This is a genomic window from Mucilaginibacter sp. P5_A4 (genome assembly GCF_056400605.1).
The window spans coordinates 1-50667 of sequence record NZ_JBFUKX010000047.1 but is presented as its reverse complement, the minus strand read 5'-3'; the positions used below and the strand labels follow the sequence as shown (position 1 = coordinate 50667).

At 41.9% G+C, this 50667-nt stretch carries 38 protein-coding genes; 23 read left to right on the top strand and 15 right to left on the bottom strand.

Annotation, left to right across the window (positions count from 1 at the left end):
• A partial coding sequence (locus AC1DQW_RS22435; RefSeq protein WP_477456106.1) for a phytoene desaturase family protein occupies positions 1–349 on the top strand: 349 nt, incomplete at its 5' end.
• 122 nt (positions 350–471) lie between these two features.
• Here the strand turns inward: AC1DQW_RS22435 and AC1DQW_RS22430 are convergent.
• The 4 genes from AC1DQW_RS22430 to AC1DQW_RS22415 all read right to left on the bottom strand — a co-directional run bounded on the left by AC1DQW_RS22430 (position 472) and on the right by AC1DQW_RS22415 (position 5299).
• On the bottom strand, positions 472–1008 hold the full coding sequence (locus tag AC1DQW_RS22430) for an RNA polymerase sigma factor (protein WP_477401628.1): 537 nt from the start codon (positions 1006–1008) through the stop codon (positions 472–474).
• Positions 1009–1274: 266 nt separating this feature from the next.
• Positions 1275–2309: a UDP-N-acetylmuramate dehydrogenase gene (gene murB, locus AC1DQW_RS22425; RefSeq protein WP_477456107.1), complete on the bottom strand. Its 1035-nt coding sequence runs from the start codon at positions 2307–2309 to the stop codon at positions 1275–1277.
• 42 nt (positions 2310–2351) lie between these two features.
• A complete protein-coding gene (locus AC1DQW_RS22420; protein WP_477456105.1) occupies positions 2352–4025 on the bottom strand; it encodes an ArnT family glycosyltransferase in 1674 nt (557 codons plus the stop codon).
• 287 nt (positions 4026–4312) lie between these two features.
• Positions 4313–5299, bottom strand: a complete 987-nt coding sequence (locus AC1DQW_RS22415; RefSeq protein ID WP_477456104.1) for a glycosyltransferase — start codon at positions 5297–5299, stop codon at positions 4313–4315.
• A gap of 295 nt (positions 5300–5594) precedes the next feature.
• On the opposite strand from AC1DQW_RS22415, the gene AC1DQW_RS22410 reads away from it, so the two are divergent.
• The 3 genes from AC1DQW_RS22410 to AC1DQW_RS22400 all read left to right on the top strand — a co-directional run bounded on the left by AC1DQW_RS22410 (position 5595) and on the right by AC1DQW_RS22400 (position 7586).
• The gene (locus tag AC1DQW_RS22410) at positions 5595–6887 is read left to right on the top strand and encodes a sugar MFS transporter (protein WP_477456103.1); all 1293 of its coding nucleotides are present in this window, start codon (positions 5595–5597) and stop codon (positions 6885–6887) included.
• Between the two features lie 77 nt (positions 6888–6964).
• On the top strand, positions 6965–7177 hold the full coding sequence (locus AC1DQW_RS22405; RefSeq protein WP_477415630.1) for a hypothetical protein: 213 nt from the start codon (positions 6965–6967) through the stop codon (positions 7175–7177).
• The gene (locus tag AC1DQW_RS22400; RefSeq protein ID WP_477456102.1) at positions 7167–7586 is read left to right on the top strand and encodes a putative toxin-antitoxin system toxin component, PIN family; all 420 of its coding nucleotides are present in this window, start codon (positions 7167–7169) and stop codon (positions 7584–7586) included. The genes AC1DQW_RS22405 and AC1DQW_RS22400 overlap by 11 nt, the downstream gene beginning before the upstream one ends.
• Here the strand turns inward: AC1DQW_RS22400 and AC1DQW_RS22395 are convergent.
• The 3 genes from AC1DQW_RS22395 to AC1DQW_RS22385 all read right to left on the bottom strand — a co-directional run bounded on the left by AC1DQW_RS22395 (position 7576) and on the right by AC1DQW_RS22385 (position 10605).
• Complete coding sequence (locus AC1DQW_RS22395) at positions 7576–8016, bottom strand: sterol desaturase family protein (protein WP_477456101.1); 441 nt, start codon at positions 8014–8016, stop codon at positions 7576–7578. The genes AC1DQW_RS22400 and AC1DQW_RS22395 overlap by 11 nt on opposite strands.
• A gap of 111 nt (positions 8017–8127) precedes the next feature.
• On the bottom strand, positions 8128–9531 hold the full coding sequence (gene lpdA / locus AC1DQW_RS22390; RefSeq protein ID WP_477456100.1) for a dihydrolipoyl dehydrogenase: 1404 nt from the start codon (positions 9529–9531) through the stop codon (positions 8128–8130).
• 63 nt (positions 9532–9594) lie between these two features.
• Positions 9595–10605 carry a phosphotransferase enzyme family protein gene (locus AC1DQW_RS22385; RefSeq protein WP_477456099.1) on the bottom strand — a complete coding sequence of 337 codons (1011 nt, stop codon included), beginning with the start codon at positions 10603–10605 and terminating at the stop codon, positions 9595–9597.
• Between the two features lie 208 nt (positions 10606–10813).
• Here AC1DQW_RS22385 and AC1DQW_RS22380 point away from each other — a divergent pair, with 208 nt between their 5' ends.
• The 3 genes from AC1DQW_RS22380 (at position 10814) to AC1DQW_RS22370 (ending at position 15093) form a co-directional block, all read left to right on the top strand.
• Positions 10814–12475, top strand: a complete 1662-nt coding sequence (locus tag AC1DQW_RS22380; RefSeq protein ID WP_477456098.1) for a M1 family metallopeptidase — start codon at positions 10814–10816, stop codon at positions 12473–12475.
• Between the two features lie 67 nt (positions 12476–12542).
• Positions 12543–14219 carry a M1 family metallopeptidase gene (locus tag AC1DQW_RS22375; RefSeq protein ID WP_477456097.1) on the top strand — a complete coding sequence of 559 codons (1677 nt, stop codon included), beginning with the start codon at positions 12543–12545 and terminating at the stop codon, positions 14217–14219.
• A gap of 136 nt (positions 14220–14355) precedes the next feature.
• Entirely contained in the window at positions 14356–15093 is a 738-nt protein-coding gene (locus AC1DQW_RS22370) for a head GIN domain-containing protein (protein ID WP_477456096.1), read from the top strand.
• A 150-nt stretch (positions 15094–15243) separates the two neighbouring features.
• Here AC1DQW_RS22370 and AC1DQW_RS22365 read toward each other — a convergent pair whose 3' ends face one another.
• Genes AC1DQW_RS22365 through AC1DQW_RS22355 form a run of 3 tightly spaced genes read right to left on the bottom strand, consistent with a single transcriptional unit; the run spans position 15244 to position 18794 of the window.
• Positions 15244–15975: a DUF2490 domain-containing protein gene (locus tag AC1DQW_RS22365; RefSeq protein ID WP_477456095.1), complete on the bottom strand. Its 732-nt coding sequence runs from the start codon at positions 15973–15975 to the stop codon at positions 15244–15246.
• A 54-nt stretch (positions 15976–16029) separates the two neighbouring features.
• Complete coding sequence (locus AC1DQW_RS22360; RefSeq protein WP_477456094.1) at positions 16030–17058, bottom strand: hypothetical protein; 1029 nt, start codon at positions 17056–17058, stop codon at positions 16030–16032.
• Positions 17059–17069: 11 nt separating this feature from the next.
• Positions 17070–18794: an ArnT family glycosyltransferase gene (locus AC1DQW_RS22355; protein WP_477456093.1), complete on the bottom strand. Its 1725-nt coding sequence runs from the start codon at positions 18792–18794 to the stop codon at positions 17070–17072.
• Positions 18795–18944: 150 nt separating this feature from the next.
• Between AC1DQW_RS22355 and AC1DQW_RS22350 the strand changes: the two genes are divergently transcribed.
• The 10 genes from AC1DQW_RS22350 (at position 18945) to AC1DQW_RS22305 (ending at position 39255) form a co-directional block, all read left to right on the top strand.
• Positions 18945–19406 (top strand): DinB family protein, encoded by a 462-nt coding sequence (locus AC1DQW_RS22350; protein ID WP_477456092.1) that lies wholly within the window; start codon positions 18945–18947, stop codon positions 19404–19406.
• Positions 19407–19923: 517 nt separating this feature from the next.
• Positions 19924–22686: an ABC transporter permease gene (locus tag AC1DQW_RS22345; protein ID WP_477456091.1), complete on the top strand. Its 2763-nt coding sequence runs from the start codon at positions 19924–19926 to the stop codon at positions 22684–22686.
• 112 nt (positions 22687–22798) lie between these two features.
• Positions 22799–25228, top strand: a complete 2430-nt coding sequence (locus AC1DQW_RS22340; RefSeq protein WP_477456090.1) for an ABC transporter permease — start codon at positions 22799–22801, stop codon at positions 25226–25228.
• A gap of 147 nt (positions 25229–25375) precedes the next feature.
• Positions 25376–27748 (top strand): ABC transporter permease, encoded by a 2373-nt coding sequence (locus AC1DQW_RS22335; RefSeq protein ID WP_477456089.1) that lies wholly within the window; start codon positions 25376–25378, stop codon positions 27746–27748.
• Between the two features lie 142 nt (positions 27749–27890).
• The gene (locus tag AC1DQW_RS22330; protein WP_477456088.1) at positions 27891–28760 is read left to right on the top strand and encodes an ABC transporter permease; all 870 of its coding nucleotides are present in this window, start codon (positions 27891–27893) and stop codon (positions 28758–28760) included.
• A 38-nt stretch (positions 28761–28798) separates the two neighbouring features.
• The gene (locus tag AC1DQW_RS22325) at positions 28799–30268 is read left to right on the top strand and encodes an ABC transporter permease (protein WP_477456087.1); all 1470 of its coding nucleotides are present in this window, start codon (positions 28799–28801) and stop codon (positions 30266–30268) included.
• A gap of 96 nt (positions 30269–30364) precedes the next feature.
• On the top strand, positions 30365–32725 hold the full coding sequence (locus AC1DQW_RS22320) for an ABC transporter permease (protein WP_477456086.1): 2361 nt from the start codon (positions 30365–30367) through the stop codon (positions 32723–32725).
• A gap of 113 nt (positions 32726–32838) precedes the next feature.
• Positions 32839–35226 carry an ABC transporter permease gene (locus AC1DQW_RS22315; protein WP_477456085.1) on the top strand — a complete coding sequence of 796 codons (2388 nt, stop codon included), beginning with the start codon at positions 32839–32841 and terminating at the stop codon, positions 35224–35226.
• Between the two features lie 97 nt (positions 35227–35323).
• Complete coding sequence (locus AC1DQW_RS22310; RefSeq protein WP_477456084.1) at positions 35324–37708, top strand: ABC transporter permease; 2385 nt, start codon at positions 35324–35326, stop codon at positions 37706–37708.
• A gap of 17 nt (positions 37709–37725) precedes the next feature.
• Positions 37726–39255 (top strand): alpha/beta hydrolase-fold protein, encoded by a 1530-nt coding sequence (locus tag AC1DQW_RS22305; RefSeq protein WP_477456083.1) that lies wholly within the window; start codon positions 37726–37728, stop codon positions 39253–39255.
• A gap of 94 nt (positions 39256–39349) precedes the next feature.
• Here AC1DQW_RS22305 and AC1DQW_RS22300 read toward each other — a convergent pair whose 3' ends face one another.
• Positions 39350–39760 carry a BrxA/BrxB family bacilliredoxin gene (locus AC1DQW_RS22300; RefSeq protein ID WP_477415593.1) on the bottom strand — a complete coding sequence of 137 codons (411 nt, stop codon included), beginning with the start codon at positions 39758–39760 and terminating at the stop codon, positions 39350–39352.
• A 199-nt stretch (positions 39761–39959) separates the two neighbouring features.
• Between AC1DQW_RS22300 and AC1DQW_RS22295 the strand changes: the two genes are divergently transcribed.
• Together AC1DQW_RS22295 and AC1DQW_RS22290 are read left to right on the top strand one after the other, a co-directional pair.
• Positions 39960–40832 carry a peptidoglycan DD-metalloendopeptidase family protein gene (locus tag AC1DQW_RS22295; RefSeq protein ID WP_477456082.1) on the top strand — a complete coding sequence of 291 codons (873 nt, stop codon included), beginning with the start codon at positions 39960–39962 and terminating at the stop codon, positions 40830–40832.
• Between the two features lie 124 nt (positions 40833–40956).
• The gene (locus tag AC1DQW_RS22290; protein WP_477456081.1) at positions 40957–41322 is read left to right on the top strand and encodes a bactofilin family protein; all 366 of its coding nucleotides are present in this window, start codon (positions 40957–40959) and stop codon (positions 41320–41322) included.
• A gap of 5 nt (positions 41323–41327) precedes the next feature.
• Here the strand turns inward: AC1DQW_RS22290 and AC1DQW_RS22285 are convergent, their stop codons facing one another.
• Both AC1DQW_RS22285 and AC1DQW_RS22280 read right to left on the bottom strand, forming a co-directional pair.
• Positions 41328–41651, bottom strand: coding sequence for a PIN domain-containing protein (locus AC1DQW_RS22285; protein WP_477456080.1), 324 nt, complete (start codon positions 41649–41651; stop codon positions 41328–41330).
• A 40-nt stretch (positions 41652–41691) separates the two neighbouring features.
• Complete coding sequence (locus AC1DQW_RS22280) at positions 41692–41928, bottom strand: hypothetical protein (protein WP_477456079.1); 237 nt, start codon at positions 41926–41928, stop codon at positions 41692–41694.
• Between the two features lie 220 nt (positions 41929–42148).
• Between AC1DQW_RS22280 and ahcY the strand changes: the two genes are divergently transcribed.
• The 4 genes from ahcY (at position 42149) to AC1DQW_RS22260 (ending at position 48071) form a co-directional block, all read left to right on the top strand.
• Positions 42149–43465 (top strand): adenosylhomocysteinase, encoded by a 1317-nt coding sequence (ahcY, locus tag AC1DQW_RS22275; protein ID WP_477456078.1) that lies wholly within the window; start codon positions 42149–42151, stop codon positions 43463–43465.
• A 290-nt stretch (positions 43466–43755) separates the two neighbouring features.
• Complete coding sequence (locus AC1DQW_RS22270; protein ID WP_477456077.1) at positions 43756–45648, top strand: T9SS type B sorting domain-containing protein; 1893 nt, start codon at positions 43756–43758, stop codon at positions 45646–45648.
• Between the two features lie 380 nt (positions 45649–46028).
• Positions 46029–47621: an ABC-F family ATP-binding cassette domain-containing protein gene (locus AC1DQW_RS22265; RefSeq protein WP_477456076.1), complete on the top strand. Its 1593-nt coding sequence runs from the start codon at positions 46029–46031 to the stop codon at positions 47619–47621.
• Between the two features lie 81 nt (positions 47622–47702).
• On the top strand, positions 47703–48071 hold the full coding sequence (locus AC1DQW_RS22260; protein WP_477456075.1) for a DUF1304 domain-containing protein: 369 nt from the start codon (positions 47703–47705) through the stop codon (positions 48069–48071).
• 88 nt (positions 48072–48159) lie between these two features.
• Here the strand turns inward: AC1DQW_RS22260 and AC1DQW_RS22255 are convergent, their stop codons facing one another.
• Positions 48160–49599: a hypothetical protein gene (locus AC1DQW_RS22255; protein ID WP_477401076.1), complete on the bottom strand. Its 1440-nt coding sequence runs from the start codon at positions 49597–49599 to the stop codon at positions 48160–48162.
• Positions 49600–49696: 97 nt separating this feature from the next.
• Positions 49697–50667, bottom strand: a 971-nt coding sequence (locus tag AC1DQW_RS22250) for a TonB-dependent receptor domain-containing protein (RefSeq protein ID WP_477456074.1), incomplete at its 5' end; no start/stop codon positions are given.

Below are 50667 nucleotides of genomic sequence, written 5' to 3'. Positions count from 1 at the left end.
GCCTATAGCACCGGGGTTGCATGATGATGAAAGCATCCGCGAAAAATATTTCGATCTGATGCTTGATCGCTTTAAAAAGCTCACCGGGCAGGATATCCGCGACGCGATAGTTGTTAAACGCAGCTATGCGCTCAATGATTTTAAAGCCGACTACCACTCCTTTAAGGGCAATGCCTATGGCCTGGCCAATATTTTGGCACAAACAGCTTTTTTTAAGCCGGCCATGCGGGCAAAGCATATTAAAAATATGTTATACACTGGCCAGTTAACTGTACCTGGCCCGGGTGTTCCCCCGGCAATTATTTCGGGGCAGATAGCGGCCAGGGAAGCAATGAAGGAGCTTGGTTAGCATTATAATATCAATTATAGGAGTTGGTCTTATCGCTTATCGATAACACAACTTTAAACAGAAAAACCCGCTTAATTAGCGGGTTTTTCTGTTTAAAGAATTATGATATTGAGTTTATGATATCAGTTCTCTGCGTATACAGGTTTTGTAATGCCGTTATCATAAGCTTTTAAGTTTTTCTTTAGCAGCTTACGGGCTACGTGGATGCGGGTTTTTACTGTACCTATAGGGATCTCTAAATGATCGGCTATCTCATGGTATTTATGGCCTTCAAAATACATGGTAAATGGTATATAGTAATCTCCGGGCAGCCTGTCCAAAGCTCTTTTAATATCATCCATCACAAATTTGGCTTCGCCCTGGTTTTTTGTTGAACTGAATACCAGGTTTGGAGATGAGATCTCGTCACTCTTGGTAACAAATGTGCTCATTTTAACAAAACGGCGATAGTTGTTGATAAAGGTATTTTTCATGATGGTGTATAACCATCCTTTTAAATTTGTGCCTTCTTTAAACTTATTGTAATAAGTTATGGCCTTCAACATTGTGTCCTGAACAAGGTCGTTAGCATCGTCTGCGTCGTGGGTAAAGTGTAAGGCATAAGACCTTAGTGACGTTGCCTGGCGCAATACAAGGGTGTTAAACTCAATCTTTGTCATTTTGTTAAAGTTTTGTGTTAATAGTTAGGCAAGCATGATGCCACTTAGCGCTATGTTAACTACAAAACTCACTCATTAACCAAAAATCTGCTAACAAAACCTTATGTGTATATATTACACTACTATTGTAATTAAACAACTAACAAACAGTACGTTAAATGCAATAAGTGGTAAATAAAAAACAATGACGAAAACGATAATTGTAACACGAATGCTGTTTGTAAATAATGAAAACAAAATGAAATATTTAGTTAAAATTTAAATTTTTAACTAATAATATTCACCTCGCGTTGTAGCATAACGCCAAATTTAGTGTACACACTGTCTATGATTTGCGACGAAAAGCTGTATATCTCCTCGCCCGTGGCACCCCCATGATTCACTAATACCAGGGCCTGGTTCTTCCAGGTTCCTGTGTGACCAACAGTTTTTCCCTTCCATCCGCATTGCTCAATAAGCCATCCGGCAGCTAATTTTATCTGCCCGTCGGCGGCCGGATAATTTACTACATCAGGGTACTTAGTGTGTACAGCTTCAAATTCCGGCTTACTTATCACCGGGTTTTTAAAGAAACTACCGGCATTGCCTATGGTTGAAGGATCTGGCAGTTTAGATACCCTGATATGTGATACTACTTTTGAAACGTCTTTTATTGTAGGCGATGCAATACCCCGCACTGCCAGCTCTTGCCCTATGGCGCCATACTGGGTATTGATATTGGGGATAAGTGATAAATGAAACTTTACTGATACAATAATGTATTGCCCTTTCAGCTCATTTTTAAAAACGCTTTCGCGGTAGCCAAATTTACAATCGGCTTTGCTAAAGGTTTTAAAAGTACTTGTAGCTATTTCAAAAGCCCTGCAGCTTACAAAAGTATCCTTAAGCTCAACCCCATACGCGCCAATGTTTTGAATAGGAGATGCACCCACAGAACCTGGGATGAGGCTTAGGTTTTCGATACCGGCATATTCCCGGGCTACACAAAAGTTTACCAGGTCGTTCCATACCTCGCCGCCGCCGGCCTCAACAAATACATCGTTATGGCTTATGCGGTGTTCGATGCCCCGGATATTCATCCGGATAACCAAACCATCAAAATCAGTAACCAATAATAAATTACTGCCACCGCCTATTACCAACCTTTCGGTTTGCAGCCATAGCGGATCGGCAAACAATTCAACCAGGTTATCCTCGTGGGCTATCTCCACAAAATACCTGGCACAGGCACCAATACCAAAAGTGTTAAAGTTTTTAAGAGATACGTTTTCCTGTATTTGCAGCATAATTTGATGTCGGATGTAGGACGTTCGATTTCGGAATTATGGCGAATTTCGGAATTTTTATTTTGCGATACCGTTTATCTTCACCAAAAAGAAATGATTTAGCGTTGTCATTCTTTTAGATTCGATAAGAAATGGCAAGGTAATATTCTCATTAGGATAATTGTCAAACTCTTTCAGCAGCTGAAATGGTGTATCGTTTTTTTGCAATTCGGCTTTTTGATCTTCATTAATTAACAGGAGCGCGTTGCCATGTTTACTGGCTTGGGTAATATCCATAAACGAAACAGGCTGTTGCGTGTAGAATTCAAAGGCATTTTGAGCGTTAAATGCTGATATCACCTGGTTTTTTGGATAATATTGGTTAATATATTCTGCCGCATGCACATCTCCCTTAAAATAGTCCAATGTTGGATAGACTACCATTATTAAATAAGCATTAAGCCATACAGCAACGCAACAGGTAAATAAAAACAAAGCCCGGATTTTTGTTCCGCTATTTTTATAGATATACCAGGTAACCGCCAGCAATATAAGCGCCAGCAACAAAAATACAGGCCAGTTACCGGGTGCGAAAGCAAAATTCAGCACAATAATGAGTACTATCAACAGTCCGGTTGTTATATATTGAGTGATGCTAAAAAAAAGGTTTTTATTACTACCGATGATCTCACGTATAAAAACAGCAGTGATGATAGCAAAAAAAGGGAAAAGAATATTGGTATAAAAGGGCAGCTGGAATTTAGAGACAGAAAATATAAGCAGCATAATAATAGCGCCGCTGATGGTAACATATTCGGGTAAAACCGTTCCCTTAATAACATTCCGGATAAACCTGAAAAATACGTAATATAATAAAAATGCCCAGGGAGCAAATGCCCAAAGCAATGTATGCAGGAAAAAGAAAGGATCGCCGTGGCTGTTCCTTATAAAACCATTATTGTTAAAGCGCCCAAACTGGCTGTCCCATAAAAACCAATGGATGCCCGAAATACCTGTGCGGCCAAAAACCACTTTTTCGGGATGCAGGTCAAACTGTATATATAAGGTATAAATTTCGGGTAGTGTAAAAATAACCACCATGATAATGGCCAATAGCCATTTCCAGTTAAACAAGCCTTTAAAATCTTTCTTAAATATATAATCGCCAATGATAGCGCTCCCAATAGGGATGAGTAAATAAATCCCCTTAGTCATTACGGCGCAGGCTGTAAATAAGGATGCCAATAATATATCAATAAAGCTAAACCGATCTCTTACCTTATAAAAATGGTAAACCGCACCCATCAGTAAACCCATAATATAGGGTTCGGCACGCACATCAGTATTTGACATTATTGCATGTTGAGCCGTAAGCAATATGAGTATGGCTATTAAGGCAGTTTCTGAACCGTAGATTTTTTTTGCCAGCTTATAAGTGTACACAACCGAAATGAAAAAAAACAACAGCGCGGGTAACTTATATGCTATGGTATTAATGCCAAAAAATTTAAAACTAAGTGCAGCCATCCAAAAAGGAAAGTGCGGCTTATCCAGCCAATCCCTGCCATGATAAATCAAATCGGAAAAGTTGTTGCTTTGAGCCATATTACGGGCCAATATGCTGTACAAACCCGGATCGTCTGTAAAGTATTTTACGCCTATACCAGCCACATTTACCAATATGGCCAATAGCAGTACCAGTAAGTATGCTTTTTTTTGTGCCGATGATATAGGATTTGTAAAGCTATTCACAAGGGTATTAACTATTATGCGGCATATAACATTTATGCGTTAAGATTTTTTTATAACAACCCGCGCGATCTGTAAAATAGTATAATTATTGCAATATTGGCTCCCAGGCATCCTGCAAAAATAAAACTTAGATGTTTCCTTAACTTAACGGTATTAACATATAATGGTAAATTATACGCTTAGTGTTAAATTAAAAGTAGTTAGTCGTAAGTGAAATGCGCCCTTTTCCGAGTCAGAACTTAAGACTTTTAACTAAGTGTAATACATTATTAATTAAACGCCTGGCATTAGTAACTATTCCAGGGTAAATATTTTACTGTATTAGCTGCCTGCAAAGTTGGCGTTCCGGCATTTAGTATCTCGCCATTCATAACCTGCTCATAAAGCCGGAGATATTTTTTCGCCATTTTTTGAACCGTAAAATTCTCCATCGCATAATCATGGCATAACTGGTTGCTAAACCCATCTACTGACCTAAGTCCTTCTGTAAGAATCTGCTTACTATTACTTAGCAAACCAACCTCTGCGGGTACCAATTCGGGCAATGCCCCATAGGGTGTACCCAGCACCGGGCAGCCAAAGTATAAACTTTCAATAATGGCTAAACCAAAAGGCTCGTGCCAAAGTACCGGGAATAACAAAGCCTTTGAACTATTGAGCACCACAGCTTTTTCGTCATTATCAACCATTCCTTTAAACCTCACATTCAGGTTTGGCGTAAACCTGATGCCCATTTTTAAATTTAATCGGGTACCACCTAAAACAATCAGTTTATTACCGCTTTCAGTTGCTACATCAATAGCTCCTTTAACATTTTTAACCTTCCATGCGGCTTTTGCTAAAAAATGAGCGTGTACCCGTTTTTTTGACAGGTCGGGCTTGTGATAATCGTCCGGATCCAGACCGTGATGCACAAAAGCGGTACCACCATGGCGGTGGGCCTGGTTGGTAGAAACAAATACCGAATTCTGATCAAGCAACTGCCCGTAGGCTGGGTTATTATGAACATTAATAAGGTAAGGCTTCTTTGTAAACCCACTCACCTGGAAATGAAAATGCACCACATCAATATCATCGGGCACCTGCTGGTTCAAATCAACAGCTGGATCATAAAACAACACCCTGGCAAACGGGCACGAGGAACCGGCGGCTACAAGGTAAGTTATTTGATGACCAAGGCGTGTAAGCTCCTTGCCCAGCCACCAGATCACCCTTTCGGTACCACCATATTTTGCGGCGGGGATCTGGGTATTGTTTACTATTAATATCTTCATTGAAAAATGTAAGCGTCCGAATTTCGGAAATTAAATCGGATTACCCCAGGTATGCATCCAGGTTGTTATTGCGTAGCAGATATCCTTTTTAGATGCCGCAGGTGTCGCCTGTTTCAATTTCAAAGCCAGGCAATAGTATCGGCTCAAGTTGTTTGCTCAGATCCCCAGGTTGCCTCCCGTACAGATATCGTTTAAATTTACTTATTTTAAAATTTTCATATCAAGAACATAATTTATCAACTTTTTTAATTATTTTAGGAACTTGATTAACTTATTAACGATTTAAATAAAAGAAATGACAACCATTACCAAATCCGAAATATCGGCACAAAAGAAAACAATTGTAAGCCCGGTAATTATCATAGGCGTTTTGTTTTTTATTTTCGGTTTTGTAACCTGGTTAAATTCGGTATTGATACCTTATTTAAAAATAGCTTGCCAGCTAAATAATCGCGAATCGTATTTGGTGGCCAGCGCCTTTTACATAGCTTACCTGTTAATGGCCAAGCCATCAGCCTGGCTGCTTAAAATATTTGGTTTTAAAAACGGAATGGCAGTAGGCCTTGTCATCATAGCCATTGGCGCCCTTATTTTTATACCTGCCGCTTTAACCCGTACGTACGCTATCTTTTTAATAGGCTTATTTGTTCAGGGCAGCGGGCTTGCGGTTTTACAATCGGCATCAAACCCATACATCACTATAGTTGGCCCGCCAGAGAGTGCTGCAAAACGGATCAGTGTGATGGGGATATTTAACAAATTTGCCGGTGTATTGGCGCCAATAGCGCTTGGGGCGGTGGTTTTAAATAACATTGATGCGTTTAATGCCAACCTTTCAAAATTGGATGTTGCCCAAAAAACTGCCGAGCTGAATGAATTAGCCTCCAGGGTGATATTACCCTATGTATTAATGGTTATTGTGTTGGCCATATTGGCTGTGCTCATCTATTTTTCGGGCCTGCCAGAAATTGATACCGACCATGAAGACGAAACTGTAGCCGCTGCCAACTCAGGCAAAACCAGTATAATGCAATTTCCGCATTTGATATTGGGCGTGTTAGCGCTGTTTTTTTATGTTGGTGCCGAAGTTATTGCAGGCGATTCAATAATAGGTTATGGCATCGCACATGATATCCCGCTTTCTACGGCCAAGTATTTTGCATCCGGAACATTAATATGCATGGTGATTGGCTATATTGCCGGTATCGTGTTTATTCCAAGGTACATTTCACAGCAAAAAGCGTTGGTTTGTTCGGCGGTATTTGGTGTTATATTAACGGCATGTGCTCTTTTCACTCCTAAATATGCATCTATAAGCTGCATAGCGCTTTTAGGTTTGGCCAACTCATTAATGTGGCCAGCTATTTGGCCACTGGCACTTTCAGGGTTAGGCAGGTTTACAAAAATAGGCTCGTCGTTACTGGTAATGGGTATTGCAGGAGCTGCCGTTTTTCCGCCTATTTATGGTTTACTGGTCGATAAAATATCGGCCCAAACCGCTTATGTAATTTTAATACCTATTTATTTATTCATCCTTTATTTTGCAACTATTGGTTATAAAAAGGGGAAACATGTGGTAGCGGTGTAAAACATCTAAGGTCAGCGATATTTTCAATTCCTAAAAGGCGCAATTTCAATTGTGCCTTTTTCTGTTTATATTTGTTTATGGATACGCTAAAAATCAATATTTTAAATCCCAAAGCGTTAAATCTTTTGAAAGATTTAGCTGATATGGATTTGATCTCTATCCAGAATAACTCTAAAAATGCATTTGAGGATTTATTAGAACGCCTGCGTTCTCAAAGTGATTCGGCACCCTCGCTCGAAGAAATAACAAAAGAGGTAGAGGCTGAACGAACTAAGCGTTATGCCAAATAGCCCTATTCGGTTAATAATAGATACTAACCTTTGGATAAGTTTTCTTATTACTAAAGACTATTCTAAACTCACTTCTCTTCTTCTTTCAGAACGAATAATTTTAATTTTCAGTTCCGAGCTATTAGAAGAGTTTGTAAATGTATCTCAACGACCGAAGCTGCAAAAGTACTTTTCGCAATCTGACATTCAGCTTTTGACTGAACTAATTGACAGCTACGCTGAGTTCGTAAGTGTTAAGACTAATGTTGCAATTTGCAGAGACGAGAAGGATAACTTTCTGCTATCATTGGCCGTAGATAGTAACGCCTCTTATTTATTAACCGGTGATAAAGATCTTTTAGAATTAAAATCTATTGAAGAAACGTCGATTTTAACTATTACTGATTTTTTTAATCAGGTTACCTCCTAAACCACTTCCTACCCACCACCAACAATCCAAACTCTTCCGCGTCACCTTTCTCCATTGATTTATGATGAATTTTATGCGCCCTGCGGATAGCCATCAAATAGCGATTATTGCTTTTAAATGCCTTGAAGCGGTTATGAATAAACCAATCATGAAAAATAAAATAGATGATGCCGTAAATGCTGATACCCGTGCCTATCCAAAAGTGATAATCTAAAGTAATATGTCCTATCCACATCAACCACAAAGCCAGCGAAGCGAAGGCGATACTAAAGATGTCGTTCAGTTCTAAAAAACTATGTTTTTCCTGGTGATGTGTCTTATGGATGAACCAAAGCGGACCATGGAACAAATATTTATGCATTGCCCAGGAGATGAGTTCCATGAGTGCGATTGTAGCCAATAAGGTGCCGATGCCAATAAATGTTTGCACTTGATCACTTTCTATAAATCAAAAAGGCAGAAACCCCTAAATTGTTTCTGCCCTGGTATTCTTTACTTCGAAATTTAAAAATCCGAAATCAAAATTCTCAATTCCGAAATCCTAAATGTGTATCGCTCTGTTCTCGGTAGCAGCCAAACACGCTTCACGCATGGCTTCGGTATAGGTTGGATGTGCATGGCTGATACGGGCAATATCTTCTGCTGATGCACGGAACTCCATGGCAACAACAGCCTCGGCTATCATATCCGCAGCACGGGGACCTATCATGTGTACGCCTAAAATCTCGTCGGTAGCGGCATCGGCCAAAACTTTCACAAAACCATCCAGGTCGCCGCTGGCACGGGCGCGGCCGCTGGCTTTGAACGGGAACGAACCTGTTTTATATTTTACTCCGGCGGCTTTCAATTGCTCTTCTGTTTGCCCAACAGCGGCAACTTCGGGCCAGGTATATACTACGCCCGGGATCAGGTTATAATCAATATGTGGTTTCTGGCCAGCAATTATTTCGGCAACCAAAGTACCTTCATCTTCGGCTTTGTGGGCAAGCATAGCGCCTTTTATCACATCGCCAATAGCATAAACGCCTTTAACACTGGTTTCCAGGTGATCGTTAACGGTAATTTTACGGCCACGTTCTTCAACGGTGATGCCTATTTTATCCAAGCCTAAATTATCGGTATAAGCTACCCTGCCAACAGCTACCAGGCAGTAATCGCCTTTCAGCTCTTTCTTTTCGCCTTTAGGGGTATCAACAGTTACGGTCACTTCTTTGCCTTTTACGGTAGCGCCGGTAACCTTATGGCCCAGGTAAAACTCCATACCCAGTTTGGTCAGTACTTTTTGTAATTCGCGGCCCAAAGCTTTATCCATAGTTGGAATAATGCCATCCATAAACTCAATTACAGATACCTTGGCGCCTAAACGCGCATAAACAGAACCCAGCTCCAAACCAATAACACCGCCACCTATCAATACCAGGTGCTTAGGTACTTCGGTAAGCGATAAAGCTTCGGTTGAGGTGATGATGCGTTTTTTATCGATCTTTAAAAATGGCAAAGCTGATGGTTTTGAACCGGTAGCAATGATCACATTTTTACCGGTGATCTCGGTTTCGGTGCCATCTGCTTTTTTAACGGTGATGGTGTTTTTATCTTTAAAAGATCCGGTACCAAAATGGGTATCTATCTTGTTTTTCTTCATCAGGTAACTAATGCCGCTGGTATTGGCATCCACTACTTCCTGCTTGCGCTTTACCATCTGGCCAAAATCAATACCTAAATTATCAAGCTTGATACCGTGTGTAGTAAAAGTATGGGCGGCGTTATGGTAATGTTCGGATGAATCTAACAGCGCCTTTGAAGGGATACAGCCTACATTAAGGCAGGTACCGCCAAGGGTGTTATACTTTTCGACGATAGCGGTTTTTAAACCCAGCTGGGCACAACGTATAGCGGCCACATAGCCACCTGGGCCCGAACCGATAACGATAACATCATATTGCATAGTAGTGTTTTTTTGTGGATGGCAAAGTTAATGGTAATTAGCTTATTATTTATATCGACCAGGTCAAAATGTTGCGTGAAACCCGCAATACTTATCTGCCCATGCCCTGACGAGTGTTACCCTGTCCTTAACAAACCTTGGTCCAAAAAACAGGTTCGACCAGTCATCGAAGTGCTCATACTGAAACCCTAAATAAAAGATCCAGAACCCAATACCCAGGTAAGGGATTGCTTTTAGCTCTTCTTCGCTAACCTCCCTTATTTCACGGTAGGCCGATAAAAAAACCGCAAACATCCGTTCGGCTTCTTCATCCTTAAGCTTGCCGGTATAAACATGCATAAAAAAATGCACGAAGAACGACATCAGGTCGTTAGCCAGGAAACCCTTACCGGCAAAGTCGAAATCGAAGAAGATTAAAGTTCCGGCTTCATTAAAGTGGAAGTTCTTGGGCAGAAAATCGTACTGGCAATAGCCGTAACTAAATCCGGTAGTATCTAAGGAGGCAAGCTTTTGTGCTGCTTTACCGGCTATATCCCGTAAATAAGCATATTCATCCGGCAGATCTTTAAACGCCGGCTCAAAACTTTTTAAGGGTGCACTAAGCGTAGTTTCAATAGTATATTCCCTGCGGGGATGCTTTAGCTGGATAGCTGATGTTATATTATGAACAATTGCCATTTGTTTACCTATAGTTCTCAACTGCTCATCCGTAAAGTCAAAAACAGGGGCGCCTTCGGCATAAGAAAACAAAATACCATAGCGGATACCTTCTGCAGCTTCAAACTTCTGCAGTTGATAGCCGTTGACATCTTTAATAGGAAAAGAAACACTTGCGCCTTTTTCTTTTAACAGGTTCAGCAGTTCTATTTCCCCTTTTATTTCATCTACAGACCGATGCTGTTCGCGGTAGATCTTTAGCGCATATTTGGTATTGGCGGCCTCTATGATATAAGTATCACTTACGCCACGTAATAAATATTTGCAGCTTATAAGCTGCAACCCATAAGCATGCTCAATATAAGCTTTTAAAGCGATGGCCGATAAGGTAGAATATTGCGCGGGGAAATGAGCCATAGTTTTAAAATTTGAAAAGGGGCAGCAATGATACGAAAATGAATAAACTTAACGCTGCGCGTAGCTTTATTTTAGCTAACATTAGCCACTTATTAGCCCTTTAGTGTAACAGTGTTGTATTAAATTATTTGTTAGCAATTATGTTGCTAAATTAGTCACTATAATTGACAGACTTTATTATTCACTTCATTTCCGCGCATCTTTAGATATGAACTTTAAGCCTTTATACTCGCTCCTGATCCTTGTTGGATTAATTCCATTTGTGTCCCGCGCCCAACTCCTGCAAGAGAAAGAAGCCTTCACCCATGCCGATAGTCTGCGCGGTAATTTAACGCCTTTGCGTACCTGTTACGATATTAACTACTACCACCTGGATGTGAAGTTCGATATCGCTCAAAAATCTATCAGTGGCAGCAACCTCTTTAAGTTTACCGCCACGCAGGATTTTACCCAACTACAGTTTGACCTGTTTGCAAACCTATCGGTAGATAAGGTAGTTTATAAAGGCAAAACGCTGCCATTTAAACGCGATGCCAACGCTGTGTTTATTACTTTCCCCAAAGCCATTGTAAAAGGCAGCAAGGATCAGTTTACCGTTTACTATTCGGGCAAGCCAACCATTGCGGTAAATGCGCCATGGGATGGGGGATTGGTATTTAAAAAAGATTCGCTTAAAAAGCCCTGGGTTGCTACAGCATGCGAAGGTGTGGGCGCCAGCATCTGGTGGCCCAATAAAGATCATTTGAGCGATGAGGTTGATAGCATGCTCATCAGCATCAGTGTACCTAAAGGACTGAAAGATGTATCCAACGGTCGCCTGCGTAAGGTAACGCCTTTGAACAATGGTTACACTCGGTTTGATTGGTTTGTGGCCAACCCCATCAACAACTATGATGTTGTTGCAAACATTGGCGATTATACCCATTTCAGCGACAGTTATATAGGCGAAAAAGGCAAGCTCACGATGGATTACTGGGTGCTGCCTGCCAGTCTTGAAAAAGCAAAAGAACATTTCGGCGCCAATGCAAAACCCATGCTTAAAGCTTTTGAACACTGGTTTGGCCCATACCCTTTTTATGAGGATGGCTATAAGCTGGTTGAAACTCCGCATTTGGGCATGGAGCATCAAAGCGCTACGGCTTATGGTAATCATTTCTTAAATGGCTACCTGGGTTATGACATGTCGGGAACAGGCTGGGGAAGCAGGTGGGATTACATTATTGTGCACGAAAGCGGCCACGAGTGGTTTGGTAATAACATCACCGGGAAAGATATGGGCGATATGTGGATCCACGAAAGCTTTACCTGCTATTCCGAATCGTTGTTTATAGAAGATAACTGGGGCAAAAAAGCCGGCCAGGAATATAATTTTGGTTTGAGGGCTGGTATTAATAATGATGGCCCCGTTGTTGGTCCGTATGATGTGAACAAAGAAGGTTCCGACGATATGTACCCTAAAGGTGCGGTGGTGCTTAACATGGTACGCACCATTATTAATGATGACGAAAAATGGCGCGATATCCTTCGCGGCCTTAACAAAACATTCTATCATCAAACGGTAACTTATAACCAGGTTGTTAACTATATTACCGGGCAGTCGGGCAAAAAACTACTACCCATATTTGACCAGTACCTGCATTACAAAAACCTGCCAACACTGGAGTTTGCCACAAAAGGAGGTAAATTTTGCAGCAGGTGGATAGCCAATGTAAAAGATTTTAGCATGCCTGTATTGGTAAGGGTAAAAGGCGGTGAGTATAAATTTATCACCCCAACAACTCATTTTACACCGGTTGATATAGAAGGTGCAGGCAAGGATAACATTGAGGCTGATACGTTTAATTATTATATAGGGGTGCTGGTGGATTAGTGAGCGGTTGATTAGGTGAGTAGTTGATTAGGTTGAAAAATTGTAAGTTAAAGTTGACTAAATAAATATGCAAAATAAGAACATACTAAAATACACGCTGGGCCTTTTGATGGCTGCAGCAAGCTTTTTGCCGGCAAGGGCTCAATTGGGTACCGCAAAAGAAACGTTTACAAAGGCTGATACGTTACGCGGTTCGTTAACCACGCCCCTGCGTACCTGTTACGATATCAACTATTATCACCTGGATGTGAAGTTTGATATCGATAAAAAATTCATCAGCGGTAATGTACTGTTTAAGTTTACCGCGGTTAATGATTTTAGCACGCTGCAGTTTGATTTGTGGAATAACCTCCAGATAGCAAAGGTTGTTTACAAAGGGCAGGAATTGAAATACACCCGTGAGTTTAACGCTGTGTTTTTAACTTTCCCCCAAAACATCCCTAAAGGCAGTAAGGATGAATTTACCGTTTACTACTCCGGTAACCCAACCATAGCTAAACGCGCACCCTGGGACGGAGGTGTTGAGTACAATACAGATTCATTGGGCCATGCATGGGTATCAACAGCCTGCCAGGGTATGGGTGCCAGCGTATGGTGGCCTACTAAAGACCAACAGGCCGACGAAGTGGATAGTGCGCTTATCAGCATTAGCGTACCAAAAGGCTTAAAAGATGTTTCGAATGGCCGTTTACGCAAAGTCACCAATCTGAAAGACGGGTATACACGGTTTGATTGGTTTGTAGCTAACCCTATCAATAACTATGATATTGAAGCCAACATTGGCGACTATACCCACTACGAAGGTGTATACGAAGGTGAAAAAGGCAAACTTACTATGGATTTTTGGCCCTTAAGCTATAATCTTAAGAAAGCAAAAAAGCAGTGGGGACTTGATGCCCCGCGTATGCTTAAAGCTTTTGAACACTGGTTTGGTCCTTATCCTTTTTATGAGGACGGTTACAAACTGGTAGAAAGTCATCACCTGGGTATGGAACACCAGAGTGGTATTGCTTATGGAAATCATTACCAAAATGGCTACCTCGGTCGCGACCTTTCGGGCACAGGCTGGGGACTTAAGTGGGATTTCATTGTTGTGCACGAAAGCGGGCACGAATGGTTCGGTAATAACATTACCTCGAAAGACCTGGGCGATATGTGGATCCATGAAAGTTTTACCAATTATTCAGAATCATTGTTTATCGAAACATATTATGGCAAGCAGGCGGGGCAGGAATATGTGCACGGCACACGTGCTAATATTGCAAACGACAGCCCCATAGTAGGCCCTTACAACGTGAACAAAGAAGGCTCGGGCGATATGTATTACAAGGGCGGTAATATGCTCAACATGATCCGCACCATTATTAATGATGACGAAAAATGGCGCAATATCCTGCGCGGGCTTAACAAAACGTTCTATCATCAAACGGTAACTTACAACGATGTAGTTGAGTATATCAACAAGGAGGCAGGTATCGACCTGTCGCCGGTTTTTGACCAATACCTGCATTATAAAACTTTGCCTATATTGGAACTGATGGTAAGGAAAGGCAAAACATACTGCCGCTGGACCAGCGCCGAGGCCAAAGGTTTCAATATGCCCGTTAAAATACGGATTAAGGGGGGCGACTATAAATTCATCACACCAACAACCCGTTTTAAACCGATAGAATTAGCCGGTGTAACCAGGGATAATATTGAGGTTGATACTTTTAATTATTATATTGGGGTATTGGTTAAGTGATAATCTTTCATGTCAGTGCGTGTGAATACCAGGGCTAACCTGGAAAAAATAGTAATGACATATTAAACTATTTCTTCCAAACCGTGCAACCTGTATAAATATCTTGCGTCATATATAAACAAAACATATAAGCAACATGAAATTACTACGCAAAATATTACTGGTTGCCGCTTTGGTAACCTGTGCTGCAGACTATACCATTGCGAAAGCAAATACCCCAACCGACGAGGTAGCCCAAAATACAGAAGACCGCCACTTATCCGGTTTTACCTCGGTAAGCGTTGCCGGTTCGTTTGATGTGGTTATCACCCAGGGATCTACAGAATCTGTTAAGGTGCAGGCGCCATCTGATATTATTAACCGGATCATTACCGAAGTTGAAGGCGGCACGCTTAAAATTTACACCAAAAACGATAACGACTGGCATTGGTCTGATGGCGGCCACAAAAAGATCATGATTTACGTTTCTATTAAAGAAGTAAATGGTGTGTCACTTTCAGGTTCGGGCGATGTATCATTCAGGGAAGGTTTGCGTGGCAATTCTTTTAAACTGAAACTAACAGGTTCCGGCGATGTAAGCGGTAAACTTTTGGTAAAAAATTTAGACGTAACCCTTGCCGGCTCGGGCGATATCAAGATAAGTGGCAGTGCCGATAATTCAAATATAAGCGTAGCGGGATCTGGTGATTATACAGCAAGAGATTTAACAACCAATACAGTTTCGGTACGTATAGCAGGTTCTGGCGATGCCAGGGTTAATGTAAGCCAGAAACTGGATGCATCGATAGTAGGATCAGGTGATGTTTACTACACCGGCAGTGTTAAAAGCGTAAGCAGCTCCAAGATTGGTAGCGGCGATGTGAGCAGGATGTAGGCCTCACCCCGGCTCTCACCAAAGATAGCCTCACCTAAATCCTCTCCAATGGAGAGGACTTTAAGATAAAATATAAAAAGCGATGAGTTTTCCCATCGCTTTTTATATTTTAAACACCTCTAACTCCCTTTGGAGAGGGTCGGGGTGAGGCTAAAACCTCGTATAAAAAGCCAATTGAGCTACATGATTTAGTGTATAGGTATCGGCTTGTTTAATGTATTGGTTAAGGTAGCCGGTTTCAACATCAATCATTTTGTTAATACGGTAACCAACGGCTACATAGGCACGGTTTTGATCAAAAAAGTGCTTATTCCCTTTGTTTTTATTCTGGATGTTCACAAACACTTCGTTTTGTAAGGCAACAAAAGGTCCCTGGTTAAATGCCGCCGAATCTTTTTTCAAAGGCACAACCGCCCTGGCAAAATATCTTAACCGTTGCGCAAAATAATGATCGTTCTTGTTGGCAGCAGTATTGCCCAAAAAGCGTTGCTCCAAACGGAAACGGTGAGCCAGGTTGATATTTTTACTTAGTTTGTGAGTGTAAGTATATTGCTGCCAAATGCGGCTTTCCGGGCGAAAGGTTTGATCACCTGCCGTTGTGCGGCCATAAGAGGCTATATAAGCATAACCCAATGCTCCTACTTTGTTTTTAGCGAAGTAATAGTTGGCTGATGGACGCAACAAAATATGCTTTAGATAACTGAGCTCGTCATGTGAACGGATCTGCCCATCAAACGAATAACCCCAATGTTCGGATAATTTTTGGCTGTGGAACCAGGCCGCCCAACCCGAAAACTGGTTGTCCTGCGCAAATACCTTTGCAGGTATTACAAATAATATAACTACAATAAATAATGCTACTAATTTTTGCTTCAACCTCATAGATGTATATATAAATTAAAAAAATCCAACCTAATCAATCCAATAAACCAATCGCTAATCTTTCAACCTTAGCAAGGTTCGCCTGCCCAGGTCAACCGTAACTCTGAAAGCTTCCTGGTTGCTGGTTTTAAAACCAGGTGTTTGATGAAAGCTTAAAATAAACTGCCCTTTTATGCGCTTATACAGAAAAGGCGTCCAGATAATATCCATACGGTTATATGTTTTCTTTTCATAAAACGCATCACCGTACATTATATGATGGCCCTGGCCTTTATAAAATTCATCAAACAAAGCAAAACGGTGGTAGCTTAAATAAGCACTGGCTACAAAGCCCGCAGGTTTCTGAAAGCCATCAACCCCGCGGGTGCGCTCAAATGACATCATACCGCCTGCTTCTACTGATAAGGAATCAAGAAAGGTTTTATGGCTAAAATCAAGCCCCAGCCTTACCTGGCCTGCGCCGTTATCCTGTATATTATCATTAGGCACGGCAATAATTGCACCGGCATCATGCTCCAGCATAAAATAATGCGATATGTAAAACATACCGGTAACTGATGGTTTGTACCTGCCCGAAAATCCAAATAAAAACTGCTCCCTATCGGTATTGGTTTGGCGGCTTACCCAATCAATCCAACCTGTTTCTACAAAATGATCATTGTGCACGCGGGCTAAAAGTCCCTCCACATTGGGGCGATAATAGCGTAAGGTATCATTAAGTAAGGCTCTTGGATAATCATCCAGTAAACCCTCTCGCGGGAAAGCCCCGGCATTAAAAAGCCAGCTTTTACCTGTAAAGCTATAGTAAGCAACCGGGTTTACATGTAAAAAATATGGCTTGGCACCAAACTCGTGAATAGCGTTGGCACCCACAATAAAGTGATTTAAGCTATCAAGGTTCCAGCCTACATCAAGCGCGGTACGCACACCATTGTAGGTACGTGATCGGATCAGGGAAGGCTTATACTCGCGGTTATCCATAAAACCCATTGCTTTAAAATGAATATCAATGGTTTCCTGGGCCAATACGGCTGTACCGGTAATCAGTGTAAAAATTGCAAGTAAGTATATTTTTTTAAACATAGGTGTAATTATTATTTAACTGTAAAACTGATAACATCGCTGTTCCTGCTTCCCTGGAAAGGTTCTGTACGCCAGGAAAAAAACAGCTGGTAAACTGCCTTTTTATCGGGGGCAGTTAGGGTAAATGCGTATTTGGTTTGTTCGCCCGGTTTTAAGGAGATCCGGTGAAAATCATCTCCAGATACCTGTATGTTAGCCAGATTACCTCCAATAAACATACAGGCCTCCAAAGTAAGCGCATGCGTTGGGCCCTGGTTGCTAAAATCAATGGTGTATGGGTATGGATTGGTGATGCTCATATTTATAACGCGCTTTTGTCCGGGTGCCAAAGCAAAACTGCCGGATAAAATTTTACACACCACCTTTTGGTAAGTACGTGTATCGTTAACCCATGAGCCGTACCATTTACCCCGGATAGTCATACTATCCGTAGTAACGTTGGGGATCTTATCGTGGGTAAGGTAATAAACCCTTTTATGCTGAAACTGCTCTTCAAATGGCCACATATCAAATTGCGTGGTACGATAGTACCTGGAATCATAAGCAAAGCCTTTTAACGAGTTGGTATAATAACTATATCTTGATGGGTCCTGGTACTCGTTTTTCATGATCAAATAACTGTCGCCTATCCTGTTGTGAATAGCATCCGCCCATTCACGGTGACCAAAATATGCTTCCAACTGCTCGTTGCCTTTTAAAAAGCTAAAACCGGCAACCACACATAGCCTGAACGCTACAAACAGAACAATATTGGCAATACCCAAACGATAAAGCCAGGCCGGGTTAATCCCCTTTTGTTTAAGGCAAATCAGCGCAAGCATCACAAGGGGTACAAAGCCAATAAGTGCGTAGTGTAACTGCACTGTAGCCTTAAAAGCACTTATTAAAAAAAAGGTAAACGTGCATGCCATATTAACCAGGAGACCGCGCATAAAGGCATCCTTAATTTTGGCAGTAAAAGCAGCATAAAACAAAAACCACGAAGTAAGCGCCCCACCCAAAAGCAGTTGCCCAAACAAAAAATCGGACCCGGCATTGAAATGCAATCCGTCATCATCACGCTTAAATAGGCCAAGGTTTACAGCCGGGAAGTTATGGTGATACTGCCACATAATATGAGGCACATACAAACCCAAAGCTAACAGCACAATAAAATAAAATGACGGGCGCCTTAGCAGTTTCAGGTTTGATAGCAGGGTGAAGCTCACCAGCAATATACCGTGGTACTTGCTGTACATAAGGCAGGCCACCACTATACCCAACACCAGGGCAAGTTTCCAGCTATTGTTATTGATGTATTGCTGGTAGAAATAGTAGAACACTACCGTGAAGAAAAGCAGCGGCGCATCAGGGGTGGCAGTAAAACCGTAGATCTGGAAAACCCACACGCCCGACATCAGCACAATGAACCATTTGGTGCTTACCTCATACCTTTTTAGCATGAGCCAGATGATGTAGATGCTGAGGGTGCTTGATAGTACAGTTACCAGCCTTGTGCCCAAACCGTTATGCATCAGTGTGTCGCCAATGCGGATAAATACGGCCACCATGGGCGGGTGATAATAAAATCCCCAGTCAAGCATGCGCGCGAAGATCCAGTAGTAGGCCTCATCGGCATGCATCTCCAATGTGGAGGCCTGCAGGATGTTTAGCGTCGTCCATAGCAATAAAAAATAAATAATAGGCTTGTTGTATTTTGTTTGGGCCGGCGTATTACTTATAGCGGTATCCTGCATTAATGAACTGTTGAAATTGAGTTTGCAAAGGTATAATAAAACACCAAACACATAAAGCAATCCCTATCATGATTAAGTAATATGATAAAATAATACATTAAATCTTCCTACTTTAGCCGCGTTATATCAGCAACTAAACATTTATCTCCAATGCTTAAATCGATAGAAATTATAAGGAAACCCAGGGAAATGGTGCTCAACCTGGTTAAGGATCTTACGCCTCAGCAGCTTAACCACGTACCCGAAGGTTTTAACAATAATATCATCTGGAATGTAGCGCACATGATCTCGGGCCAGCAAGGTATTTTTTACACACGGGCGGGCTTACCGGTATTTGTGGCCGATAAATACTATACCCCTTACCGCCCGGATACCAAACCTGCCGCTTTTGTGGAGGCCGAAGATGTAGCCACCATCAAAGAACTATTTCTTTCAACTATCGATCAGCTGGAAACAGATGTCAATAACAACCTGTTTGTAAATTACCCCACCTGGAAAACCCGCTATGGCGTCGAGATCGATTCTGTTGAAACCGCGCTTGCATTTTTGCCTTTTCATGAAGGTTTGCATGCCGGGTATATTATGGCGTTGAAAAGGGTGGTGGCAAGGTAATACCTTTGCAGGTGTTCCGTTGGAACGGTGGAACGCCCCGGAACACATTGCTGTTGATTATCAATACTTTATATTTTGTCAAAACAGGGTATGGAACACCAATTATGCTGATTGTCAAGCATTTAAGTTTTTGATACATTGACACTTTTTACTCAAATCTGGTCCCTGCAGTATCAAAATGTGCCCTGCATAACATACATTTCCATTGTCCGAAAGTCTTTTATCCTTTGTCCGAATATCCTTTGTCCGAAAGTCATCTTAGGACTAACAGAATTCATTGTATAGTAATTACATGATTTACTCACAGACCTGTATAGCTATTTCCGGACGAGTCCGTAATTATCCCCCCCCCCAATTTTTTTAGACGCTTAAAAGCGAACACCAGCTGTTCGTATTCGTACAGTAGGTATTATTAAAATCATTTAATGTATTGATATTGAGCTATTTAAATAAATGGCACATATTTTATTCTATGTGTTTGGTAGTATATACTCATTTACCTTAAAGCAAGTTAAGTATGAACATAGAGGATCATGTTTGGGAACTGGCAACAAAAAAACTGGCTAACGAGGCTTCGGAAGAAGAGCTGCATGAATTAGATATACTGCTGCTGGAACATCCGCACCTGAAAACCTCATTAATGCTCCTTTTTGATTGGTGGAAAGATGAGACTTATGATATAAAAATTAATAATAATTTACTTTTTGAGCGGGTATTGAAAAGTATAAAACCGATATATAAGGATACAGGACAAAACAAAATTAAAGTTCAGCCTCCGCAACCTGATTATAAGGATATAAAGAAAACCATAAATAAAAATCGTTTTTTAATTAAAACCGGTATGATTAAAAATTATTTAAAAGTTGCTTTAAGGCAATTGCAAAAGCAAAAAATGTATGCGGCTATAAAAATTGGTGGCTTTGCATTTAGTATAGCTGCATGTTTGTTAATAGCATTATACATTCGCGACGAAGTTAGTTTTGACAAAAACTATCCCGATGCCGATAGGATCTACCGGATAGTAGGTGCCTATAATATAGATGCCATACACGAAAAAGGTACCTCCTGGCCGGCGGTGATGGCCAAAACGGTTAAAAATGATTACCCGGAGGTTGAAAAATCGGGCCGGGTAATGAACAACTCCCTGTTTTGGGGTGCGGGCAGTAACGAGCTGAAACGTGCAGACGGCGTACAAAACACCCACGAGGATGGTTTTGCTTATGCAGATCAGTCGCTATTGGAGATTCTAAAAGTCCCCATGGTATATGGCGACCTGGCGCACGCGCTTACCGAGCCGCAAACCATGGTGATATCAAAAAGCAAAGCCGATAAATATTTCCCTGGTCAAAACCCGGTTGGCAAGGTGATGTACCTTAACAACAATAAAAGCCGCCCTTATAAAATTGGGGCCGTGATGCAGGATTTTCCAACTACCTCACATTTGCATTACAGCTTTTTGCTTACCCTAACCGGTGTTAAGTTTTGGGATGGTGAGCAGGAAACCTGGGGAGCCAGTAACTATGATATTTACGTGTTACTTAAACCAGGTGCCGATGTTAAAAGCCTGAATAAAAAGATAACCGATGGCATAATAAAAGGCTATTACATACCCGATATGAGAAGGGGTGGCGATAAAAACGCGGATAGGATTGCCGCCGCTTTAACCATGTTTTTGCAAAATATTAAAGATATTAACCTGTACTCGTATGATATCCGCGATGGCTTGTCGCATGGGGATATTCGGTTTATGTGGTTGTTTGGCGCAGTGGCGGGTTTTATATTGGTGATTGCCTGTATCAATTTTATTAACCTGGCAACGGCAAAATCTGCCAACAGGGCAAAGGAGGTGGGCTTGCGCAAAGTAGTAGGTTCACAGCGCAGTGGTCTGATCGGCCAGTTTTTGGCCGAATCATTGATTTACAGCTTTATCTCCTTTATTATAGCCATCATTTTGGCGGCATTATTAATGCCTTATTTTAATACGCTGGCATCAAAAACACTAACCATACCATGGCTGCAATGGTGGTTTATGCCCACTATAATAGTTGCCGCGGTAGTAGTTGGCATACTGGCCGGCGTTTACCCTGCATTCTACCTTTCCAGCTTTAAACCGGTAGACGTTCTGAAGGGCAAGCTGGCTACGGGTAGCAAGAGCTCCTTTTTACGCAACGGACTGGTTGTTTTCCAGTTCACTACTTCCATTATATTAATTATAAGCACCGTGGTTATTTATAACCAGATGCATTACATCCTGAATAAAAAGGTAGGTTTTGAAAAAGATCAGGTGCTGATGATACAGGGTACGCATACGCTTGAAGGCGAGGTGCAAAACTTTAAAAACGAACTGCTGAAGTTATCATCGGTAAAAAGCGCTACGGTAAGTGATTTTTTACCCGTAGCTGGCACCAAGCGGAACGGCAATGAATTCCATAACGAGGGTAAACAGAAATTAGAAGCCGGCACCGGCGGTCAGTTTTGGGATGTTGATGCCGACTACATTAAAACCCTGGGCATGACTATAGTGGCCGGTCGGGATTTTAACCCTAAACTAAAAACCGATTCGCAGGCCGTGATCATTAACCAAACCATGGCACAAAAATTAGGACTTAAAAACCCGGTAGGTAAACGGATAAGTAATTACGGCGCTCCTGTGCCCATAATTGGTGTGGTAAAGGATTTTAATTTTGAATCGCTAAAGGGTGGCCTCGAACCATTGGTAATGCACTTGGGTAACAGTCCTACAATTGTATCGGTAAAAATAAAACCCACTGATGTTAAAAATACGCTCGCGCAGATAACCGAGGTATGGAAAAACTTTTCGCCAAACCAGCCCATCAGGTATACGTTTATGGACGAGCAATTTGCCAATATGTATGCCGACGTACAACGGATGGGACGCATATTTACCAGCTTTGCCGTATTGGCCATCATTATAGCTTGCCTTGGTTTGTTTGCCTTAGCCGCTTTTATGGCCGAGCAGCGCAGCAAAGAGATAGGCATCCGCAAAGTACTTGGCGCAAGTATAGCCAGCATCACGCGCCTGCTCTCGGTCGATTTTGTTAAGCTCGTGTTCATCGCCATTCTAATTGCATCGCCAATAGCGTGGTGGGCCATGAACAAATGGTTGCAGGACTTTAACCCAAGCAACCGCATCAGTATCAGTTGGTGGATGTTTGCCCTGGCTGGGATAGTGGCCATACTGATAGCCGTGTTTACGGTAAGTTACCAAAGCATAAAAGCCGCGCTGATGAACCCGGTAAATAGTTTGAAGGCGGAGTAAAAGCCGAAAGCCGAAGGCATAAAGCTGAAAGCAAAAAAAATTGAACAGTTAAATTAATGATAAAAAAGCTTTAGGCTTTATGCCTTTAGCTTTAAGCTAAAACTACATAACAATGATCCGGAGTTATTTAAAAACAGCATGGCGGTTTTTGTTAAAAAACAAAACGTTTAGTTTCATCAACATTATTGGCCTGGCTACAGGTACATTGTGTTGCCTGTATATTTTATTGTATGTGCAGGATCAGTACAGTTATGATAAGCAGCATAAAGATGTACAACATATTTACCGAATTACCACCGATTTAGAACTCACCGGCGATAAACACCACGGAGCGGCAAGCTCACCGCCTATTACCCCCGCCATGAAAAATGATTTTGGCGAAGTGGTACAATTTACCCGCCTGGTTACTACCGAAGGTTTTGGCGCCAAACAACACCTGCTGCGTTATAAAGAAAAATCATTTTATCAAAAGGATGCCGCTTATGTCGACTCTACCTTTTTTGATATGTTCAGCTATCACTTTGTTGGCGGCAATGCATCAAAAGTATTAGCCGAGCCCTACTCCATTGTATTGCTTAAGCCTGTTGCCGATAAGCTTTTTGGCAGCGAAGACCCGGTAGGCAAAATGATATCTATTGATAATTCGTTTGGAAAACATGATTTTAAGGTAACCGGAGTGGTTGACGAAAGCGCCGGCAAAACGCACATTCACGCCAATATGTTTATGGCCATGAACAGTGGGGGCCTGGGTCAATATGTGCGCCAAAACAATACCTGGGGTGGCAATAACTTTCTTTTTGCCTACGTAAAACTGAGGCCCGATGCCAATGCTGCAGCATTTGAAAAAAAACTGCCCGGATTTTTAAACAGATATGGTGCTGCCCAAATGAAGGAAATAGGCATGAAAAAATCACTGCACCTGCAGCCGGTTGCATCCATCCACACCACCCCGGGTTTTGAACATGAATTAACCAAAACGCTCGCCCCTTCTTTCTTGTATATACTAATACTGATAGCCGTAATGATCCAGGTGATAGCCTGTATCAACTTCATGAACCTGTCTACCGCGCGCGCATCCAAACGCGCCAAAGAAGTAGGCGTACGTAAAGTGATAGGTGCAGGCCAGGGCGATTTGATAAAACAGTTTTTGGGCGAGTCGTTTTTATTAGCGTTGATAGGTGTGGCTATAGCGCTGCCGCTATTAATGATACTGCTTCCTTACCTAAACCAGGTAACCAAAACAGACATCCACTTGTCTTTTTTTACAAATTACAAGCTTTGGGTAATGTTAATAAGCCTGGTGCTTGTTACAGGGCTGGTTGCGGGCAGCTATCCGGCGTTTTACTTATCGGCGTTTAAAGCTATCAAAGTAATAAAAGGCAATTTTACCAGCCACATTTCAGCAGCCGGCATTCGCAAATCGTTAGTAGTTTTCCAGTTTGTATTATCAATTGTGCTGGTTACAGGCATCATTGTGATATACAGCCAGCTCAACTATATAAAGAATAAAGATATTGGGTTTGATGCCAGGCAGAAGCTCATCTTCAACTTTTATACAGTGGGCACACAAAGCAAAATGCAGAATTTTGCAAACGACCTGAGGCAATTGGCCGAGGTTAAAGTAGTAAGTCGCGCCGACAATTATTTAAGCCAGTTTGTACCGCATGATCATGGTGTTTACCCGGCAGGTGGTAACATGACCACTGCTATCGACGCGCAAAATATAAACACCGATGAATTTTTTGCGAAAGCCAATGGTATAAAGATCATTAGCGGTCGGGATTTCCGCCTGCACGATTCAACCCGGGTATTAATCAACGAAACCCTGGCAAAGCGTTTAGGATTAAACCCTCAAACTGCGCCGGGTACAAGGTTATACACCAAGTATGAACCCAACCCCGAAACCTTTGTAGAAGTGGCCGGCGTTATGAAAGATTTTAATTACAACTCACTCCACAGTGAAGTAAAGCCATTTATGCTGGTTTATGATAAAGATGCCGGAGATTTTAAAAACCTTGTGGTTGCTACCGATAGCAAAAACTATAAATCACTGCTGGCAAAAATAGAGGTATTATGGCGCAAAGATATTGCCGACGCCCCTTTTGAATATTCGTTTTTAGATACCGAGGTTCAAAAGCAATATGATGATGAGATTAAATTATCCCGTATCATCAACACATTTACTGTGGCTGCCATCGCGATATCGTGCCTTGGACTGTTTGGGCTGGCAGCCTTTAGTGCCGAGCAGCGAAGTAAAGAAATAGGCATTCGTAAAGTATTAGGCGCAAGTGTATCGGGCATTGTACAGTTACTATCCACAGACTTTTTAAAGCTGGTTATCATTGCCTTCATCATTGCAACCCCTATAGCCTGGTGGGGCATGAATAAATGGCTGCAGGCCTTTGAATACCGCATACCTATCAGCTGGTGGATGTTTGCCCTGGCCGGCATCCTGGCCGCGTTTGTAGCCCTGTTTACAGTAAGTTTCCAGGCTATAAAGGCAGCTCTAATGAACCCGGTGAAGAGTTTGAAAACGGAGTGAGGAAGCTAAAGGCGCAAAGCTTAAAGCCGAAAGCAAAAATAAGAGGGAAAGGCTTTCTGCCTTACGCCTTCAGCTTTAAGCTAACGTTATAAATAAGATGAACAAAAGCTTTAGGCTTTGTGCCTTTGGCTTTAAGCTTAACAAAAGATGATAAAAAGCTACTTAAAAATCGCGTGGCGAAATATTATTAAAAACAAGGCGCACTCGTTTATAAACATTACCGGCCTCTCGGTTGGCCTGGCTTGCAGCCTGCTTATTTTGTTGTGGGTGCAAAATGAGTTGAGTATTGATGCCTATCATCAAAATGGCGACCGGCTATATAAAGTTTATGAACGTGAGTATTACGATCATAAAATAGATGGTAATTATGATACTCCGGGCATGATGGGCGCCGAATTAAAAAAGGTACTGCCCGAAGTGGAATATGCCATTAATATGGAGGATGAAAATGATAATCACACTTTTAGGGTAGGTAATAGAATATTGAAGGTGAACGGCACTTTTGCCGGAGCCGATATTTTTAATATGTTCAGCTACCCGCTTGTAAAGGGTGAAGCAGGTACAGCATTAAATTCGCCTTTAAGCATGGCCATATCGCAAAAAATGGCAGCTCTGTTTTTTGATAAACCCGATGCGGCCATTGGTAAAACCATCCGGTTTGAAAACAAAAAGGATTTTACAGTTACGGCGGTATTTAAAGATCTGCCAGAAAATACTTCGCGGAAATTTGAATACATAATTAACTGGGATGCCTATTTAGCCGAATATCCCGGTTCAAGAAGTTGGAATAACAGCGGGCCTTTAACTTTTGTAATGCTACGCAAGGATGCAAACCCCTTGTTGGTAGATAAAAAAATAACACACTATTTTGATACTTACCGAACCTTTGAAAAAAGTTACCGTGTTGAAAATGGCCTGCAACGTTTTAACCAGGTTTACCTGCACTCCAATTTTGAAGATGGTAAAATAGCCGGCGGCCGCATCGAATACGTAAGGCTGTTTAGTATTATAGCCTTATTTGTATTGCTTATAGCCTGCATTAATTTCATGAACCTTACAACAGCACAATCTGTTAAAAGGGCGCGGGAGATTGGGGTACGCAAGGTAATGGGCGCTGTTAGAGGTGTATTAATCAGGCAGTTTATTGGCGAATCGTTATTGCTTACCATGCTGGCTGTTGTGGTGGCATTGGTTTTAACTGCTGTGTTTTTGCCGGTATTTAACCAGGTTACCCAAAAACAAATAGTTATGCCTTTTGCCGAGGCCTCATTTTGGCTAAAACTAATTGTAATTACGTTAATTACCGGCTTAATTTCGGGTAGTTACCCCGCCCTTTTCCTATCATCATTTAACCCGGTTAAAGTATTGAAAGGAACATTAAAGCTTGATGCCGGTGCGGTATGGTTTCGCAAGGGGCTGGTTGTAATGCAGTTTATACTTTCATCTGTATTAATCATTGCTACCATAGTTGTATCAAAACAGATAAACTTTATCCAAACCAGGAACCTGGGTTATGATCGTGGAAACCTGGTGTATATCCCTATCGAGGGCGATTTGGGTGCCAAATACGATATTTTTAAAAACGAAGCTATGGGTATGGCCGGTATTAAATCGGTTACCCAAATGTCAAGTAACCCTACATTTATTGATAATAGTACCATTGGTGTTACCTGGGATGGGAAGGACCCTAACAACACGGTGGCTTTTTCGAATATTGCAGTTGGGTATAATTTTGTGCATACCATGAAGCTGAAAATGTTATCGGGGCGCGATTTCTCTGACGATTACCCTACAGATTCCAATAATTATATCATTAACCAGGTAACTCAGCAAAAATTAGGTTTTGCAGATCCCCTAGGAAAATCGATAACGATGTGGGGAAGGAAAGGGAAAATTATCGGGCTGGTAAAAGATTTTCATTTTCAATCGCTGCATAAACAAATCCTCCCGTTAATCATTCGCCCGGTTCGGGGAAAACTGAACGGGGGCAATATCCTGGTACGCACGCAGCCCGGCAAAATTAAAGAGGCAATAGCGGCCCTCTCAAAACTTTGTAAGGAGATAAATCCAAATTTCCCTTTCAATTATAATTTTTCTGACGGTCAGTATCAAAAGCTATACAAAAGCGAACAGATAGTTGGTCGACTGTCAAACATATTTGCATTCCTGGCCATATTTATATCGTGCCTGGGGCTGTTAGGTTTAGCCATGTTTACGGCCGAACAGCGGATTAAAGAGATAGGCGTACGTAAAGTACTCGGAGCGGGTATAGCATCCATATTCGGGTTACTGTCATCAGAGTTTTTGGCGTTGGTAATAATCGCGATGCTCATCGCATCGCCCATTGCATGGTACGCCATGAATAGCTGGCTACAAGGTTTTGCTTACCGCACCACCATACAATGGTGGATGTTTGCCCTATCGGGAGGGCTTATAGTAATAATAGCTTTGGCAACAGTAAGTGTACAGACCATAAAGGCTGCGTTGGTTAACCCGATAAAAAGTTTGAGAAGCGAGTAAGAAGCTAAAAGCCGAAGGCTTAAAGCGAAAAGCGATAAACAAGATTAGAAAAGCTTTAGGCCTTACGCCTTCAGCTAACATTATAAATAAGATAAAAAACAAGCTTTAGACTTTATGCCTTTGGCTTTAAGCTTAACAAAAGATGATAAAAAATTATTTAAAAATCGCCTGGCGTAACCTTACCAAAAATAAGGCTCATACAGTCATCAATATGGCAGGACTTTCCGTTGGTTTGGCCTGTAGCCTGCTTATTATGCTATGGGTGCAAAATGAGTTAAGTGTTGATGCTTTTCATAAAAATAAATCCCGTTTGTATAATGTATATGAGCGGCGGTATTTTGATCATAAAATTTCGGGCCAATATAGCACACCGGGAGTACTGGCCGCAGAGATGAAAAAGGTGTTTCCCGAGATAGTGTATGCTGTAAACGCGGTATACAAAGAAGAGAATACTTTTAGGGCTCGGGATAAGGTATTAAAATGTGGTGGAGCCGCAGCAGGTGCAGATTTTTTTAAGATGTTCAGCTACCGGCTTGTGCAAGGCAATGTACAAACTGCATTAAATTCACCACTAAGCTTAGCTGTTTCGCGCAAAATGGCCGAGAATTTTTATGGTAGTTCGCAGGCAGCCATGGGTAAAACCATCCGTTTTGAAAACAAAAAGGATTTTACAATAAGTGCCGTATTTGAAAACCTGCCGGCCAACACTTCAGAAAAATTTGAGTATGTTATTAACTGGGATGCTTTTTTGATAGAAAATCCGTCGGCAAAAGAATGGGGTGTTAACTGGCCGCGTACTACGGTAATGTTACAGGCAAAGGCGAACCCGGTATTGTTTGAAAAAAAGATAACTCACTTTTTGGATAATTATAATAGAATAGCAATCRAAAAAAAGGGGTTTTTACTACACAGCTTGATATACAGCCATTTGATGAAAAGTATCTGCATGGTAATTTTGCAGGCACTAAATTTGACGCGGGCCGGATTGAATATGTGCACCTGTTTAGCATAGTAGCTGTTTTTATTTTACTGATAGCCTGTATAAATTTCATGAACCTCACCACCGCACGCTCTGTTAAGCGGGCACGGGAAATTGGTGTACGAAAAGTTGTTGGGGCGGTACGTTCGGTTTTAATCAAACAGTTTATCGGCGAAGCATTACTAATAACTTCATTAGCTGTCATTGTTTCATTGGTATTGTTGGTATTGCTGTTGCCTTTGTTTAACCAGATCACCCAAAAACAGATTGAGTTACCGTTTGATCAGGTTGATTTTTGGGCGAAACTGGGATGTATTACGTTGGTAACCGGTTTGGTATCGGGCAGCTATCCGGCCCTGTTCCTTTCATCATTTAATCCCGTTAAAGTTTTAAAAGGTACACTTAAATTAGATTCGGGCACTACATTATTTCGTAAGGGGCTGGTGGTATTTCAGTTCGTGCTGTCGGTGATCATGATTATCGGAACCATCATTGTTGCCAGGCAAATGAATTTTATGCAATCCAGAAACCTGGGCTACGACCGCGAAAACCTGATCTATATACCGGTGGAAGGGCAGCTTACATCACAGTATGAGGTTTTTAAAACCGAAGCCTTAAAAAAGCCGGGAATACAATCAATAACAGTTTCAAATTCAAGCCCTACTATAATTGACAATGGTACCGTAGGTGTGGAATGGACGGGGAAAGATCCCAACGTCAGGATCAGGTTTATACAAACTGGGGTTGGCTATGATTTTATAAACACCCTGAAACTAAACCTGCTTGCCGGGCGCGATTTTTCCAAAGATTTCCCTACAGATACGGCCGGTTATATCATTAATGAAACAGCCGCAAAAAGAATGGGTTACACAAACCCCATTGGGCAGCCTTTATCGCTTTGGGACCAGAAAGGCAAGATCATTGGCATAGTAAGGGATTTTCACATCAATTCTATGCATGAGCAGATTAATCCGCTGATTATCTGGCTAAATAGAGGTGATAACAGTGGCAGTGTGCTGGTCCGTACAATGCCTGGTAAAACCAAAGAGGCACTGGCCGGTCTTGAAACTTTGTGTAAACAAATAAACCCGGCATTCCCGTTCAATTATTCTTTTTCCGACGAAGAGTACCAAAATCTTTATAAAAGCGAGCAGATAGTAGGTAAGCTTGCCAATGCATTCGCGCTCCTGGCCATTTTTATTTCGTGCCTGGGCTTGCTTGGTTTGGCCATGTTTACTGCCGAGCAGCGTATTAAAGAAATAGGTATCCGTAAAATATTGGGCGCCGGTGTAGGCTCACTGTTTGCGTTATTATCATCAGAGTTTTTGGTACTGGTAATTATTGCTTTACTTATTGCATCACCTATAGCCTGGTATACTATGAATAAATGGCTGCAGGATTTTGCTTATCACACCCCAATACACTGGTGGATGTTTGGCCTGGCGGGAGGAGTGATCATATTGATAGCCCTGTTTACCGTAAGTTTCCAGGCCATAAAAGCCGCGCTGATTAACCCGATAAAAAGTTTAAGAAGCGAATAGGAAGCTGAAAGCCGAAGGCATAAAGCTAAAAGCAATAAACAGGATTATAAAAGCTTTAGGCTTTGTGCCTTTAGCTTTAAGCTTAAAAATATAGCAATGATCAAAAATTATTTAAAAATCGCCTGGCGTAACATTGTGAAAAATAAGGTTCATACCTTTATTAATGTAGCGGGGCTATCTGTTGGTATGGCGGTGGCCATGCTTATCGGGCTGTGGATATGGGATGAACTATCCTTTGATAAGTATCACCAAAACTACGATCATGTGGCCCGGGTAATGACCACCCAAACGGCCAACGGCGAAACCGGAACTTTTCCGTCAACTGTGGTGCCTTTGAGTGCAGAGTTACGTACCAAATATGGCAGCGATTTTAAATTAACGGCCCTTACCTGGGAGGGTACACATATACTGGCCGTGGGCGATAAAAAGATCTCGCAAAATGGCATGTGGACCGAGCCCGATCTGCCGGCTATACTTTCATTAAAAATGATAAAAGGGAGCTATGGCAACTTTAATGATCCCTCATCTTTTGTACTGTCACAATCCGTAGCTATCGCCCTTTTTGGCAACGCCGATCCTATAAATAAGGTAGTACGGATTGATAACAAAACCGATATGAAGGTAGCCGGAGTTTACCAGGATCTGCCTTATAATACCACCTTTTATCCAACTAAATTTATGTTGCCCTGGGGCAGCCCCGCAAACTGGTGGAATACGCAAAGCGGCGTATGGGATAACCACGGCTGTCATTTATATGCACTAATGAACGTACAAGCCGACTTTAATAAAGTATCGGCCAAAATCAGGAACATTACCAAGCCGCATTTTAAAATGAACGACGAGGTAATGCAAATACAACCCATGGCCAAATGGCACCTGTACAGCGATTTTAAAAACGGCAGATCAGTTGGCGGCCGCATTGAGTTGGTATGGCTGTTCGGCATCATCGGTATGTTTGTATTGCTGCTGGCCTGTATCAATTTTATGAACCTGAGTACCGCCCGGAGCGAAAAACGTGCGAAAGAAGTGGGTATCCGTAAAGCGATAGGTTCCATGCGCTCACAACTGGTAAAACAGTTTTTGAGCGAATCGCTGATGTTTGCATTTTTGGCTTTGATGGTTACGCTTATAATGGTTTTAGTGGCGCTGCCGTATTTTAATAACCTTGCCGATAAGCAAATTGCCCTGCCGTTTACTAATGCCTGGTTCTGGGCAGCTGCCTTGAGCTTTTCATTTTTTACCGGGATCATAGCAGGTAGTTACCCTGCATTTTACCTTTCGGCCTTTGAGCCTATCAAAGTATTGAAAGGAACTTTCCGTGTTGGGCGTTTTGCTTCGCTGCCGCGTAAGGTTTTGGTGGTGGTACAGTTCACGGTATCTATTGTGCTCATTATCGGCACCATTATCGTTTTCAGGCAAATTCAGTTTGCGCGCAGCAGGCCCATCGGCTATACCCGCGAGGGCTTAATTACGATTGACATGAACACTCCCGAAATTTATGGCCATTATGAAGCCATGCGGAACGATCTGGTTCAAACCGGTGCAGTGGCCGATATGACCGAATCGAACAGTTCAACAACCCAGGTATGGTCAAACAACGGTGGTTTTGACTGGGCTGGTAAAGCCCCCGGTTTCGATCCAACATTTGGAACGATAGCCGTAACTTATGATTATGGCAAGACGGTTGGCTGGAAGATAATTGAAGGCCGCGATTTTTCGAGAAGTTTCCCTACAGATACCGGGGCGTTTATATTAAATGAATCGGCGGTAAAGCTAAGCGGACTTAAAAACCCTATTGGTAAAATCATGCATTGGGCAGGTAAAAACCATGTTATAACCGGTGTTGTAAAAGATATGGTAATGGAATCGCCATACAAGCCTACCGTTGCTACCGTTTTTCATATGAACCCGGGTTGGGTTAATCTTATTACACTGCGCGTAAACCCTAAAGTACCTATGCGCGAAGCCCTGAGTAAAATTGAGCCCGTATTTAAAAAATACAATCCCGGCAGCCCCTTCCAGTTTAAGTTTAATGATGATGAATACGCCCATAAGTTTAGCGACGAGCAGCGCATAGGCAACCTGGCTACCGTGTTTGCGGTGCTTGCTATCTTTATCAGTTGCCTTGGCCTGTTTGGGCTGGCATCGTTTGTGGCCGAGCAACGCATTAAGGAAATAGGGGTACGTAAGGTGCTTGGCGCATCGGTAGTAAACCTATGGCGTTTATTATCAACTGAATTTGTGGTGCTGGTAGTTATATCATTATTTATTGCAATCCCTGTGGCTTATTATTTTATGAACGGCTGGCTTCATCAATACCAGTACCGGTCGCCAATAACCTGGTGGATTTTTGCACTATCGGGTACAGGGGCAATTGCCATTACATTAATTACGGTAAGCTTTCAAGCCATCAAAGCAGCTCTGGCTAACCCGGTGAAAAGCCTGCGCTCGGAATAGAGTCAAGAATTAAGAGTCAAGAATCAAGACAGAAGTTAAGTGGGGTTATTGCAGGGCCAGCAAACAGACAGGACCAATGAACCAATGAACAAGTGAACTAATGAACCAACATCGTGATAAAAAACTATCTGAAAATAGCATGGCGAAACCTTATCAGGAATAAGGCGCATACATTTATTAATGTTACCGGGCTATCGGTTGGTATGGCAGTGGCCATGCTTATTGGCCTTTGGATCTGGGACGAGCTGTCATACGACAAGTATTTTAAAAACTATGACCGGCTGGTACAGGTTATGCAGCATCAAACCTTTAATGGGAATGTAGGCACACAATCTGATATACCTATGCCATTGGGTTATAAACTGCGGGATGACTATCAGAATGATTTTAAGTATGTGGTACTATCTACCTGGACATACGCACACATTCTCTCATTCGGTAATAAAAAATTAACCCAACAGGGAAACTATATGCAGGCCGAAGCACCCGACCTGTTCAGCTTAAAAATGATCAAAGGCACACGATCGGGGCTAAAAGATCCATCGTCTATCATTCTATCTGCATCACTGGCTAAAGCACTTTTTGGTGACACTGATCCCATGTTTAAAGCCTTAAAGATCGACAATAAATGGAACGTTAAGGTTACCGGCGTTTACGAAGATCTGCCGCATAATAACAGCTTAGCTGAAGTGGCATTTATTGCACCATGGGATTTGTACATGACTACTCATGTAAAAACAAACATTACACAATGGGGTAATAATTCATGGCAGCTATTTGCACAGCTAAGCCCCAATGCAGATATAAACAAGGTATCGGCCAGGATAAAAGATTTGAAACTGAATGCTTTTGCCGCTGAGGGCAATAAGCTGGGTTTATCTTTTAAGCCAACTGTGTTTTTGCACCCGATAAGCAAATGGCATTTATATTCGGAGTTTAAAAATGGTATTAATACCGGGGGGGCTATACAATTTGTATGGATGTTTGGTATTATTGGCATATTTGTATTGCTGCTGGCTTGTATCAATTTCATGAACCTAAGCACGGCCCGGTCCGAAAAACGGGCCAAGGAAGTAGGTATACGTAAAACGGTTGGATCGCTGCGCGGCCAGCTTATTGGTCAGTTTTTGGTAGAGTCGGTGCTGATCTCAGCCTTTGCCTTCTTGTTTTCCATACTTATTGTACAACTCATTTTGCCCTGGTTTAACCAGGTGGCCAATAAAACCATGCAGGTATTATGGACCAACCCGATGTTTTGGATACTGGGAATTGGTTTTAGCCTCATAACAGGGCTCATAGCGGGTAGTTACCCTGCTTTTTACCTGTCATCATTTAAGCCAGTGAAAGTTTTAAAAGGAACATTTAAGGCCGGGCGAATGGCTGCATTACCCCGTAAAGTACTGGTGGTTTTACAATTTACGGTTTCCGTTACTTTAATCATAGGTACTATTATTGTTTTCAGACAGGTGCAATTCACCAAGAACAGACCAATAGGTTATGACCGCACCGGTCTTATACAGATAGAAATGAAAACGGATGCTATTCATCAGCACTTTACGGCAGTAAGGAATGACCTGTTGCAGTCGGGAGCAATAGTTGAAATGGCCGAGTCTGATAGTCCGTTAACCGGGGTATATTCCAATAATAGCGGCCTTACCTGGAGGGATAAGGATCCTAATTTGCAGGATGATTTCGGCACTGTTCCGGTAAGCCCTGAATTTGGAAAAACGGCGGGGTGGAAACTTACCGACGGGCGCGATTTTTCAAGGGACATGTCGACTGATTCATCGGGTATAGTATTGAACGAAGCCGCCGTAAAGTTCATGAACTTTAAACGCCCTGTTGGCGAAACCATAAAATGGTACAAAACCTTTAAAGTTATTGGTGTGGTGAAAGATATGGTAATGTCATCACCCTATGATCCCGTAAAACCGACTATATTTTATCTGGTTTCGTATGCTCCCGGGATAGTTGATATCAGGTTGAACACCAGCAAAAGTGCCAGCGAAGCATTACATAAAATTGAAGCTGTATTTAAACAGTATGACCCGGCCAGCCCTTTCGATTATAAATTTACAGATGATCAATATGCTCAAAAGTTTGCCAACGAAGAGCGGATAGGTAAGCTGGCGGGATTCTTTACCCTACTGGCCATCTTCATTAGTTGTATGGGCCTGTTTGGTATGGCATCGTTCATGGCCGAGCAGCGCACTAAAGAAATTGGGGTACGCAAGGTGCTTGGGGCATCGGTATTTGGTTTGTGGCGCTTAATGTCGTTAGATTTTGTGGTGCTGGTTTCTATATCATTACTCATAGCAATACCTACTGCCTACTATTTTATGCAGGGCTGGATAAAAGATTATAAGTACCACGCCGAGCTTTCCTGGTGGATTTTTGGGGCAACTGCTATTGGCTCTATCATGATCACCCTGCTTACGGTAAGCTACCAAAGTATTAAAGCCGCGTTGATGAACCCGGTAAAAAGTTTAAGGAGCGAATAGAAGAGCAGAAAGCTTAAGGCGTAAAGCTAAAAGCAATAAACAACATTATATAGAAGCTTTCGGCTTTGTGCCTTTTGCTTTAAGCTTGAATATAACTATGATAAAAAACTATCTGAAAATCGCCTGGCGAAACCTTACCCGTAATAGGGCGCATACTTTTATTAACGTTGCCGGCCTGTCGGTGGGTATGGCTGTGGCTATGCTTATTGGTTTGTGGATATGGGATGAGCTGTCGTTTAACAAATATTACCGCAATTATAACCGCATTGCGCAGGTTATGCAAAACCAAACCAATGCCGGCGAGATCCAAACCATGCCGAACGAACCGTTGCCGCTGGGTGAGGAATTGCGCAAAAGTTATGGTAGTGATTTTAAATATGTAAGCATGGCAACCGGCGCGGGGATGCATACACTGGCTTTTGATGAAAAAATACTAACCAAACGCGGCGTGTTTTTTGAACCACAGGCATTGGATATGTTCAGCATAAAAATGCTTCGCGGAGGCAGTAAGGGACTAAATGACCCCAATTCCATCGTCCTATCCCAGTCGGCCGCGAAGGCATATTTTGGTGATGCCGACCCGGTTAACAAAATAATGAAGCTGGATAACAGGTCGGTTGTGAAAGTAACCGGCGTTTATGAAGATCAGCCATATAACTCCACCTTTTCCAATGCCTCTTTTTTTGCGCCGTGGCTGCTGTTTGAAAACAGTAACCCCTGGATGGCCGGTTTAAAAAACGAATGGGGACGCAGTGCCTTTTTGACCTATGTGCAAATTGCCGACAATGCCGATATGGACAAAGTTTCTGCAAAGATCAAAAATGCAAAGCTGGCCAAAGCCACTAAAGATGAAGCCACGCACAAACCCGAACTGTTTTTAAACCCCATGAGCAAATGGCATTTATACGCCGATTTTAAAAATGGGGTAAATACTGGTGGCAGTATTCAATATGTTTGGATGTTTGGCATGATAGGCATTTTTGTACTGTTGCTGGCCTGCATCAATTTTATGAACCTAAGTACGGCCCGGTCAGAAAAAAGGGCCAAAGAAGTAGGTATCCGCAAGGCCGTAGGATCGTTGCGTGGGCAACTCATCGTCCAGTTTTTAACAGAATCATTGTTGATAGCAATATGCGCTTTCCTGGTATCACTTTGTTTGGTGCAGCTTTGTTTGCCGTGGTTTAACCAGGTGGCGGGTAAAATAATTGACATATTATGGAGCAACCCAGTGTTTTGGATAACAGGGACTGCCTTTACACTTATTACCGGTTTACTGGCCGGTAGTTACCCGGCATTTTACTTGTCATCATTTAAACCGGTTAAGGTGCTTAAAGGCGTGTTTAAAGCTGGCAGGTTTGCGGCAATGCCGCGGCGTGTGCTTATTGTATTACAGTTTTCGGTATCTATTATTCTTATCATCAGTACAGTTGTTGTTTACCGGCAGATGAAGTTTGCCCAAAGCCGCCCGGTAGGGTATAATCAGGATGGCCTTATCTCCTTATTCGAGTTTTCGCCGGATATTCATGAACATTTTGGAGTGATCAGGAATGAATTGCTGAAAGCCGGGGCGATCACAGAAATGGCCGAGTCGGGCGGATCAACCACCACTATAAGTATCTATACCGGCGGTTTGGACTGGAAAGGGAAAGATCCCAACGTGGCTGTTGTATTCCCTAATATTGAAGTATCAGGTAATTACGGTAAAACTATAGGCTGGCAATTTAAAAACGGGCGCGATTTTTCAAATGCCTTTGCAACAGACTCATCTGGCTTTGTTATCAACGAAGCCGCGGTAAGGTTTATGGGGCTGCAAAACCCGGTAGGTGAAAAAATAACCTGGAACGGGGCGCCATTTCATGTAATAGGCGTAGTGAAGGACATGATCATGGAGTCGCCGTATCAACAAGTGCAGCCTGCGCTGTTTCATTTATCAACTAATGCGGGCAGGGTGGTCCTGTTAAAGCTAAACCAGGCGGCAGGCATCCGCAATGCCCTGGATAAAATTGAAAAGATCATCAAAAAATACAGCCCGGCACAGTCGTTTGAATACCAGTTTGTTGATGATGATTACGCCCAAAAGTTTGGTAACGAAAAACGTACCGGCCAGTTGGCAAGCTCATTTGCCGTGCTGGCAATTTTTATTAGCTGCCTGGGCCTGTTCGGTATGGCATCATTTATTGCCGAACAACGCACCGGCGAAATAGGCATTCGGAAAGTACTGGGCGCATCGGTTATAAACCTGTGGCGGCTATTATCAACCGAATTTGTTGTATTGGTAGCCGTAAGCCTGTTTATTGCAATACCCATTGCCTGGTATTTGATGCACGGTTGGCTGCAGCAATATGAGTACCGGTCGCAAATAGCATGGTGGGTGTTTGCCTTGTCGGGTTTGGGGGCAGTAACTATCACCTTAATTACGGTAAGCTTTCATACCATAAAGGCTGCAATAGCCAACCCGGTAAAGAGTTTAAGAAGCGAATAATGAATGTTACAATAAAAATGAAAAATACACTTCGCCTTTTTTTGATGCTGCTAACAATGATTGGCGGCATGGTTAACATGACCAAAGCACAGGATACCGTTCTTAGAATACCCGAAATGGGAAGGCTCGACTCTTTAAATTCGGGCATATTAAATCAAAAAAGGCTTATACAGGTATTTATTCCGCCAAATTATAAACCGGGGAGTACCGCTAAATACGATGTATTGTATGTGCTTGATGGCGGCAACTGGAATACAGGCTTAATAAAACAGGTTCAGCACTTTTTAGAAGGAGAAGGCTATATGCCCCCAACAATAATTGTGAGCGTTTTGGGTATCGACCGGAACAAAGACCTTACACCAACTCATTTAGAAGGTTGGAAAACATCGGGCGGGGCGGATAAATTCCTTGGATTTATTAAAAATGAGTTGATCCCCTATGTTGATAAAACATACCCCTCCAACGGCGATAATACGCTTTGGGGACATTCATTGGGTGGCTTGTTTGTGATGTATGCGATGTTAAATGAACCAAAAGCGTTTAAGTCGTATATCGCGGTCGACCCCAGCCTTTGGTGGGATAAGTGCTATCTGCCAAAAATAGCGGCCGATAAACTGCCTGCTTTAGCCGGTTCAAATGCCACACTGTTTATAAGCGGCCGGGAGGGAAAGGATGGTAAATCGATGAGGATTGATACTATGGATACTGTCCTTAAAAAAACTGCGCCAGCAGGCTTAGCCTGGAAAATCCTTGCCTATCCCGATGAAACACACAGTTCGGTAAGGCTAAAAAGCATTTATGACGGGTTAAAATTTACCTATGCCGGCTCCACCGGTTCTATTGAATTTCACCCGATGAATGGTATTGTTTTGAAAGACAAACCTATTAAAATATGGTATTTTAACGATACCACAAAAGTGCGTTATACACTTAATGGAACAACCCCCACAACCTTATCTGCAAAAGCACAGCCCGAGATAACTTTAACCGGCGCTGCCACGGTTACTTATAAACGTTTCACCAGCCGCAGCCGCTATGATAAAACCTCGGCCGGTAATTTTACAATTGGAAAAACGCTGCGCCCTGTTTCAAAACAAAAAAATGTAAAACCAGGTGGGTTTAACTATGCCTATTATGAGGGAGAATGGGGCAAATGGCCGGATCTTAAAAGCTTAAAGCCCGTAAAAACAGGAATAACAAACAACGATTTTGATGCGGAAAAGCTACCGCGAAAAAATAATTTCGCCCTGGTTATTGATGGACTGCTGGAAACAAAGGAAGAGGGGTATTATATATTTATTTTAGATGCCGACAAAGATTCGAAATTATATCTTGACAATAAGCTATTGATACAATGGGACGGCAATTACAATCGCCGGACGTACACGTACATAATACCATTGACAAAAGGATTTTACCCTTTCCGGTTAGAATACCTGCATAAAAATGAAGACTTTAAATTGAAGCTGAGTTACCTTACGCCAGGCACCATGAATACTAAAGAGCCAATCCCTATCCCATTAGCAGCGCAATATAGCCGCAATTAGGCATTTGTCATTTATAAAAACAAAAGATCCGGTATTGTTTACACCGGATCTTTTGTTTTAATCTTTAGGCTTTTTGCTTTCCGCCTTTGGCGTATTAGCAGTATTGCTCAAAAGCACCGATCAGGTTATCGGCTATCATTTGTGCAGGGCGGCCTTCTATCTGGTGACGCTCGATAATGTGAACCAGTTTACCATCTTTAAACAAAGCCATCGCGGGTGATGACGGAGGATAAGGCAACATGTAGTTGCGTGCAGCATCAACCGCTTCTTTTTCCATACCTGCAAAAACGGTAACTAATTTATCAGGATGTTTTTGGTTAGCAGCAGCTATTCTTGCAGCCGGGCGTGCGTTGGCAGCAGCGCAACCGCATACAGAATTCACCATTACAAATACAGTTCCTTCGCTTTCAATTGCGTTTTTTACTGCGTCGGCATCTTTCAGCTCCTCAAAACCCACCTTTGTTAAATCTTCCCGCATTGGGGCAACTAAATATTCTGGATACATAATATATTTCTTTTTTTAGATTTTATCAATTACAAAAATAACAAATGATTAACAGTTTACGTTTATAAAACGCAATAATAACAATTTGCTGACGATGGGCTTCTTAAGGTAACCATCAGGGCACAAGTGGTTTGTTTAAAATCGCTATTGATTTATACACAGTAATAGTTATATTGCAAACCCTAATTAATTGATTTTGATGAAACAAAAGACATCTGATATCAGTACGGTTGTTATTATTAATAAAAACCAGCAACCTACACGGTCTTTACAAATTAAAACAAAACACCTCAACAGGCTCCGCCATTATGCAATCAGCATACTATCGGTAATAGTGGTAATGGTGGGCGTTATAATTTATTTAAGATCGCAAAACTCGCAGCAGGAAATTGAAAAACAAAAACTGCTGGCACAAATAGCAAAGCTTCAGGTAGCCGCCCCTGCACAAATGGTCGCGCCGGCCGATGTTAAAGAAGGCAGCGCGCAATCATACATCCAGGCTATTGAAGGCAAGCTAAAAACTATTAATGATTATCTACGCCGTCGTGGTTTAAAAGGCTTCTCCACCAAAGGCCTTGGCGGCGATGGCAATGCTGAAGGCAAAACACTACCTGATACAGAAGTTTACTCCCTGTACAATGATTACCTGAATCACCTGATGGGTACCATCGCTTTTACCCCGATGGGTTATCCCCGCGTAAGCTCATTTACATCATTTTTCGGGTACCGCAGCGATCCTTTTGATACCGGCAATGCCGAGTTTCACCCGGGGATTGATTTTAAAGGTAAACGTGGCGATGAAGTGAAATGTACGGCAAGCGGCAAAGTGGTTTTTGCAGACTGGGCCGGTGGTTACGGTAAATGCATCCGTATACAGCATATCAATAATATCCAAACTGTTTACGGGCACCTATCCAAAATAAAGGTAAAAGTAGGACAGGAAGTGAACGTAGGCGACGAGATAGGCCTTGTAGGCTCAACAGGGCACTCAACCGGCGCGCATTTACATTACGAAGTACGCGTGAACGGCAAACCTGTAAACCCGGTTAAATATTTAACTTTAAACAAATAGGTGAAATGGTGAATAGTGAGTGGTTAATGGTGAGTAGGGGATTTACTTATCAATTAAATAAACTTACCATTCACCACTGACCGCTCACCATTCACAACTCACCATTCATCCCCCTCACAAAAACATGGCTATTTTCGGAAAAAAAGACAAAGTGGCGCTTGACCTTCAGGCTATATCAACCCTAATAAGCGAGGGCAGCGTTTTAGAAGGCAGCCTTAAAGCCCCCTCATTTGCCCGTATTGACGGATTGGTAAATGGAGATGTAACGGTTGATGAAGGTTTAATACTTGGCGAAAAGGGCCAGGTAAAGGGTAACATAATAACCAAAGAAATTGTGGTTTATGGTATAGTTAACGGCGACATCCAAACCGGCTCCCTGGAAATTAAAGCAAGCGGCGAAATTACCGGCAGCATAAAAACTCAAACTCTGCTGGTTGAAACCGGCGGTGTTTATAATGGGCAGCTAACTATGCAGCAAGGGGTGAAGTAGAAGAATTATACGAGCTGTATACCCGGAATAAATTGGAAATGCTTCTTGTTGTATGTATAAAGCGGTAAGTGATAATATAATGCTGTTGCTGCAATAAGTGTATCTGCAATGCCAGGTCTGTGGCTCAATGTCAATTTTTTAAAAAGGTCAGTAAAGATTTCCGAGATATCCGTATTAATTGGAATCGTTGTGTATTTATTTAACTGTTTTTCTATTCTTTTAAAATCGGCCTTATCTTTTGCTCCCACCATAAATTCGGCAACGGTAATACTGCTGATATAAAATACATTAGTATTTAGGAGTTCTATCTCTTCCTTTAATGTTACCACGATAAAGTTCAATGAGGATATTTGTATCGAATATTACCATTTAAGAGGTCCAGGCTTTGGCTCTTATTTCGTCAATAGATGGAAAGTCGGGTGCAGCACCAAAATTTTCAAACAACTCGTTTACGTTAATCTTTCTCCCTTCTGGCGGAGTTGGATGATTGGGCAAAGTTGAGCTGCCTATCTCTACAACAATCACTTCAACCTTTTTGCCAAAAAACTTTTTAGGCATTTCAATGCTGTGATTTTTTTCGTCGGGAACTAAAACCTGTTTATACATTGCCTTATCTATCTATTCAAAGATACAAAATTCAACTATCATATTTCAAAGAGAACTATTGTCAACTCAAAAACAAGAAAACCTTTGCGCCTTAGCCCCTTTTGCACAATACCTTTACGAGGCTTCTTGCATGAGAAAATCCTCTACCCCCAATCCCTACTTTTCTTCCATTTCATTTTCACAAACTTATAAGTTAAATTTGCATCAAAATTGAAATGATATGTCATCAGTAGAAACTGCTTTCGTTAAATACAAAGTAAAAGACCTTTCGTTAGCCGAATGGGGCCGCAAGGAAATTGAACTGGCCGAGGCCGAAATGCCGGGCTTAATGGCCTTACGCCAGGAGTACGGACCAACCCAGCCTTTAAAGGGCGCGCGTATTGCAGGCTGCCTGCACATGACCATCCAAACAGCTGTATTAATTGAAACATTGATTGAGCTTGGTGCCGAAGTTACCTGGTCGTCATGTAATATATTCTCTACCCAGGATCATGCCGCTGCCGCTATTGCTGCTGCCGGTACTTCTGTTTACGCCTGGAAAGGTATGAACGCCGAAGAATTTGACTGGTGTATTGAGCAAACCCTTTATTTTGGTGAAGACCGCAAGCCACTAAACATGATCCTTGATGATGGCGGCGATTTAACCAATATGGTGCTGGATAAATATCCTGAACTGATAGGCGAAATCAAAGGCTTATCTGAAGAAACTACTACCGGTGTTCACCGCTTATATGAGCGCATGAAAGCAGGTACATTACCAATGCCTGCAATCAACGTTAATGATTCGGTTACCAAATCGAAATTTGATAATAAATACGGCTGTCGCGAATCGCTGGTTGACGCCATCCGTCGTGCAACCGATGTAATGATGGCCGGTAAAGTAGCCGTTGTTTGCGGTTACGGCGACGTAGGTAAAGGTTCTGCAGATTCATTGCGTAATTCTGGCGTACGTGTTATCGTAACCGAAATTGACCCTATCTGCGCGTTACAGGCAGCTATGGAAGGTTTTGAGGTTAAAAAATTGGGTACGGCTATTAAAGAAGCAGATATTGTGGTTACTGCAACAGGTAACAAAAACATCGTTCGCGAAGAGCATTTCCGTGCTTTGAAGGATAAGGCTATTGTTTGTAACATCGGTCACTTTGATAACGAGATTGACATGGCATGGTTAAATGGTGCTTACGGCAATACCAAAATTGAAATTAAACCACAGGTTGATAAATATACCATTGATGGCAGCGACGTTATCGTATTAGCCGAAGGCCGTTTGGTAAACTTAGGTTGTGCAACCGGTCACCCAAGCTTTGTAATGAGTAACTCGTTCACCAACCAAACCTTAGCACAGTTGGAGCTTTGGACAAATGGTGCTGCTTACAAAAACGAAGTTTACACTCTGCCAAAACAACTCGACGAAAAAGTTGCCCGTTTACACCTTGCTAAAATTGGTGTTGAATTGGAAGTACTTGACCAGGAACAGGCAGACTACATTGGCGTAACTGTTGATGGTCCGTTTAAACCGGAGTATTACAGGTACTAATTTTAGGCAAAAGGTTAAAGGCGAAAGCCGAAAGGTTTTTGTATGAATATATAAAAGGTATGGTTTTAGGATCATGCCTTTTTTTGTTGATAAGCAGATGGGATTAATTTACTAAATGTCGCCAGTGCCGTTCCTTTCGTAAGGCGGACATTGCACATGCAATGGTCGCGATGCACTTGCACGGCGATGGGGTAACGATAGCATATAATTTTAATAGTATTATATTTATCAGCTTTAAAAAACATTATCGTAGTTAATGTTATTTTTAATATGCGGGTCAATAAAACTACATGAAAAAATATCTGCGTTTAATAAGCGCCATTGTCTTTTCAGTGATTACAACAGTTGGGGCGCAGTCCGGGCCGCAGGTAAATCATACATTATCAACAACGGCTGCACCGCAGATTATGGTTGGCGATGTATCAGGCATCATTTCGGCCTGTGCCGGTACAGCATCTGTAAGCCCTGCTATTCAACAATTCCCGGTTTCGGCAAGTGGTTTATCTGCCGATGTATTGGTTACAGCTCCCGGTAATTTTGAGATTTCGCTTCTTGCCGACGGAACTTATGGCAACAGTGTAGTACTTACCCAAAACTCCGGACTGATCTCCAATATAGTGGTTTATGTGCGATCATCAGCGCAGGCGGTAACAGGTAATATATCCGGAGATGTCACGCTAAGCTCGGGTTTAGCTAACCAAACAGCAAGGGTAACAGGTTATGTCACCGCGCTGCCTGTGGTCAATCCGGTCGCCAATCAAACCAAACAAAACGGGCAATTTACAGATGCCGTTGATTTTACCGGAACAGCAGGCAGCTATGCGTGGACAAATGACAATACAACTATTGGTTTAGCCCCCAACGGTGCCGGGAACATCGGCAAATTCACTGCTGTGAATACAGGCACTACACCTGTTACGGCTAATATTATGGTTAGCCCGGTGCCCGCAAACTATGCCTATGCGCCCAATGCCTTATTAAATTCGATTTCGCTGATAAATACCATTACCAACAAAGTAGAGCAAGTTATTACCGAAGGGATACCGGAACATTCAAACCCGTTAAGGGTAGTGCTGAGCCCCGATAAAAGCCTGCTTTATGTTGCCAATCCGGGCTCAAATACAATATCTGTAATCAGTACCGCTACCAATAAGGTACTTACTGCCTTTGCCGCAGGGGTTAACCCAACTGGCATGGTAATAAGTCCCGATGGCAGCAGGCTGTATGTTACAGGTGGCACATCTAACCGGTTAAGCGTTATCGATGCCGGTGGTACACACGGCATTGTAAAAACAGTTGCAACCGGCCTCAACCCTAATGATATGGCCATCAGTGCCGATGGTAAAAAGCTGTACATCATTAACACGGGCTCAAATGCAGTTCAGTTTTATAATACTGCCACCAATTTCTTTGAATATGGTTTAGTTACCGGTACAACCCCAAACAGTATCACCATAAGCCCGGATAACAAAAAGCTATATATAGCCAATTATAATTCGCATGATATTGCGGTGGTGGATATTGCAGGCAGATTTGTTGCCTATAAAATTGACGTTGCAACGCCGGCAGGGGGCATTGCCATAAGCCCGGACGGAACCAGGTTGTATGTATCAAATACAACAGCAAAAAAGGTTACCGTTATCAACACCCTAACCAATAACATACTAACTACCGTAGATGTTGGCGATAACCCGACCGGTATTGCCATTAACAGCGATGGAAGCAAGGTTTACGTGGTTAATTCACTTTCAGCTTATATATCGGTTATAGATGCGGCAACCAATATAGCAACACAGCAGATTCCTGTGCAAGCCGGCGGGAACTTTATAGCTATATTCAGCGATAATTTATGCAGCGGTTTGCCGGTGCAATTTACTATTACTGTTGATCCCTCGGCAACGCCTCCTGAAACTCCGGGTGATATCATTATTCCCAATAGTTTTTCGCCCAATGGCGACGGCAGAAATGACCTGTGGGAGATAAAGAATTTAAACGCTTACCCTCATAATACGGTTGAAGTATTCAACAGGAACGGGCAAAGGCTGTTCAGATCAATTGGTTACAGTATTGCCTGGGACGGTACTTTTAAGGGACAGCCTGTTCCGCAGGCTACCTATTATTATATTGTTAATCTTAAAAATGGTAACAAGTCGTTGTCCGGAAGTGTAACCATCGTCAGATAATCCGGGGGGCTGAAAAAGGGGTAAAAAAAGAAATTGATGAATAAAGTATTTATGGCGGAGAAATTTGCAGTATATTTTTTCTCCAAATAATCTATATTTGCCTTATCGTTAATTAAAAATTACACCGGTGAAAATAGCTAAGTAGGACAGGTGGTTATGTACCATCATCAATTCCGCCCCAACGGAACGTTTTGGTAATTATTTTGTCAGCTCGTCAATTACACTAACCCATGTGTATTGCCGGATACTTAGATTTTATGTGATCATTTTACTGCAACAAGCTATATAGCTTAATATCCCGTTCAGCAACGCCATTCCGCGTGGCCGAATCCCCCATTTCACATTCTTCAACCTGTTTTAATTTTTAATATCATACTACTATGAGTATCGTAATCAAATCGCTTGCTTATACCCATCCCGATAGGGAAATCCTGTTTGAAAACATCAATCTCTCTATATCCAAAGGCGATAATGCCGCTTTAGTAGGCAACAACGGTGCCGGAAAATCAACCCTTTTGCAGCTTATAGCAGGCCGGCTTAAGCCGACGGCTGGCGAGATCATTCTCCCGGAGAAAGCATACTACGTACCGCAACATTTGGGGCAATACGATGACCTTTTGATAGCCGAAGCGTTGCAGGTTGACAAAAAGTTGAAAGCCCTTCATGCCATACTTGAAGGCGATGCCTCTCCCGGCCACTTTACCAATTTGGATGATGACTGGGATATTGAAGAGAAAGTTGAGATAGCGTTAGCCTCCTGGCAGCTTGCCCACCTGGATTTGCGGCAGACAATGGCAACCCTGAGCGGCGGCGAAAAAACAAAAGTGTTCCTGGCCGGTATACTGATTCAATCGCCGGAGATTATTTTGCTGGATGAGCCAACCAACCATATTGATGCAGCGGGCCGCGAACAGCTTTATAACTTTATTACAAAAAGTAAGGCAACTATTTTGGTGGTAAGCCATGACAGGGCTTTGTTAAACCTGCCCGCTATCACCTTAGAACTGGATAAAAGCGGCGTTGAGCTATTTGGCGGCAATTACGCTTTTTATAAAGAACAAAAGGAAGGAATATTAAACGCCCTGCAATCGCGGTTGGATGAAAACGAAAAAAGCCTGAAACAGGCCCGGCAAAAAGCGAGGGATATAACAGAGCAACGGCAGAAAAAAGAGGTGAGAGGGAAAGCCCGGGGCCAAAGCCAGTCGCTGCCCCGCATTATTGCCGGGGGGCTTAAGCGTAAGGCAGAGCAAAGTACGGCAAAGCTCCAGAATACCCACAATGAAAAGGTTAATGATATATTGGATAACGTTAAACAAACCAGGTTTCAGCTACAGCAATACCAGGTGCTGAAAATTGATTTAAAAAGATCTGGCCTGCATAAAGGCAAGGTGTTGGTTGATGCACAGGATATAAATTTTAGTTATGCACAAACGATGCTTTGGCAACCGCTTTCTTTCCAGGTACGTTCTGGCAGCCGGGTAAGGATTGAGGGTAACAATGGTTCGGGCAAAACCACGCTCATCAAAATCATGATGGGCATCTTACGGCCCACCATAGGTGAAATTTATATTGCAGGGTTTAATTATTTGTATCTCGATCAGGATTATACCTTGATTGATAATCAACTCACCGTATTTGAGCAGGTTCAAAAGTTTAATGGCCGCAACCTGCCCGAACATGAATTGAAATCGCTGCTGCACTATTACCAGTTCCCCAATGATGTTTGGAACAGAAAATGTATGGTGCTAAGCGGCGGGGAGAAAATGAAACTGATGCTTTGCAGTTTAGTGATCGGTAACAATACACCCGATATGCTTATATTGGATGAGCCAACCAACAACCTGGATGTGCAAAGCCTGGAAGTTTTCACCTTAGCGATGAGGAATTTTAACGGCACTTTACTGGTTATTTCGCACGACCGTTATTTCATCGAGGAGATGCTGATTGACACGTGTATTAACCTGGATGAATAATAAAAGGCCGTGCAAATGTTCTGGCCTCTTTAAATACAGCGTAATTATCTAAATTAGAAAAACATAAACAGGTAAGAAAACATGGAGATCATAGCAAAAATTTTAATTGGACTTGTTGCAATTGAACATTTATATATCCTTTATATGGAAATGTTTGCCTGGGAAACACTTGGCCGGAAAACATTCAAAGGAGCTATGCCCGATAATTTGTTTGGCCCAACAAAAGGACTTGCTGCTAACCAGGGCTTGTATAATGGTTTCTTATCAGCAGGTTTAATCTGGACGTTTTTTATTACTGATAAATTATGGGCATTTAATATCAGTTTGTTTTTTTTAAGTTGTGTAATTACCGCTGGTTTATACGGGGCGCTTACAGCAAGCAAAAAAATATTTTTTACACAGGCATTGCCGGCAATCGTAGCCGTTGTTTTTGTGTTGCTTGGTAAGTAAGCAGCAAATTAGCCAATGTACAATTCCATTTTAAATAAAAAAGCCCGCCTCAAAGTTTTGAAGCAGGCTTTTTTATAATAGATTTTTATTATTTTACAGCACCAGGTGTAGTGTATGGCAATGTTTGTGGGCTAAAATTAGCCCATCCTGCGGTCCAGTCAGTTGCTCCAAAGGCGCCTTTGTAAGCAACCTTTTCAAAGAAAGTATCTGCAACTTTTGCATCAGTAAATAATGCACCGGTTAATGCTACAGATGCGGCAGTTTGGATAAAGTTTGGTACACCTGCTCTTGCAGCGGGAGCTATATCGGCGGCAAATTTATACGGATCTGTATAAACTGAGGAAGCATAAGCATCAGGAGTAAATATATTGTTTAAAGTGATTTTAGGCGTAATTAATCCAAGGGTTGTTGCATTAGATGCTTTTATCTGGTTATTTTTAACATTACTGCCTATAACAAGGTTATTGGCAAATACCGATTTTCCTCCAATATAGTTGGCCGAAGCATTTTCAGTACCACCTGCTGGTAATGTATCATCATAATATATACCTTCTGTATAGCCGGCAATAACAGAGTTTAATATACTGATTGATGAATTACGACGAATTTGCGCGCCATGCTGAAAATTTGCATTTATAGAAGTAAAAGTAGCAGATTCTTTAGGGCCTAATATGGTCATGTTTGAAAATACCGCATTTGTTTGTGGCGTAACATTTGTACCTGAGCTTAGGTTATCAGATTCAAATCCATTTGAGCCAGAAACGTCGGCAGTTGCAGCTAAACGCTGGGCTAAACCAAATTGTATTTTACCCGAAAAACCATTATCTGTATCAAAATCATCGTCCCAGCTATCAATTGCAAGTAAGTGTTTTGCATTTACAGTACCACCAAACCACTCATAAGCATCATCTCCTGAACGGTAAACCTCTACATATTCAATTGTAGTACCAGAGCCAACGCTACCTAACGACAAACCATTTAATTCATTATCAGGGCCCAACGGAATACCTGCATATTCAATACGTACATACTTTAAAGTGCCGGAGTTATCAGCTGCGTCGGTACCGCCATGTTTTGCCTTGTCTGTAGCATCAGATATACCTTCAATAGCAACAGAAGTTCCAAGGTTATTAGGCGCTTTACCTAATATAACCAACCCACCCCAGTCGCCCTGTGAACGGCCGCCTGCGGCAAGGTTTGAAGTAAATACAATTGGCTTATCTACTGTTCCGGTGGCGTTTATTTTTGAGCCGCGTGTAATAATTAACGCACCTTTTGTTGCTTTATCACCTTTAATTATTGTTCCGGCTTCTATCGTTAAAGTAACGTTATTAGTTACATAAACGTTGTTTTTTAAAAGGTAAATTTTATCAGCAGTCCAGGTGGTATTGGTAGTAATATCTGCGCTAATTTCAACAACATTACTTGTTGACGGAGGGTTAACATCACCATCATCAGTGCTGGTTTTTGAACAACCAGATATGAATACACTTAGGCTTAATGCAGCCATTAATAAGATTTTTTTCATTTTCGTTTTAATTATTTATTGTTAATTGGGTTATTAATTGGATGTGATAAATTAAATTTCAAATAGTTTTTAATAGATAATGGGGTTTAAGTTTATTTTAGAATGTATAGTTAAAAGCAAATGAATAATTGCTTCCTGATTTAAAGCGGCTCAGGGTTTGATCGGTATTAGCGTCATATTTTTTGTTTCCATTGTTATCATAGTATAAAGCGCTTCGCTGGTTTAAAATATCACCCGCATTTAATTTCAATTCGCCTTTGCCTTTCAAAACCTTTACACTTAATTGTAAATCTATCACGTCTCTCGGGGCTTCCCATACACTCGGAAAAGCTGCTCCGGCCGCTATAGAAAGCCTCCGCCCAACTTTATTGTACAAAGCATTGAAATTTAATTTGCCATCAAGAAAACTATGCTGTAAGCCGGCATTTATTACATAAGGAGCTTGCCCAACAAGCGGGCGTTTGGCTTCAAGAAAATTTATACTTCCATCTGATGGATTAAATACTTCTGATTTGATTACAGCCACGTTTGCATAAGCTGTTGTATTTTTGAAGAAATTGCCCGGTGCAATAAAATCCAGCGTTTTGCGCACTTCAAACTCGGCTCCGTACACGGTGGCTTTATCGGTATTGAAATAGGTGATTATACGTTGAGAGCCTGCATCCTGATTATAGGTTTCGATAGCATCTTTGAATTTTTTATAAAAAACTGAAACCGAAATGATCTGTCCGGCTGAGGGATACAGCTCAAAGCGAAGATCGGCATTATTAATAGTTGCTCTTTTTAAATTTGGATTACCCTGAAGCGATGCCAATAACTCATAATCATTTACGGCTGATGTTGCCAGCTCCCTAAATTCCGGTCTTGCTAATGTTCGGTAGTAAGATGCTCTTAAATTAATTTTTTCTGTTAGGCTATAGGTGAAATTAGCCGATGGAAGTACGTCAACGTAATTTTGCTTTACTTTATTTAAGTTGTCTTTTGATGACAGATCCAGGTTAAACTGCTCTACCCTTGCACCCCAAACCACCCTTAAATTTTTGCCTAATTTATTGTCCAGCATTGCAT

Coding starts and splice junctions, on each gene's coding strand:
- AC1DQW_RS22270 (WP_477456077.1), top strand. CDS start 43,756: ATGAAAAAATATCTGCGTTTAATAAGCGCCATTGTCTTTTCAGTGATT.
- AC1DQW_RS22380 (WP_477456098.1), top strand. CDS start 10,814: ATGAACTTTAAGCCTTTATACTCGCTCCTGATCCTTGTTGGATTAATT.
- AC1DQW_RS22320 (WP_477456086.1), top strand. CDS start 30,365: ATGATCAAAAATTATTTAAAAATCGCCTGGCGTAACATTGTGAAAAAT.
- AC1DQW_RS22340 (WP_477456090.1), top strand. CDS start 22,799: ATGATCCGGAGTTATTTAAAAACAGCATGGCGGTTTTTGTTAAAAAAC.
- AC1DQW_RS22410 (WP_477456103.1), top strand. CDS start 5,595: ATGACAACCATTACCAAATCCGAAATATCGGCACAAAAGAAAACAATT.
- AC1DQW_RS22400 (WP_477456102.1), top strand. CDS start 7,167: ATGCCAAATAGCCCTATTCGGTTAATAATAGATACTAACCTTTGGATA.
- AC1DQW_RS22375 (WP_477456097.1), top strand. CDS start 12,543: ATGCAAAATAAGAACATACTAAAATACACGCTGGGCCTTTTGATGGCT.
- AC1DQW_RS22265 (WP_477456076.1), top strand. CDS start 46,029: ATGAGTATCGTAATCAAATCGCTTGCTTATACCCATCCCGATAGGGAA.
- AC1DQW_RS22430 (WP_477401628.1), bottom strand. CDS start 1,008: ATGACAAAGATTGAGTTTAACACCCTTGTATTGCGCCAGGCAACGTCA.
- AC1DQW_RS22345 (WP_477456091.1), top strand. CDS start 19,924: ATGAACATAGAGGATCATGTTTGGGAACTGGCAACAAAAAAACTGGCT.
- AC1DQW_RS22260 (WP_477456075.1), top strand. CDS start 47,703: ATGGAGATCATAGCAAAAATTTTAATTGGACTTGTTGCAATTGAACAT.
- AC1DQW_RS22360 (WP_477456094.1), bottom strand. CDS start 17,058: ATGTTTAAAAAAATATACTTACTTGCAATTTTTACACTGATTACCGGT.
- AC1DQW_RS22355 (WP_477456093.1), bottom strand. CDS start 18,794: ATGCAGGATACCGCTATAAGTAATACGCCGGCCCAAACAAAATACAAC.
- AC1DQW_RS22350 (WP_477456092.1), top strand. CDS start 18,945: ATGCTTAAATCGATAGAAATTATAAGGAAACCCAGGGAAATGGTGCTC.
- AC1DQW_RS22405 (WP_477415630.1), top strand. CDS start 6,965: ATGGATACGCTAAAAATCAATATTTTAAATCCCAAAGCGTTAAATCTT.
- AC1DQW_RS22295 (WP_477456082.1), top strand. CDS start 39,960: ATGAAACAAAAGACATCTGATATCAGTACGGTTGTTATTATTAATAAA.
- AC1DQW_RS22370 (WP_477456096.1), top strand. CDS start 14,356: ATGAAATTACTACGCAAAATATTACTGGTTGCCGCTTTGGTAACCTGT.
- AC1DQW_RS22255 (WP_477401076.1), bottom strand. CDS start 49,599: ATGAAAAAAATCTTATTAATGGCTGCATTAAGCCTAAGTGTATTCATA.
- AC1DQW_RS22325 (WP_477456087.1), top strand. CDS start 28,799: ATGAACCTCACCACCGCACGCTCTGTTAAGCGGGCACGGGAAATTGGT.
- AC1DQW_RS22310 (WP_477456084.1), top strand. CDS start 35,324: ATGATAAAAAACTATCTGAAAATCGCCTGGCGAAACCTTACCCGTAAT.
- AC1DQW_RS22300 (WP_477415593.1), bottom strand. CDS start 39,760: ATGTATCCAGAATATTTAGTTGCCCCAATGCGGGAAGATTTAACAAAG.
- AC1DQW_RS22365 (WP_477456095.1), bottom strand. CDS start 15,975: ATGAGGTTGAAGCAAAAATTAGTAGCATTATTTATTGTAGTTATATTA.
- AC1DQW_RS22280 (WP_477456079.1), bottom strand. CDS start 41,928: ATGTATAAACAGGTTTTAGTTCCCGACGAAAAAAATCACAGCATTGAA.
- AC1DQW_RS22290 (WP_477456081.1), top strand. CDS start 40,957: ATGGCTATTTTCGGAAAAAAAGACAAAGTGGCGCTTGACCTTCAGGCT.
- lpdA (WP_477456100.1), bottom strand. CDS start 9,531: ATGCAATATGATGTTATCGTTATCGGTTCGGGCCCAGGTGGCTATGTG.
- AC1DQW_RS22415 (WP_477456104.1), bottom strand. CDS start 5,299: ATGAAGATATTAATAGTAAACAATACCCAGATCCCCGCCGCAAAATAT.
- AC1DQW_RS22305 (WP_477456083.1), top strand. CDS start 37,726: ATGAAAAATACACTTCGCCTTTTTTTGATGCTGCTAACAATGATTGGC.
- ahcY (WP_477456078.1), top strand. CDS start 42,149: ATGTCATCAGTAGAAACTGCTTTCGTTAAATACAAAGTAAAAGACCTT.
- AC1DQW_RS22385 (WP_477456099.1), bottom strand. CDS start 10,605: ATGGCTCATTTCCCCGCGCAATATTCTACCTTATCGGCCATCGCTTTA.
- AC1DQW_RS22335 (WP_477456089.1), top strand. CDS start 25,376: ATGATAAAAAGCTACTTAAAAATCGCGTGGCGAAATATTATTAAAAAC.